Genomic DNA, 57671 nt, shown 5'->3' on the forward strand with positions numbered 1-57671 from the left:
AAGAAGATGAAGATACGGATAAGCCGCCCCTGGAGCGTAATGCTTCCACAGAAGAAGTGGCTGCAAGCTTTTTATTTCTTGCTACAGATGCTTCAGCACAGATAACGGGGCAGGTTCTTCATCCAAATGGTGGCTTAATTGTTAACGGTTAAAAAGACTGGATATGAATGGGGTTATTATTCAGTTTTTCCATTGGTATCATCCGGGAAATCTTTGGAATGAATTTATTGAAAAAGCAGAATATCTGAGGAATTTGGGATTTACTGCCGTATGGCTTCCTCCAGCTAACAAATGCAGTCTGAACATTGAAGGCCGTGGCTATGATGTCTATGATCTTTATGATCTGGGAGAATTTGATCAGAAAGGAAGTATACCTACCCGGTATGGTACAAAAGCAGAATATTTACTGGCAATACAAAAAGCCCATGAACTGGGAATGGCTGTATATGCAGATATTGTTTTAAACCACAGGATGGGAGGCGATGAAGAAGAAAAGATTATGGTACACCAGCTGAACGAAGAAAACCGTAATGAGAGAATTGCTGAGAACTTAGAAGTTACAGCATATACAAGGTTTATTTTTCCAGGAAGAAAAGGGGTTTATTCAAATTTTATCTGGAATCATCAATGCTTCAGCGGTATTGATTATGTCATCAAAGAAGGAGAGGAGCTAAAAGGTGTTTTTAAAATCCATAATGAATATGGTGAAGAGTGGACAGATGCTGTAAGCCATCAGTTGGGTAACTATGACTATCTGATGGGTGCTGATATAGAATACCGTAATCCTTATGTAGTAGAGGAAATGAAAAAGTGGATCAAATGGTATATGGATACCACGAAAGTTGATGGGATTAGGCTGGATGCTTTAAAGCACATTTCTTCAGATTTCCTGAAAGAATGGATCTTTTATATTAAAACAGAATTGAATCCTGATTGCTATATTCTGGGAGAATTCTGGAAAGACGAAGCAGAAAAAATTGAATATTTTTCAGATAAAATGGATGGTCTTATCTCTTGTTTTGATGCCCCGCTGCATTATAATTTTTTCAAGGCCTCAAAAGAAGGAAAAAAATATGATCTGAGCCAGATTCTAAAAGGGAGCTTTCTGGAAAAGAAACCCGTATTTTCAGTTTCTTTTGTAGAAAACCATGACACACAACAGCTCCAGGCACTTGAATCTTCAGTGGAAGATTGGTTTAAGCCTATAGCATATGCAATTATTCTCCTTTCTGATGAGGCTTATCCCTGTGTTTTCTATCCGGATCTTTTTGGAGCAGAATATATCGATGTAAGAGAAGATCAGGAAATACATATTATCATATCAAAAGTGGAGGAGCTTCCCAGCCTTCTTGAAGTGAGAAAACGTTTTGCTTACGGTAAACAGATCGATTATTTTGATCATCCCAACTGTGTGGCTTTTGTACGGACCGGAAATGAAAAGCATCCGGGATGTATTGTGATTATGTCTAATAGTGATGAGGGCTTCAAAGAAATAGAATTGGGAAAAGAGCATGCAGATTCAACCTATATTGATTTCTTAAAGAATCGCCATGAAGAAATTCATACTGATGAAAATGGAAAAGCCATATTTTGTGTCAATCCGGGATCTGTAAGCGTGTGGGTAAAGAAATATAAGCCTTAAAATAACTATACTCTCAAGAATTTTAGATACCACATCTCAGCATTTAAGGCAAAAATGGTCTTATAGTTGCAGATTTATCACCAATCAAACACTAAATTATTATATTATGGAAACTAAAACAGCAGCCAAAAAATCACCGGCTAAAAAAACAACACCCGCGAAAACATCTGCAAAAACCCCCGCTAAAAAAAATGCAGCCAAAAGTTTGGAAGATCTTTTTGAAGATTCACTGAAAGATATTTATTGGGCTGAAAAAGCACTGTTGAAGGCACTGCCGGCAATGATGAAAAATGCTACCAGTGAAAAACTTAAAACAGCTATTGACAAGCATATTACTGAAACGGAAGGTCATGTTGAAAGACTGGAAGAATGTTTTAAAGCCTTAGGAAAAAAAGCCCAGGCAAAGAAATGCGATGCCATGCAGGGATTATTGGATGAAGGAAAAAGTATCCTGGAAGAGACAGAGCCGGGAGCAGTAAGAGATGCAGGAATCATTGCAGCGGCACAAAAAGTTGAGCATTACGAAATCGCCACATACGGTACCCTTGCAGCTTTTGCAAAAGTATTGAAAGAGGAGGATTGCCTTAAACATCTTTTAAGCACATTGGAAGAAGAGAAAAAATGTGATGAGTTGTTAACAAAAGTTGCGGATACCAATCTCAACAGCAAAGCAATGTAAAAAAGTATGTATTCATTATAAAAAAGGAGGCCAAATTTATTTTTGGTCTCCTTTTTTATTGTGGAAATCTCAGGGGATTTTAAAAAAGCTGTTTTAGCTTTTGGGTGATTTTGTATCAATTTTAATATATTTGTAGATATTATTTGTATCAATCTGACTTTCTCCTATAACGTACAATTCAAAGAACAATAAAAACGGATCCGGTAAAAAATCTCAGGAAAACCGAACGCAAGTAACAGCTGTTGTGCTTAAAGAGAAATATAATTCAGGTATTTAAAAAATTAAAAAATATGACCCAGCTCAGTTTGTTCGATTCAGAAGACTTGTACGAATTTCCAAAAGATCTTCTGGAATACAGAGAACATTTCCTGACTCAGGAAGAAGCTGACCGGCTTAAAGCCCAACTGCTTGAAACAGCTCCCTGGAAACAAAGAACCCAGAAAATGTATGATAAGATGGTGCTGACACCGCGCTTAACGGCATGGTATGGTGATCAGGAAAATGCTTATCCTTCGGGTAACGGAGAGCTGGAGACCAATCCATGGACTCCCGAACTTCTTTCTTTAAGGCAAAGAATAGAAAAAACATTTGGCTATCAGTTCAATTCCGTATTGCTTAATCTTTACCGGGATCAAAACGACTCTGTTGCCTGGCATCGGGATAAAGAAAGCAGGTATGGAAACCGCCCGGTGATTGCATCAATAAGTTTAGGACAGACCAGAAACTTTGATTTCCGGAAGAAAGATCATCATCAAAGTAAATACAGCCTTCCTCTTCCTCACGGTTCATTACTGATTATGAAAGGAGATCTGCAGGAGAACTGGGAACATCGGATTGCTAAATCTGTAACCTCGATGAAAGAGCGTATCAATCTTACTTTTCGGCTGGTTCGTCAGTTGTAGGATGTTAATTCATAATGTTTTATGATGAATGAAGTGTATTTACAATATCTCTTTGGCAGATAAATTGTTGCATGTATAAAAGAAGTCTTATTGGCTTCATTTATATCACCACTTAAAATTTATTATTATGAAAAATATTGTAGTAACACTTTTTGCGGTGGCTGCTTTGACGGCCTGCAAAAAAAATGAACCCACATCGTCCAGCCAATCCACGGAAAGCACAACAATGTCTCCTCCTGCCGAATCCGGAATGACGGCAAGTGACTCCACCAAAATGGGAGAATCAAAAGTCCCAACCACTTCTCTCAATGATCAGGATAAAAAGTTTGCAGATGCAGCAGCAAAAGGAGGACTTATGGAAGTGATGATGGGAGATCTGGCAGCAACAAATGCTGAAAATGCTGCCGTAAAATCTTTAGGAGCTATGATGGTAACAGATCATACCAAGGCGAACGATGAGCTTAAGAAATGGGCTTCGGGAACAGGGTATACCTTACCTGCAGGCCTGGATGCTGAAAAGCAGAAGATGTATGATGATCTGAAAGCCAAAAAAGGAAAAGACTTTGATAAAAAGTATACCGATCTTATGGTCAGTGATCATAAAGAAGACATAGAAGAATTCAAAAAAGAAGCCGCGGAAGGAAAAGAATCTTCTCTGAAATCCTTTGCAAGTAAGACGCTTCCTACATTGGAGCATCATCTGAAAGAATCGGAAAAAGCTAAAAATGCTGTGAAATAATATGACCTGCATCATAAAAAGGACACAGGATATTTGATAATTTTGAAAAGGATTAAATATTATTTTGTTCTTGATTAATAAGCTCCTCTTTTGTAAGGGGAGTTTTTTATTAATTATTCTTTCTTTTTATATTCTTCAATTTTCTTAAACTGACTGTAAGAGCTTTTTAGGTTGCGAAGCTGTTCGGATACAATTTTATTGCTCTTTTCACTCAGATTACCGCCGCCCAGAGCATTCTGATATGTTTCTATGGCAGCTTTTTCTCCAAACACTACATTTTCCAATGTAGACTCTACAAGATTTCCCATGGTAAATGAATTTTTAATGTCAATCCATGTTCTGTGTACAGCTCCCGCTATGGAAGGTGAGTCCTCCGGAACACCCTTTTTTTCTGTAATCAGATTAACGAGCTCGTTTTTCATAATTTTTGATTGGGAAATCATATGGTCATATTCATCCTTTACATCAGGATACATTTCCCATACTTTTCCTTCAACCTTTTCAAAACCCTCAATTCTGTCATTGGTAATGTGAAGCAAGTCGTACAGTACCGATATTTCTTGCCGATTGTCCATAATATATACTTTTTAGATTAAACATAATACTGTACTAAATTATCATTTACTCAGCAGTATTTTTATAATCCTGGTCATATAGTCAGACGAATGATTTTCTTATATAAGCATATTTGTTTTTTAATAATGAAAAAATGGGTCAACAGGAATAAATAAAAGTCAGATGTTCTTTCTTTTTAAGGAAAAAAACAGGACCTTTGCTCCAACAATGGGGTGCTGCTGGTAACAGTGGCTGAGATGATACCCAGGAATGTACTTCCACACCTGATCTGGATAATACCAGCGTAGGGATTGCTTACTGATCATCTCATCATTTGATTTTTAAATTAATATGATGCAGGAAATTTTAAAACAGATTACCTTGCCTGAATGGTTCGGAGTCTTATTTTCAGTAATTCAGGTCTTACTGGCCCGTAAAAACAATGTCAATAACTATCTTTTCGGAATTGCCGGTATTCTGCTTACGCTGTATGTGATGCTTACCTCAAAACTGTATGCTGAATTTACCTTAAACCTTTATTATCTGATCATGAGCATCTATGGATGGCTGTATTGGAAATTCGGGAAGCAGAAATCTGAAATGGAGATCTCTGTCACCTCAACTTCTGAAAAGTGGATTACCGGAGGAATTGTGCTGGGAACTTTTAGCTTATTCTGGTTTTTTCTTACTCATTTTACAGACTCGGATGTTCCCGTTTGGGATTCCTTGGTAAGTGCTTTTGCCTGGGCAGGAATGTGGCTCATGGCAAGAAGAAAAATTGAAAACTGGATAATCCTCAATGTCAGTAATATGATTTCCATCCCCTTGCTGCTGCATAAAGAATTGTATCTCTATGCTGTGTTAACATCATTCTTATTTTTAGTAGCAATCTCCGGATATATGGAATGGCAAAAAATCATTAAAACAAAAGCCAATGCTCAATACTAAAGACATCAGAAAAGAACTTCAGGGAGCTTCTGTAATTTCTGATGAGGTGATACAGCATATTCATGAAGAAGGACTGCTGAAGATCTGGGTACCGAAAAAATATGGAGGGTTAGGCTATCGTTTTGAAGAAGGACTTAAAGCATTATTTAGCTGGGCTGAAACCGATGGAAGCTTTGGATGGATGCTGACCCTCTGTGCCGGAGCCAATTATTTTTCCAGGAATATAAAACCTGAAGTGGCTCAATTACTGTTTACCAGTTCTAATACTTGTTTTGGAGGAAGCGGAATGGTTGGCGGAACTGCAGAAAAGCAAAATGATAACACCTATATCATTAATGGATTATGGAATTTTGCCACAGGAGCTCCTCATCTGACGCATTTTACACTGAATGCCAGTATTACAGAAAACGGCAAACCTTTATTAGATCATGAAGGCAGCGAGATGATTCGTTCTTTCATAGTTCCGAGAGAACAGGCTGAAATCATCCCCAATTGGAAATCAATGGGAATGAAAGCCAGCGGTACCTATTCCTTTACCATTGAGAATATTATGGTAAGCGAAGACTACAGTTTTGTGTATGACCATTTCTTCACGGATGATATTCTGGACAGCGTTCCGTTTCGGGTTTTTGCTGATCTGACCCTTTTGGTAAATTACCTGGGAATGGCTTCTCACTTTATTGAAGAGGCAAGATTTATCCGTCCTGAGAGCAATTTCAAAAGTTTTGCTAAGTCTGTTGAAAAGCATTTAAGAAAAGTATTAAGTATTGCCAGAGACATAGAAAATATACTCAGCGATCACAAAGAGATTTCTGATGATCAACAGAATGAGATTCATACTTATGGAACAGAACTAACCAGGCAATTATCTCACCAAATACTTACTGTTTACACACAGCTTGGAATACGGGCTACAGCTACTGATTCTGCAATTTATCAGGTGTTCTGTGATTATTTTACGGCAGCAATGCACTCCAATTTCAGACCTTCTGCTGATGATTTAGATTTTTCTTTTTGAGGTAGATTAAGTCTGTCAAAAGTCAAATTGTATTATAGGTATGAATTTAAAGAGCTTATCAATTATCTGAACCGTAAAACGCTCTATTTTTAATAATTATAAGTGCTGATTTTATGGAGAATGAGGGGTAAGTTTCATTATCTTAAGTAATAATGGGAAAAAGGTCGATAGAAGAGAAAAAATATTTCCTGTTTGGTTAATAAAGAGTTAATGAAGATAAGTACTGATTTGTCATTAACTTATTTCTCTATATTTGGTGAATAAACTAAATAACTATGAAAAAGCTATTACTTATCGCAAGTAGTGTATTATTGTTTTCTTGTACAACCGGCGAAGAATTAGAAACTTCGGCAAATACAGAATCAAACTCAAAACAAATTACTTTACAGAAGGCTAAATCTGGAGCCAGTCTTTTGGTAGGTGAAAACATCACATTAAAATGTAATGGATCATCAAATTTCCAAAATCCTATTAATGTAAACCCTAATTATCCTTACATAAGTTCTTATGAAGTGCTTTATCGTGATTTAGCACCACTATATGGAAGAAATCAACTCAGGCTTTCAGAGTTTGTTGCAAAACATATTTGGGGATATGGCGGCCCTTTTACCAGTCTCACTGAGATTTATATTGGATACAATGCCATGAATGATTTTAATAACTCAAGTGCTAATTATAGTTATATTCAAGATTATACAATAGGTCAGGACGGAGATAATGCACAAATATATGGAGATATGTTTGGAAGCGATAGCGTTCCTATGACAAATGATGCGGCCAATACAGTTTATCATGGTTTTAAAGCTAAGATAGACCAATTAACTTCCCAAGGAAAGCAAATAGTCGCTGTTCACCTTTACACTGACGGCCTGCTATGCATTCCAAGTGTGAGATTTATTAAAATGACTGTAAAAGTATTATAAATAAATAGTTCTATTAAAAATCAAGACCTGTAATTTGGTTTTTTTTAATTTTTTATTAGAAAATAAAATTAGTTAAGTGTTTATTTTTAATATCTTACAAAAAGAAAGGTGGACTATTGTAGTCCACCTTTCTTATAATATGTTCTGTTATTAAGACTGGATAAATTCCAAAAGATCTTTATTGATCGTTTCATGCTCTGTAGTTGGCATTCCGTGAGGGAAACCTGGGTAAGTAATCAGTTTACCGTTCTTTAATAATTTCGCTGATTTTATAGCAGAATTTTCGATAGGAACAATCTGGTCATCTTCTCCATGTAAAACCAGAACCGGAATATCAACGGCTTTCAAATCTTCGGTGAAATCGGTTTCAGAAAATGCTTTAATACCGTCATAGTGAGCAACAATTCCACCCATCATTCCCTGTCTCCACCAGTTTCTCTGAATTCCGTCTTTGATGTTGGCTCCTTCTCTGTTATACCCATAGAAAGGAAACGTCAGATCAAAATAAAACTGGTTTCTGTTGTTCAAAGTCTGCTCTCTGATACCATCAAAAACTTCCATTGGAACACCGTCAGGATTGCTCTCACTTTTTACCATTACCGGAGGAACTGCGCTGATTAATACCGCTTTTTTTGCTCTTCCGTTAGAATATTTATTCACATAGCGGATTACTTCACCACCACCTGTAGAGTGTCCAATGTGAACTACGTCTTTCAAATCAAGAAATTCCACAAGTTCCGCAGCATCAGAAGCATATTGCTCAATAGTGTGGTTGTAGATATTCTGGCTGGAACGGCCGTGGCCTCTTCTATCATGGGAAATTACTCTGTAACCTCTCTGTAAGAAAAAGATCACCTGTGCATCCCAATCATCAGATGATAATGGCCATCCGTGGTGAAACATTAATACTGGTCCTTGTCCTTGGTCTTTGTAAAAAATCTCAGTTCCGTCTTTTAATGTAAATGTGCTCATAGTTTTAAATTTTTAATGTTAATGATTAATTTATGTGATAATATTTTGTTGTCTTATTTCTTTAGCAAATGTATGACAGTTTGAGTTCACTGAAATTAATCTAGTTTAATTTCGTTCATATTTAATAAAAAATTTTTATTGGGATATCCGATCTGTTTTTACCTGCATTCTTTTGGATAACCAAATTTTTACAGAAAAGGCACTAACCAAAGATAGTTAATGCCTTTTTGTTTGTTGTCACTTCAATAGATCGTTCTCCAGAACGGGTTGTTTGACTATTCAGTTTGATTGGGATTATATTATTCTATCCACAGATGTCCCGTGGAATACGTTTTTGCTTTACCCGCCACAATAACCCTTTCATTTTTATTTTCGCAATAGAGCTGCCCGCCTCTTTCAGACAGCTGACGGGCAAACAGTTTATCTTTTCCTAATTTTGAAGACCAGAACGGAATGAGCGAGCAGTGAGCAGAACCGGTTACAGGATCTTCAAGAATAGATGACTGCGGCGTAAAGTATCTTGATACAAAATCACTGTCTGTACCGGCTGCTGTTACAACGAGACCGCCAGGATCCAGATTGATAAGGTCAAAAACAGATCTTTCAATTCTGATATTTTTGATGTCGTCTTCAGAATCATACAGCAGGATATAATCTCTTGATTTGAAAACTTCTTTGGGCTGGATATTGAGCGATCTGGACAGGATTTCCGGAAGAGTCGCTGCTTCAGGCATTCTTGAAGGAAAATCCATATAGTAAACACCATCTTTAACTTCAACTGTTAATTCACCGCTTTTAGTTTCAAAGATGATTGTATGAGTCTGGTAGTTTAAGATTGAGATCAGGCAGTGCGCTGTGGCAAGGGTAGCATGTCCGCATAGATCCATTTCTATTTCAGGGGTAAACCATCTCAGGTGAATCGTATTGCCGTTATCGATAAAGAAAGCTGTTTCTGCTACGGCATTTTCCCGGGCAATTTTCAAAAGCTGTTCATCGGGTAACCAGTTTTTTAAAGGAACGACACAGGCTGGATTTCCATGGAAAATTTTCTCAGTAAATGCATCTATTTGGTATAATTCTAACTTCATGATTGATAAAAATTTCTCTAACGAAGATACTCTATTTTTCAAACAATTGTTGGCAGATTCATCTCATTCTGCAGTTTTCAATTTTTTTTATCTGCTATTGCTGAATTCCTTTTTTTAATAAAATATCTTTCTGTTCTGAACTTTTATTAAATGAGCATTATGCATTTTTTTTATGGTTCTGATAACAGTTTCCACGCGCAGCCCTGTTAAATTGGCCAGCTGCTGTCTCGTGAGAGGAATCTGAAATGAATATTTGTTATTGTCATTACCCTTAAGATAATCCATTACTGTTTTGAGTTTATTTAAGGGATCTGGTGAAGAAACATTAAATAACATCACATACTTATAATATAGCCACTCAGCCAGACATTTAAACATTTTGGAAGAAACTTCCGGATTTTGATCCAGTAAGTTGAAGAAATCCGCTTTGGATAATTTGAGAACAGTACAGGAAGTTTTAGCTGTAGCATTGGTAGGGTAGGTCTTTTCATCAAAGAGAAAAGATTCTCCAAAACTCTCTCCGCCATGCAAAATGTTTTGGATAAATTCTTTGCCGTCTTCGTGGTAATTGTTGAGTTCAACAATACCATTAATAATCTGATAATAAAACTTTGGCAAATTTCCTTCATGAAAAATCGTTTGATTCGCTTCAAAACTTTCATAATTTGCACCGTAGGCTAATAATAAATCTTCACTTATTATCATGTCTTCAAATTTTATAAATTATTACTGAATAATCTTTTCTATAAACTATGAAACGCATAACAAAACACAAACCATATTAAATAAATTGTATCAAAAAAAGTACCACATTTTTTGATTGGGTTTTAATTCCTTTACTATTGCACACAATTGGAAAGTCCCTGCTAGAAAGGGTTTAAGATATTTTAACATAAATTTTATCATCTAAGCCATTATAATAACACTTCTATTTCACTATATTTGGAATAATAAAACTAACCCATGAATAAGGATAACATAAAAACTTGTTAAACTAAAAATTATTAAAGATTATCAAAGGTTATGAAAGACTTATTTTCATTAAAAGGAAGGAGGAAAGATCATATTATAAGGTATTTTAACAAAAAGATGTACCAATTGATTGAAAAGGGTGACTGGATTACCTTTACAATTAAAAAATGGTACACGACTATAACTATATCATGTTTGATATATAATAATTTAGTTACTTTAGTTATTGTAAGGGCAAAAGTTACTCCATTCTACGAAAGATATACGGTGTTGTAATGTTTGAAAGGTAGTCCAATACCTCAATGCTACTGGAGAAAAATAGAGTATCCATAATTAATATATCAAGGTTTTCCGTTATGCCCTGGGGTATGGGATGCTATTTTTCGCAGGCTTTGCACTTATGATTGCTAAAAAATTGTATATTTGCCCAGCAAAAAAAGAAAATGATATTGTCTAACTTAAAAAAAGGAAAGAAACAGTACTTACGCCAAATGTCGTGAGTCATTTTCCTATTGGTTAGAAATCAAATACATCAGGAGCTTGTCATCACGACAGGCTCTTTTTTTTTGAAAAAATTTTAACAATTTAATATATTATGAAAGTATTGAAATTTGGAGGGACTTCGGTAGGAAGCCCGGAACGAATCGAACAGCTATTACCAATTATCAAATCTCAGGCGTCAGACAAACACTTGGTTGTTTTATCGGCTGTTTCCGGTACTACAAATGATTTGGTGAAATTATCGGAGCTGTATGAAAGTAAGGATATTGAAGGAGCCTACAAACATATTGATGTGCTATATGAGAAATATAAAAAATTTGTAAATGAATTGTTTAAGACAGAAAAAGGAATCGCTGAAGCCTTGGCTTTTATTGATAAAATTTTTGATCTTTTTTACCAGTTCAAACATAAAAACTTCACTTCCAGTGCAGAGCGTATTATACTTGCGCAAGGTGAGATTATTTCAACAACTCTGTTTCATTTGCATTTAAAGGAAAAAGAAGTTTCTTCTGTACTGTTATCAGCATTAGATTTTATGCTGATTGATGAAGATAAGGAACCCAATATTGATGAAATCAGAAGACTGGCAGGTATTGAAATAGCAAAATACCAGGAAGAAACCTTGTTTATTACCCAGGGATATATATGTAGAAATGCCCAGGGGGAAATCGATAATCTGCAAAGGGGAGGTTCTGATTACACAGCTTCATTACTGGGAGCTGCATTGCAGGCAGAAGAAATCCAGATATGGACAGATATTGACGGGTTCCACAATAATGATCCGAGATATGTACAGAATACAAAGTCTATAGCCAGACTAAGCTTTGATGAAGCAGCAGAATTATCCTATTTTGGAGCCAAAATTCTTCATCCTCAAAGTGTATTTCCTGCAAGAAAATATAATGTTCCTGTAAGATTATTAGATACAATGAACCCTTCTGCAGCGGGAACATTGATCTCGGGAGAAACAACCAATCAAAATCAGATTGTTGCCATTGCTGCTAAAGATGGCATTACGGCAATCCGTATTCAGTCTTCCCGCATGCTGATGGCGTATGGCTTTTTGAGAAAGGTTTTTGAAGTTTTTGAACGTTATAAAACTCCTATAGATATGATTACTACTTCTGAAGTGGCAGTTTCGCTTACCATTGACCAAACGGATAATCTTTCTGAAATTGTAAGAGAACTAAACGCCTTTTCCTCAGTTGAAATTGATAGTGAACAGTCTATCATATGCATTGTTGGGGATTTTAGAAAAAATAATCATGGATATGCAACTATTGTCTCTGAAGCAGTAAAGCATATTCCAATACGAATGATTTCCTATGGAGGAAGTGAAAATAATATTTCATTATTAATTCCATCTGTTTTCAAGATCGAAGCATTAAGGTCTCTGCATAACAGATTATTTTAGTAAATCAATAGTTAAGACTGTAAAGCTATCAAAAGATACCACAAAAAACCGGATCTCTATGGATAGTGATGTATATGGCATGTGCATTGTTAATATGAAAGCAGTTTTTAAGGAACTTTGTTTAACACCAGATCACTTTTATATAAATTTCATTAATAACCTCCTCTTTTTGGGAGGTTTTTTTGTTAAGTAATGAAACCAATACCAAACTTAACTGTTGGGATGTCCTTATTTAAGCCTTATGATTTATTAATAAACCAGTTTTATATTGGTTCTTCAACCCTATTATTTTTCAACCTGTGCTTTTTAAAGACAGGTTTTTGTTTGTTCAGCTGCCATCTGTGTCCTATAGTACGGGTTTTAAATACTTTTAATTTCGATCAGGATTAAAATAAAAACAAAATATAGTTTATTTATAAACTTATATAAGTATATTTGTGTACTAATATGATTGATATGAATTTTGATCTTATAAAATCAGTTGTGGAACTCGTTCAGCAATTTATGGAACAAAATGAAGGTAAAGCTATTTACAGTAATGATCTTCATGGTTTTACAGAATGGATCAATGCTGCCCATCAACAGGATCCTGAAAATCCTTATTGGACAGGGAAAGAATTAGGAAGAAGCTCAGATAGTATTATTAATACTTTATTGATCAGAATGAATAGATATGCAAAATCTTACTCCAGATCGGCAGTCGGCAGTTCAGTGTTTTCCAGTCAGGATGACTTTATTTTTCTTATCAGCCTGAAAAGCATGGGAGCCATGTCAAAAATGGAATTGATAAGGCATAATGTACATGAGAAATCTTCAGGTATACTTACTATTAATCGCCTGCTCAGTAACGGCTGGATTGAACAGGCGGTTTCTCCAAAAGATAAAAGAATAAAAAATATACAGATAACAGAGAAAGGGCTTGCTATATTGGATGATCACATGGATGAAATCCGCAGAGCATCAAGGGCTGTAACAGGGAATCTTACTCATTCTGAACAAATGCTGCTCATTGCGATACTTTCTAAATTGGATGAGTTTCATGATTCCTTTTACCGTATGAATCTGGAAACGAAGGATCTGCTTAGTGCCGTATATAAAAAATTGAACTGAGCCTGTAATGAAAAGTGTCTCTAAAAAAACTATTAAATAAATGATGATGAATACTGAAAGCTCAAGAAAGAGAATAGCGGTGATAGGTTCTGGATTTTCCGGACTCTCTGCTGCTGCTTATGCAGCAAAATCCGGACATGAAGTGCATGTTTTTGAAAAACACGATCAGCCCGGAGGCCGTGCAAGGCAATTTAAAACTGAAGAAGGATATCTATTTGATATGGGCCCGAGCTGGTACTGGATGCCTGACATTATCGAAGGTTTTTTCAGCGATTTTGATTGTAAAGCAGCTGATTATTTTAAACTGGTATCCTTGGATCCTCAGTTTGAGATGATTTTTTCAAAAGAAAAGATTTCAGTTCCTGAGAAAAATGAAGACATCCGAGAGTTATTTGAAAAAACTGAATCAGGAGCGGGTAAAAAGTATGATCAATTTATGCAGTCTGCTCAGTTTAAGTATGAAACGGGGATGAAAGATTTTGTGACAAAACCTTGTTACAGCTGGCTGGAATTTGCTTCTTTAAAAATAGCAGGAAGCGCACTGAAACTTGATCTTTTAAGTAATTTCAGGAAATATGTCTCAGGATATTTTTCTGATCCGAAACTCAGATCCCTGATGGAATTTCCGGTTATATTTCTTGGGGCCTCACCCAGGAATATTCCCGCGCTTTACAGCCTTATGAATTACGGAGGGTATGTGCTGGGAACAAAATATCCTATGGGAGGATTTTATCAGCTCGTTATGGCGATGAAAGACGTAGCCCAAAAGCAGGGAGCCGCTTTTCATTTTAACCATGAGGTCCAGAAGCTCAATACAGAAAACGGAAAAGTAGTCTCACTAACAGTAGATGGTAAAGATTATGAATTTGACGCCGTTATTGCATCATCAGATTACCACCATACAGAAACATTAATTTCCAAATCACTTAGGAATTATAATGATGCCTATTGGAAAACAAAAACCTTTGCTCCTTCATGTCTTATTTATTATCTGGGAATCAAAGGAAAAATTTCTCATTTAAAACATCATACTTTATTTTTTGAAAATGAACTTGATCATCATATAGACTGTATTTATATCAATAAGAAATGGCCGGCTAAACCCCTTTTTTATGCTTGCTGTCCTTCAAAAACAGATCCGGATGTAGCGCCTGAAAGCTGTGAAAATCTCTTTTTGCTGCTGCCTCTCGCACCGGGAATACATGATGAGGAGGCTGTAAGAGAAAAGTACCTGAAGGAAATGCTTGAAAGAATTGAAAAACATACTGGAGAAACCGATCTTGTTTCCAGGATTCAATACAAAAGAAGCTATTGTGTCAGTGATTTTATTTCGGATTACAATGCTTATCAGGGAAATGCCTACGGACTGTCTAATACTTTATCACAGACTGCCGTCCTGAAACCTAAAATAAGAAACAAGAAGATTAGTAATCTTTTTTATACCGGGCAGCTGACTGTTCCTGGACCTGGCGTTCCGCCGTCAGTTATTTCTGGAAAAATTGTAGCGCAAGAGGTTAATAAACTAAAATAAAATAATATGAAAAAATTGTTTGATGAGTTGTCTTATGAGGTCAGTAAGTACACTACTCAAAAATACAGTACCAGTTTTTCATTAGGAATATTGGCACTGAAGCCTTCTATCAGACCTGCCATTTATGCTGTTTACGGGTATGTACGCCTTGCCGATGAAATTGTTGACAGTTTTCATGGGTATGATAAAGAGAAGCTTTTGAAAAGATTAAAGTCTGAAACTTACGACGCGCTGCAAGACGGTATATCACTCAATCCGATTCTACACTCATTTCAGGAAACAGTACGTCAGTATGATATCAATATTCATTTGATCGATCAGTTCCTGCACAGTATGGAAATGGACCTGCAAAAAATAGACTATAATTCAGAACTTTATAACGAATATATCTATGGCTCTGCAGAAGTAGTGGGGCTCATGTGTCTGCAGATATTTACAGGAGGTGATAAGCAGCAATTTGAAAAACTTAAACCATTCGCTATGAAGCTGGGATCTGCTTTTCAAAAGGTGAATTTTTTACGAGATCTGAAAGAAGATTATCAGGTTTTGGGGAGAACCTATTTCCCGTCTCTGAATATGGCTGTTTTTGATAATACCGTCAAAGCTCAGATTGAAAAAGAAATTGAAGAAGAATTCAAAGAAGCACTGCAGGGAATCAAAAAACTGCCGGGTTCTTCTCTGTTTGGAGTATATCTGGCATACAGATACTATCTCTCTTTATTTGAAAAAATAAAGAAAACAAGTTCTCAGCATATTTTACAGCAAAGAATCAGGATTGCTAATTCCCAGAAATTATTGGTAGCATTTAAAAGCTATATAAGATACAAATCTGCTTATTTCTAATAGCTTCTTTGTTTTAGAGGATCATAAATCAATAAAAAAATAAATGATGTACAGATTATATAGAGAACAACATTTGAATTGTGATATTGAGACAGCATGGAAATTCTTTTCCTCTCCTCATAATTTATCTGAAATAACGCCAAAGAGTATGAACTTTTTAGTGCTTTCAGATATACAGGATGAATCTATTTTTGAAGGAATGGAAATAGATTATACAGTCTCTCCGGTATTGGGAATTCCTATGAAGTGGAAAACTATTATCAGTCAGGTGGAGGACTATAAAAGCTTTACGGATTTTCAGAAAGAAGGTCCTTATAAGCACTGGAATCATTTTCATGAGTTTATTCCTGATGAGAATGGTGTATTAATGAAGGATACTGTAGATTATGAACTCCCATTGGGAATCTTAGGAAGGGTAGCGCACCGGTTATTTGTTAAAGAAAAACTCAGAAGTATTTTCGATTTCAGACACAATGTATTGAATGATCTTTTTAACCGCAAATACAATTAATATGAATTTTCTGATTGTTCTGCTTGTTTTTATCTCTATGGAAGGAGCCACATGGCTTATTCACAGATATATTATGCATGGTTTTCTGTGGAGTCTGCACAAGGATCATCACGATCACAGCCACGATGGAAAACTTGAAAGAAATGATCTGTTCTTTTTCATTTTTGCCAGTCCTGCTATTGTATTATTATATGCAGGGGTAAGACAGGAATTCAGTGATCTGTTTTTTGTCGGATTGGGAATAAGCCTTTACGGAATGGCCTATTTCTTTGTACACGATATTTTTATTCATCAGAGAGCAAAGATCTTTACAAAAACAAAGAATCCATATTGGCTTGCCATAAGACGTGCTCATAAACAGCATCACAAACACCTGGGAAAGGAAGAGGGAGAGTGTTTTGGATTTTTATGGGTACCTGTTAAATATTTTAAAATGTATTTCAATAAAAAATGATGCCTTATACTTACATACTGATTAACTTTTTCACGGTCATTATCTGCTTTTTGGCCTCTTTTGACAAGAGAATACAGTTTAATAAACTTTTCGGGAAGTTTCTACTGTCATCTACCATCGTAGCAATTCCTTTTATTATCTGGGATGTATGGTTTACTTCAAAAGGAGTGTGGTGGTTTGATCTCAATTACACATTAGGCTTTACAATAGCAGGGCTTCCTATTGAAGAATGGCTGTTTTTTTACTGCATTCCGTTTGCATGTGTTTTTACTTATTACTGTCTGGAAAAATTTTTTAGCCTGAGAGGAATTGATGGCTTAAATAATCTTATTGTATTCACAGCTGTTATTATTCTCAGTGTGGCAGGACTTCTGTATCATGAGAGAATATATACTTTGCTCACTGTGGTTGTAACGATATTTACACTTTGTTATCTGCATTTTATTGTTAAAAAAGATTGGATAGCACGAGCAAGCTTTGTATATCTGGTATTGATGCCCGGATTTTTCGCAGTAAATGGGATCCTGACGGGATCTTTAATTCCTTCGCCTGTGGTAAACTATAATCCTGATGACTTTTTAGGGATCAGAATGGGAACCATTCCTGTTGAAGATGCTGTTTATGGCTACAGCCAGTTTTTACTCAATATTTATTTCTTTAAAAAAATAACTAAAAATGAAAAATAGGATCATTCTTGCATTATTACTAAGCTTCGGTCTGTTCAACGGCTTGATCTCTTGTTCTTCTATGCCTGAGAAAGCGAAGCCTGTCGGCCAGTTTGATATTAACAAATATTTAGGGACATGGTATGAGATTGCCAGATTCGATTATCGTTTTGAAAAAGATCTTGATAATGCAATCGCTCAGTACAGCCTTAATGCAGACGGAAATGTAAATGTAGTCAACAGCGGATATAATTTTAAAAAGAACAAATGGGTTTCTGCCAATGGTACTGCCAAATTCAGAGGAGAGAAAAATGTGGCCGCTCTGAAAGTGAGTTTTTTCGGACCTTTTTACGCCGGGTATAATGTAGTTGCACTGGAAGAGTACAAATTTGCACTGGTTGCCGGGAAAAATTTAGACTATCTCTGGATTCTTTCCCGTGAAAAAACTATTCCTGAAAACATAAAGCAGAAATTTATCAGCAAAGCGCAGGAGATAGGATATGATACCTCAAAGTTAATATGGGTGAAACAGGATAAGAAAAGTCCTTTTGATAAATAAATTCTCAAATTTAAATTAAAATCGAAACGTATGCTTACAATACAGGCACAATCAAAAATACCTACAGATTACGGGCTATTCACTATATATGCATTCTCAGAAAATGAAAAAGACTGGAGCCCGCATTTGGTTCTGGTAGCAGAAAATACAGATTATAAGAAGACTGTTAATGTCCGCTTTCATTCTGAGTGCATTACCGGAGAAGTTTTTCATTCTAAAAAATGTGAATGCGGTCAGCAGCTTGATGCAGCGATGAAATATATGTCTGAAAAAGGAGGGATGATCGTTTATCTCCGCCAGGAGGGTAGAAATATTGGGATCATCAATAAGCTGAAAGCATATGCGCTTCAGGAACAAGGATTAGATACTGTTGAAGCTAATCTCAGACTGGGCTTGCCGGCTGACGGAAGAAGCTTTGATGTGGCCGTGGAAATGCTGAATCTGCTGGATGTTAAGGAAATCAATATGTTAACCAATAATCCTGACAAGATGAAATCTGTTGAGAACAGCAGAATCATTCTTAAAAGCAGGATTCCTTTGGAAATTGATTCCAATGAGATTAATGCAGGCTATCTTGTTAAAAAGAAAGACTATTTTGGTCATTTTTTAGAAAAAATATAATAGACTTCAGCCGTTCGGGATATTTATTGATCCGTTTAATCCAATAATTATGGAAAAAATACTGCTTACAGGAGCTACCGGCTATATCGGTAAAAGGATGATCAGTGTGATTGCCGCGCAGGGATATAAGGTCATTTGCTGCTGCAGGGATACCGCTCGTTTTACAAGAGACATGGATATCGACGAACAGCTCATTGAAGTTATTGAAGTCGATTTTCTAAAGCAGGAAACACTTAAAAATATTCCGGAAGATATTGCAGGGGCTTACTATTTGATGCATTCCATGAGCAATACTGCTGATTATGAAGACTCAGAAAAAAAATGTGCCGCCAACTTTTCCGGTTATATGGAGAAGACGCAATGTAAACATATTGTCTATCTGTCAGGGCTGGTGAATGAAAAAGAACTGTCAAAACATTTGAATTCAAGGTACGAAGTTGAAAAAATTCTGATGGACTGCAAGGTTCCCGCGACAGTTCTTCGCGCAGGAATTATCATTGGGTCAGGAAGCGCATCATTTGAAATTATAAGGGATCTCGTTGAAAAACTGCCTGTCATGGTAGCTCCCAAATGGCTGTATACCCAATGTCAGCCAATAGGAATTGCCAACGTGCTGGATTTCCTGATTTTTGTTTTGTTTAAAGAAGCTGCTTATCAGAAAAATTTTGACATTGGATGTGATGATGTGCTGACTTACAAAGACATGCTGTTGCAGTTTGCACAAGTAAGAGGTCTTAAAAGAAAGATTTTTACACTGCCTGTAATGACGCCCAGACTGTCTTCGTACTGGCTCTATTTTATTACTTCAACCTCTTATAATCTAGCCAAAGCATTGGTTGGAAGCATGAAAATAGAAGTGGTCTGCCGCCCCGAAAGTCTTGCTGAGATCAAATTAATTACCGGTGTGCAGCCGTTTTCATATGATACAGCATTGAAGAGAACTCTTGCAAAAATTCAGGCCAATGAAATCATTTCCAGCTGGAAAGACAGTTTCATCAGCAGCCGTAATGATTCAACCTTGAAAGAATACCAGGATGTACCGAAATACGGTTGTTTTACGGACCTGCGGAGTGAGGAGTATGATGACAGGGAAGCCTGTATGAGCCGGGTCTTTCAGTTAGGAGGAGATCATGGCTGGTATGGGCAGGATCTTTGGAAAATAAGAGGACTTTTTGATAAACTTGTTGGCGGCCCGGGGCTGCGAAGAGGGCGCAGGCATCCTTCAGACCTTAAAGATGGAGATGCATTAGACTTTTGGCGGGTTTTATATGCTGACCGTAAAGAAGGCAAACTTATATTATTGGCTGAGATGAAGCTGCCCGGAGAAGCCTGGCTGATGTTTAAAATTTACAAAAATAAGATCTGGCAAAAAGCTGTATTTCGTCCAAAAGGCCTTTGGGGCAGATTGTATTGGTTCATGGTGCTGCCATTTCATGGGTTTATCTTCAAAGGAATGATCAGAAGCCTCAGCGGAAAGAAAAATTGAAATTCTTATTAAACTTAATTTTTAAGAAAATTTTAACATGAGCTTTCTTTTTTAGGCATGAACATTGTTTATTTATATACCAAATACCTAAATATTATATTATGAATAATTCAGATTACAACAAAGCGGAAAATGCAGTAGACCAAACAGAGAACTCTTTAAAAAATGCTGCTGATAATGCCAAGTGGAAGATCAGTGAGTTGGCAGATAAGGCTAAAGATTATATCAATGAAAAAAGAGATAATGATCAGGAGGCAACTCAGGAAGATTGGTTGGATAGGGTAAAATCCAATGTTTCCGATGCATGGGAAGATATTAAGGATAAAGCTGATGAAGCATGGGAGCAAACTAAAGATGCCGCTGAAGATGTGAAGGCAGAATGGAGAAAAAAAACAAATTAAAGTTAGTTTAAAAGCTGGCCGGAATTTTTAATTCCGGCCAGCTTTTTTTGTTTTATAGTTTATTTGTACTCTATTTTTGAAAGGATAGGATTCGCTTCTGAAAATGAAATCCTGGTTGTAGTCTAATATAAAATCCTGCGGCCTTCAAGCTTTATCATTTCATTCTTTACCATTTTTTTTACCGTTCTGATGACCGTTTCAACTCTCAGTCCTGTAAGATCAGCAATTTGCTGGCGGGTAAGTTCAATAGGAAAACAGTGTTGGCAGTCTCCGTCATGATAGCTTTTCAGATAATCCATTACCCCTTTCAGCCTTTGAATAGGATCTGCTAATGCCAGATTGCGGAGCATTAAGTTGTTATAATACAGTCTTTGTGATAAACACATATTCATTTCCATGGAAAGTTCCGGATTACTTTTAAGCATTTCCATGAAATTATCTTTGGGCATCTTTACAATTTCTGTGGTCTGTAAACTTATCGCATTGGTAGGGTAAAGCTTTTCAATAAAAAGAAGAGGGTCCCCAAAACTTTGATTTTTGCCCAGTATGTTATGAATAAATTCTTTTCCGTTTTCAGTAAAGGTGTTTAGTTTTACTTTTCCACTGATAATCTGAAAATAATACTGTGAATGATCACCTTCTTTGAAAATAAACTCGTGAGCTTTATAGATAGCATTTTCGCCCCCGAATGAGTGAAGGATTTTCTCATCGATATTCATGCAGCTTATTGTTTTTTTCATAATTATGATTTTTCTGAAAATTAGAGAGATTTTTTTAAAGATTATAAATAATTTCAATCCTTATGCCATTGATGTTTTTCTTGAAAAATGTGGTATGAATTCCTTATGCATAAACCTTTAAAAATTACTGTTTTTTCAAATATTGTGAGTATTTTTGAGGCTAAAGTATCCGTAACTAATTATTGATTTTAACTTCTATGATTTTAATTGTTGATGACAACCAAAGTAATCTTTATTCACTTCAAAAATTGCTTGAATCTAAAGATTTCCAGGTTGAAACGGCCGGCTCCGGCGAAGAGGCTCTTGGCAAAGCATTGAAAAATGACTATGCCTTAATTATTTTAGATGTTCAGATGCCTGATATGGATGGCTTTGAAGTAGCAGAAACGCTTGCAGACTACAGTAAAACCAAAGATGTTCCTATTATATTCTTATCCGCTGTTAATACCGATAAAAAATTTATCACTCAAGGTTACGCTTCTGGGGGTAAAGATTACGTAACGAAGCCTGTAGATCCTGAAATCCTTCTGCTTAAGGTGAAAACTTTCTATAATCTCCAGGAGCAGAATATAGCAATGAAAAAGACGCAGCAGAATCTGGAACTGGAAGTGAAAGGAAGAAGGGAATCCCAGGTAACAATGAAATCCCAGATTGATCATTTTCATCTCATGCTGGAATCTCTTCCGCAGATTGCATTTACCCTGAATGAAGAGGGAATTGTTGATTTCGTTAACGGTAAATGGTATCAGTATTCTGACAATGAGCAGGATTTCCCTGAAACACATCCTGATGATCATAATATAAGCGAAGAACTGGAGAGGTGCAGGAAAAAAGGAAAAGCTCTGGAATTAGAGATCAGAATTAAAAATATTATTTCAGGTCATTACCGGTATCATCTGCTTAGAGTAACCCCTGTATATGATGAACACCGTATTAAAAACTGGGTGGGAACATTTACAGATATCGATGATCAGAAAAAAGTGGAAAAAGAAAAAGATGAATTCTTAAGTATTGCAAGCCATGAATTAAAAACTCCTTTAACCAGTATTAAAGCTTATGTTCAGCTATTGGAAAGAAAGCTGAAATTAGATAAAGAAAGTCCGGAAGCAGGATTTGTTACAAAAGTTCAGACGCAGATTGAAAAGCTGAATACTCTGATCACCGATCTTCTGGATGTATCAAAAATTGAAAATGGGAAACTTAAAATCAATAAAAAGCCTGTTAATCTGGAAAATGTGATCAGTAATGCGATTGAAACCATATTACAGACTCATGAGCAACAGGTAAAAATAGAACGCCACGGAACAAAACCTGATATTTTAATTCCTTTGGATGAGATCCGTATCGAACAGGTCCTGATTAATTTTCTGACCAATGCTGTCAAATATTCACCTCATAATAATCAGGTGATCGTTACCACTTTTGTAGACCATGAAGCTCAGGAAGTGAGAGTCAATGTTACTGATTTCGGGATTGGAATTCCTGATTTTAAGCAGGATGCGGTATTCAAGAAATTCTATCGTGTGGAAGAATCTTCACTGCAGTTCCAGGGAATGGGAATCGGACTGTTCATATGCTCTGAAATCATCAAACAGCACCACGGAAGTGTGGGTGTTTCCAGTATCGTAGATGAAGGCTCTACATTTTATTTTACCCTACCATTAAACTAATTTTCATGCCGAAAAAAATTATACGAAATCTCCAGTTTGGAATAGGTCTTTCGCTTCTGATATTGATAGCGAGCTCAGTAGCCTCTTACTGGAGTATTCAAAATCAAATGAATCACCGTGAGAGCCTTTCCAAAAGCAGGCGTTCTGTGACCGCTGTTAAGGATGTTCTGGTAGCTTTACTGGATGCCGAAACAGGAAACAGAGGCTACCAGCTGACAGGAAGGGAAGATTTTCTCGAACCTTATAAACGCGGATTAAGAGAATATTCCAAAGCTTTGGTACTTGCAGAATCATTAGGGGTACAGGATAAAAACCAACAGGAAAGACTTGCCGGATTAAAAGTAGCAGTCGGTCAGGTGATGGATAACCTTAAAAATCTGGTGGAAAACAGGCGAAAGGGCGTTGTGATGACCCAACAGCAAATCGTTACCGGCAAAGCTTATATGGACGAGTGCCGTAAAATCGTAAAAGATTTTATACAGTATGAAGAAAGTCAGGTTGAAATCAAAAACAAGGATTTAACACGCTCATCAGAAACAACAGTTCTTTTTATTGTTTTTTCTGCATTGGCTGCGGTAGTAGTGACTACATTTTTCTATTTTAAAATGCGTGCCGACCTGATCAGGAGAGATGAACTGGAGAAAATGCTCAGAGATAAAGATCAGGAAATGACCCGCCGTGTCAGTGCCATTCAAAAAATAGCAAACAGGGTAGCCAATGGTGATTACAGTGAGAAAGTTGTGGATAACTCGGAAGACGACCTTGGAGGTCTTGTAGAATCGCTGAACCACATGACCGAATCTCTGAAAACATCTTTTGATAAAATTAATAAAAGCGACTGGCGTCAGAAAGGACTTGCTTTGCTGAATGAATCCCTTGTCGGAAATAAATCAGTAAAAGAAGTATCCAATAAAGCTTTAAGCCAGCTGATTGAATATGGAAACTGTATCAACGGTTCATTGTATCTTTTTGACGAAGGCATTCTGAAACTTAACAATGCATTCGGGCTGGAAGCAAATATGAAAAAAACGTTTGAGCAAGGGGAAGGAATGGTTGGGCAGGCTTTTAAGAATGCTAAAACGCAGGTGTACAATAATCTTCATGAAGATGATTTTGTAGTAACTTTTGCCAGCAGTACCATTAAGATCTATGGCATCATTCTGATACCTGTTTTTGCTGACGGCCATGTGATAGGAGTTATAGAATTAGGGTCTACCTCTAATTTTGAGGAAGACAGAATCAGCTATTTTGAAGAATGCAGCGTGAATATAGGAATAGCACTGAATGCTGCAAAAGGAAGAGAGAAAGAACAGCAGCTGCTGGAAGAAACTCAGGCACAGTCTGAAGAGCTGCAGGTACAGCACTCAGAACTTGAGAATCTCAATACCGAACTGGAAGCACAAACGCAAAAGCTTCAGGCTTCAGAAGAAGAATTGAAAGTACAGCAGGAAGAACTGATGCAGGCCAATGCAGAACTGGAAGAACGCTCACGATTGCTGGAAGAAAAAAATCATTTGATTGCTGAACGGAATAATGAAATTCAGAAGAAAGTGGAAGAGCTGGCACTCAGTACCAAATATAAATCTGAATTTCTTGCCAACATGTCTCATGAATTACGTACACCTCTTAATTCAATCCTTCTATTATCAAGGTTAATGACAGAAAATCCTGATGAGAATCTTAATGAGGATCAGATAGAATCTGCAAGAGTTATTCAAAGCTCAGGAACAAGTTTATTAACGTTAATAGATGAAATTCTTGACCTGGCAAAAATAGAATCAGGAAAAATGACCCTGGAATACCAGGAAGTTATTGTTGAAGATATCATAAAAGATCTGAAAAGTCTTTTCAGTCCGGTATTTCAGGAGAAAACACTTCCTTTCAACATCGAGATTGATTCAGAAGTACAGCCCATCATTGAAAGTGACAGGCTCCGTATTGATCAGGTACTAAGAAACCTGCTGTCCAATGCTTTGAAGTTTACCACAAAAGGAAGCATTGATTTACACGTTAAAAAGCATTCTGAAAAACCTGATTTTATTATATTTTCAGTGAAAGATACCGGTATTGGAATAGCAGAAGACAAACAGAAAATTATCTTTGAAGCATTCCAGCAGGCTGATGGATCTACAAAAAGAAAATTTGGAGGTACCGGGCTGGGTCTTTCTATAAGCCGTGAAATTGCGAGACTTTTAGGAGGTGAGCTGACTTTGAAAAGCGAAGTGAATAAAGGCAGTGAATTCAGTTTTACGATTCCTGTACATCCTGTAGCTGAGATTGTTCAGTCTGAAACCGATCAGGATCTGGTAGAAATCATTCGTGAAGATGTTGAAGAAATTCAGAATATCCTTGATGAAGGAGAAAGTAAACATACGAACACATTAGAAATTCCTGAAGATGTGGCAGACGACCGGGATAATATTCAGGAAGGTGATAAAATTATTTTGATTATTGAAGATGATACCAATTTTGCAAAAGCTCTATTGAAATATGCCCATTTACAGAACTATAAAGGTATTGTTGTGGTAAGAGGAGATTATGCTCTTTCAGCTGCCCGACAGTATCATCCCCGTGCTATTTTACTGGATGTTCAGCTTCCTGTAAAAGATGGCTGGGAAGTGATGGATGAACTGAAGTCTGATACCACTGTAAAAAACATTCCGGTACATATGATGTCTGCCCTGCATGTGAAAAAAGAAAGCCTTATGAAAGGAGCGGTAGACTTCATCAATAAACCTGTTGCTCTGGATAAAATGACAGATGTATTCAGGAAAATTGAAGAAGCATTACAAAAAGGGCCTCAAAAAGTTTTAATTGTTGAAGAAAATGCCAAACATGCCAGTGCATTGTCTTATTTCCTGAGTAATTTTAATATTTCATTATCGGTAGAACATAATGTAGAGGATAGTGTAAAGGCACTCACTTCAGATCTTGTAGACTGCGTTATCCTGGATATTGGAAGCACAAAAGGAAATGATTACCACGTCATAGAATCAATCAAAAGTTATGAGGGGCTGGAAAATCTGCCGATCATTATTTTTACTGAACATCATTTGTCTAAAGAAGAAGAGCTGAAAATAAAACAGTATGCAGATTCTATTGTTGTGAAAACGGCACATTCCTATCAGAGAATTTTAGACGAGGTAGGTTTATTCTTACATTTGGTGGAAGAAAAAAACAGTTCGGCTGAAAGTACCACAAGCAGAATGCTCGGCTCTTTAACAGAAGTACTGAGTGGTAAAAAAGTACTCATTACTGACGATGATGTCCGAAATATTTTTTCCTTAACCAAGGCACTGGAAAAATATAAAGTTGAAGTCATTGTAGCAATGGATGGAAAGCACGCTTTGGAACAAATTAGCCACCATCCTGACATAGACGTTATTTTGATGGATATGATGATGCCGGAAATGGATGGCTATGAAACAATAAAGCAGATAAGAAAAATGCCGGCCTATAAAAGATTGCCTATTATAGCCGTAACTGCCAAATCTATGATTGGAGAACGTGAAAAATGTATAACAGCAGGAGCTTCGGATTATATCTCAAAACCGGTAGATATTGATCAGTTATTATCACTCCTTCGTGTTTGGTTGTATGAAAGTTAAACAGATAAAATTCTGATGAATAAGAAAGTCTTAATTGTGGATGATGATCCACGCAATATATTTGCATTAAAACTAACCCTTAAAGCCCGTGGGTATGCAGTTGAATCCTGTACAATGGCTCAGGAGGCTTTAGAAATTCTGAAGTCAAACCCTAAGTTTTCTGTTGTTCTTATGGACATGATGATGCCCGGGATAGACGGGTATGAAGCTGTAAGAATGATAAGAGATACTCAGGAAATCAAGCACGTCCCGGTTATTGCTGTCACCGCGCAGGCTATGCCTGAAGACCGCCAGAAATGTCTGGAAGCAGGAGCTGATGATTACATCTCAAAACCAATTGACGTGGATCTTTTAATAACAGCAATAGAAAAACTTTCATAGATGCTGGAGCCAAGTATCATAAAAGATGAAGAAATAGAATATCTCATCAGAGATGTTTATGATAGGTATGGCTATGACTTTTCCGGTTATAGCAGAGCTTCATTTAAAAGAAGAGTGAACCGTATATGTCTTTTAGACAGGTTTACCAGCTTTGCAGAGCTCAGATATAAAGTTATGAATGATACTGAGTACTTAAAACGTTTTGTAGAAGAAGTTACAGTAAATGTTACGGAAATGTTCAGAGATCCTTCTTTTTTCAAAACACTCCGGGATCATATATTGCCTCAGTTAGGTACCTATCCGCTGATCAGGGTATGGATTGCAGGATGTTCAACCGGAGAAGAAGCATATTCTATAGCCATTCTGCTGAAAGAAGCCGGCCTTTACAGTAAATCTCTGATTTATGGGACCGATTTAAATCCTGCCGTTCTTGAAACAGCCAGAGCTGGTATTTTTCCTTTGCAGCAGATGAAACTGTATTCTGAAAACTACATGCTTTCTGGCGGATTAAAAGACTTTTCGGATTATTATACTGCCAATTATGATAGTGTAAGATTTGATAAAAGCTTACAGGAAAAATTGATTTTATCAACGCATAACCTTGTGTCAGACAGCTCTTTTAATAGTTTTCAGCTGATTGTATGCAGGAATGTACTGATTTATTTTGACAGAGAGCTTCAGGAAAGGGTGTTCAGGCTTTTTGATGATAGCCTGGAGAATTTAGGTTTTCTCGCATTGGGAGCGAAAGAAACCCTTCGGTTTTCTGCTATTGACAAAAACTATCATCAGGTTGAAGATCAGAAAATCTGGAAAAAAATTGATCACCATTAATAATTACCGGAATGAAATCACAAACCAATACAGAATTAATTGTTATCGGAGGGTCAGCAGGGAGTTTACAGGTCATTATAGAAATGATCAAAAACCTCGATAATACCATCCCGGTTCCCATTGTACTTGTGATGCATCGCAAAGCTCAATCCGGAGATATTCTGCGGACTTTACTGCAGCAGTTTACGGAGATACCGGTCATAGAGGTTGAAGATAAGACTGAAGTTGACGATAACACCATATATATTGTTCCTGCAGATTATCATTTGCTGTTTGAGAATACTCAATGGATGTCATTGGACAGCTCAGAAAAAATGAATTATTCCCGTCCGTCTATAGATGTTACTTTCCGGTCTGCAGCAGAAATTTATGGAGAAAATCTGATAGGCATCCTTTTATCGGGAGCCAATGCTGATGGGGTAGAAGGATTAAGCTATATTAAGAGGAATAATGGGCAGGTCTGGATTCAGGATCCGGAAACAGCAGAGGTGGAATTTATGCCCAAACATGCCATAGAAGAAATTGAATATGATTTAATTATCACCCCCGCGGGTTTAGCGGATTATATAAAACAATTATAATATTTAAGAATAGATAATCTACATAATATGAGTAAAAAGAAAATTTTAATTTTTGATGATGAAGCGGCTATTTTAGAAGTCATCACCATTATATTTGAAGAAAACGGATATGATGTCAAAATCTCGGAAACTTCACACGATATCCTTGAGAAAGTGGCAGACTATCAGCCGGATGTTATCCTGATGGATAACTGGATTCCTAAAATAGGAGGAGTAGAAGCTACAAAACTTCTCAAAAGCACCGAAGAATTTAAACATATTCCGGTCATTTACGTTACAGCTAATAATGATATTGTTGCTTTGGCATCCGAAGCAAAAGCTGATGATTATGTTTCAAAGCCTTTTAATCTCGATGATCTGGAAGCAATGGTAGCAAAACATCTAAAAGAACAGGTATAAACCTGACTTACATTAAAAAATGAAGATCTCTCAAAAACCTTTGAGGGATCTTTTTATTTTTTCAATGCTCTAATGATTTGTCCTTTTGTTAAAGGGCGGGTATTGATATCATGGATGAGATAAACCAATAAAAGATACAGGTCGGGATTTCCCATGACAACGTCTGAAAATGTTTTAACCAGAATTAATTTTCTGGACACAATGTTTTGTGCAGCAATATATTCATTGCTCACATCGATGTCAATATTCAATTCTTTTTTTATAGTTAAACTGAAGTATTTATCAATAAAATCTTTATCTCTTACCAAATCTATTGGTTCAGTTTCTATATGATCCATACGCTTATTTTACTCCTGTTTATTTTCCAACAATTATTATACCGTATTGCATAGGAATATCACAGAACGGATGACCGGAAAACTTTGATTACCAAATGTTCAGATTATCGTCTGAGGTTAAAGAACAAAGCATTATACAGGTAATACATGGCCGATAATTCCCTACGAGATTAATTCTATTTACTGTATCTTGCTTATATATACGGTTGATTTAGTATATTTGTAAACTATTTAACAGAGATGAATTACGCGCTTATTAAAGATTATATAGACTTGCTGGAAGAGTTTGAAACTGAAGTCAGCACCAGCCCAGAGTCGTATCCGTTAACTATTCAGGGCTTTAAAACATGGATTTCTGATCAAGAGAATATTGAAGAAAATCATACTGAAGAACCTTATTGGGAAGGCAAAGAGAATGGAAGAACACCGGAGAGTGCGATCAGTACATTACTTGTTCACCTTAACCGGTATGCAAAAACCTACTCAAAATCTGCCATCTCAGATTCTGAATTTTCGACTCAGGAAGACTTTATTTATCTGATTAATCTTAAGGCTTTTGGTGAGATGACAAAAATGGCTCTTATCAAAAAAAATATTCATGATAAGCCGGTAGGTATGCTGATTATTGCCAGGCTTTTACGACAGGGACTTGTTGAACAAACTGATTCTGATTTAGACAAGCGCAGTAAATTAATCCATATCACCGGAAGAGGATTGCAGGTCCTGGAAAATCAAATGGAAAAAATCCGTCAGGCGACCAATATCGTTGCAGGAAATCTCAATTATTACGAGAAGATGGAGCTTATACGTATTCTTAATAAACTGGACCGTTTTCATTATCCTATTTTTTCACGAAATATCAATCCTGATGAGCTTATCAATACAGTGTATGATGAGTATACATTTAAATCATAGGTTAACGAGCTATACAAATACTTCTATATCTTTCAATGGTAAAATAATGGATGGGCTAATGCTGGTGTATTAGTCAAATCATCTGTTAAATTTTTATATTCTGGACATAGCCTTAAACTCGGTAGGCCTCATATTGGTTAGCTGGTGAAAATTATTGCTGAAGGCTGCAATATTGGAATAGCCTACTTCATAAGTAATTTCAGTCATATTCAGGTCGGTATCTTTAATCAGTTCCATAGCCCTGATAATCCTAAGCATTTTTATATACTGAATAAAAGTGATCTGAAGTTTTGTCTGAAACAGCCTCGTCAGACTTCTTACACTCATTCCTGATTGTTTTGCGGTATTTTCTAAAGTAAGCTTTTCATGTAACTGGATTCTGAGATGATCTGTAATGGCATTAAGCCGATGATCATCGGTTGTAGGAAGCTGAATGGAAAACTTTTTGAGATTTTCTTTCGATATAAGGTTCTTCAGTGTGGTAAGAAATTGAAATTCCCAGGAACCTTTATAATAGTCTCCCTGCCATTTTTCGCTGAAAGTAAGCATTTCTGATAACAGCTTGCTCACCGGATAAATTCCCAGTTCATTATAAAATCCGTCAGACTTTTCTTCCGGAAAGTAGATGTTAATAATATAAAGATCTTGAGTATTAAACATCAGATTATGGGGATATTTTCCCGGTATCCAGATGTAATGGCTTGACGGAATATAAAAATCCTTCTCAGCGGTCTTTAGATAAGCAATTCCCCCAAAAACCAATAATAGCTGTGCCTTATCATGCTGATGGGGAGGCATCTGCTGTTCAGTTTGCTGTCGTACCACCAGAATAGAATCCGGGTTTTGGTCTACACTGTCTAAAAGCTGCTTAAGAATTTCCATGTGGCCAAATATAACAAATCTTAGGCTAATTATATTAAAAGATAGTTTTCGCTCCTGAATAATTTTGCTACAGTAAATAATAACAGAGTTATGATGAAACATACAATAGCAAACCCAGATCCGGAACCCGGAATTGAAACAAATGATAAAGCTTTCGATCAGGCAGGCTGTCATCCGGCTTACCCTATCGAGCCAATTAATTTCTACCGATGGACCTATTCTTATCCTTTTGTGCCTATGATCGATTTGACTTTAATCTTTGATGAATTAGGGAAAATAATAGCAGATTTTTTTACAAAAAGAAAAAATAGAAACACTTACAAAAAAAATGATCATGAAATTTTATAAATTAATTTCAATATTGGGAATAGTATTCTTGCTGCCCATATCATATCTCCATGCCCAGGATGCAGCAGGTTCTATGATGAGTCTGGAAGAAATGTGGAAAGCTGCCGAAGTGAATAATCGTCAACTGAAACTATCTGATTTATATCTACAGCAAAGTAAACTGGAAGTACTTCAAGCCAAAGACAATCTCTTGCCAGAACTTTCGCTGGGTGGAGATGTGAAGCTCAATTCTAGATTTCTTCTTTATAGCGAAGGCTTATTCTCCTCTCCACAGAATGTACCGGTTAAAAGTTATGGTTATGGAGCAGGATATAGTTTAAATTTTAATCTCTTTAATGGTGGAAAAGAAAGGATAAATATCAGAATGAAGCGGGAAGGAGAGGTACGCAGGCAATATGAAGTTCAGCTGGAAAAGCACGGTGTGAAATATAATATTGCAGTTGAGTATTTTGATCTGTACAAATTCATGTATTTCCGTGATTTTCTCTTTGCAGAAATTGCTGCAGAGAATAAGCAATTATCACTTATCGAGAGTTTGCACCAAAACGGAGTTGTACTAAAAAGCGATGTGCTCCGAACCTCTGTAAAATTATCCCAGCTGGAACTTAATCTGTCCGATATAGAAAAGAAAATAGATATCAGAAAACAACGATTGAATGTGTTAATGGGGCGGGATCAGACTCAGCAACTGGCAATTGATTATAAAAGAAATCAAGAGATGGAAAGTCTTTACAGCAGCGATTATACCGGTTATCTGGATATTGCGCTCAACCAGTCACCTGAGCTTAAGCTGATGGAGAGTGATATTAAATGGAGTGAATTAAATATCAGCCAGGTTAAAGCAGCACGTTTGCCTAAAGTGTCATTGTATTCAACTTATAATTATACCTACCCCCAGATCTCATTTTATCCTTACTCAAATGATGTGTGGGGATTCGGGCAAACCGGAATTAAAGTGCAGTTTTCCATAGATAATTTATACAAAAGCAAACATTCCATTGCAATTGCCCGGATTATCAGTGGCGAGGCCAAAGAAAAAGCTAATAGTAAAAAAGATGAAATTTTTCTTCAGATAAAAGAAGCTTACCTCCAGCACGAACAAGCTTTGGAAAGCGTAAATACCGCAGAAAAAAATATTTTAAAAACTACAGAAACTCTACGGGTTATCAGAAACAGCTATCTCAATCAGGAATCCCTGCTGACTGATCTTCTGGAGGCAGAAAATGCTTTGCTGGAAGCAAAATTTAATTTAACAACTGCACAAACAAACGTAAAACTTGGCCATATCCGGCTACTGGCAATCGCAGGAATTCTTTAAAAAAATAATTATGAACAAAAATAAAACAGATCAATTGATTGTAAACGTAACTAAGTGGTTGGGAGCCGTATTATTAACAGGTATCTTCATATGGGGGACTTTATATTTCATAAGGCAATATCACTACGAAGAAACCAACGATGCACAGGTAGATGCCTATTTATCTCCTATCAATGCAAAAGTAGGTGGCTACATCAGCAAAATCTATTATAAAGACAATCAACAGGTACAAAAAGGCGATACACTTGTCGTTATTGAGCTTGATGAATATGGTTTAAAAAGAGATATTGCATCAGCAGAACTGGCCGGTTCATCTGCTAAACTGCCTATTTTGGCGGCCAATGAAGAAACACAACTAAAGAGTATTGAGGTTATAAAAGCCCAACTGGCAGGAGCAGAGGCAAAGCTGAAACAGCAAAAAAGAGAATTTGAACGTTACAAAAATCTTCTGGCTGACGAGTCAGTCACACCTCAAAAATTTGATAATATCAGCACTGCTTTGTCTGTCACACAATCTGATTACACACAGACAATGGCTACCCTGCGGGTTGCCGAATCAAAACTCAATGATCTCCATGCACAGCGAAATGCAGCAGAAGCCGAAATAAAAATAAAAAAAGCCATGGTGAAACGTCAGGAACTCGATATTAAATATACTATCATTACTGCACCTTTTAACGGGCAGATCGGGAAAAAGACCATTCAGGAAGGGCAATTGATACAGCCGGGCCAGACGCTGGCATTTCTGGTTAATAGATCAGAAGAAAAGTGGGTGCTCGCCAATTTCAAGGAAACGCAGGTCGGCAGCTTCAAAACAGGTCAGGCTGTAAAGATAGAAGTAGATGCTTTTCCGGATGAAAAATTCAGTGGAGTTATTGAATCACTTGCTCCAACAACGGGATCCCGATATTCATTACTGCCACCAGATAATGCCACCGGTAATTTTGTGAAAATCATACAGCGTATTCCTGTACGCATCAGGCTGAGAGATACACCTGAAAAACTGATGAAACTTTCTGCAGGAATGAATGCCAATGTTTATGTTTTAAAAGATTAATTATGCAGGCTCATAAAATTCCGGTTTTTAACCCCTGGGTTCCCGAATGGCTGGCAAGATCCGTAATATTTGCCATACTGATGACCTGTCTCTTTAGTTTTGCTTACTATAGCAGTCCTGCTTCGGCAATGGGTTTTTATGGTGTACAGGTTACCGACGTCCAGTATGGCATGGTGGTTATTTATGGCTCAACTGTAGCTTTTTTAGCGCTGGATTTTCGTATTGTCAAATATTTTGCGCCGCGAAAATACTTGTTGACAGCATTTTCAGCCAATATTGTATGTTCTCTCATCTGTTTTTACTTCAAAGACTGGACATTGTTTGTAATCTGTCAGTTTGTGCAGGGAATTACCTGTGCGTTGATCTCCGGAATTGTCTTACAGCTTATTTTTCCAAGATTGCAGTCCACACGTGCCCGGATAATCGCATACAGCCTTCTATATGGAAGTATACAGATCGCTGTTCCGTTCTATTCCATCTATTCCAGTATTGTACTTTATTTTTATGACTTTAACCGGCTGTTTTACGGCCCCATTATAATACTTATTTTACTAGTGCTAATTGTGTTGGCAACAATGAATGGTAAGGCCAGATTTACCAGAAAAATACCTCTATATCAGGTAGACTGGGCCGGTTATTTGTTTTATGTCTCTTTTATTTTGATTCTGGGATATATCCTTGTATATGGACGGCAATTAGGCTGGTACGATAGTCCGTTAATTGTTCTGCTTAGTCTGGGTAATATAAGCATTCTTGTACTTTTTGTTGCCAGAGAATTGAAGCTTAAACGTCCATTGATTAATTTACAAATTTTCAGTACTAAGAATTTTGTAATCGGGTTGCTGTTACTTTTTCTGTTTTATATTTTCAAAGGAAGTACAGGACTTGCTTATGGTTATCTTGAAGCTGTTTTAGGTAATGACCCGCTCAGTACTATACCAATTTGGATAGCCGTAATTGCAGGAACTACATTAGGGATGTTTGTTACCTCCCGGTTGATACTTATGGGGTTTAATCTGATTAGGATTATTATTGCAGGATTTGGTTTTATGGCCTTGTACTATGCATATATGCTGATTTTTATCTCAGTTCAGGGGAATACAACAGATTTCATTCCGCCTATGTTTATTTATGGTACAGCTACAGGTATTTTATTTGTTCCTGTTGTTTCATTTACTATATCCGCTGCACCACCAAAAATTGCAAGTAATGCATCGCTTATAGGAATATTGGCAAGGTTCGTCGGTTTTACCGCCAGCCTGGCTGTTAATAATGAGCTTCAACTATTTGCTAAATCGGCTGTGAGGGAAAAAGTCAGGGAAACATTGACAGAAACCAATATCCAATTGCCTGTTACATTAATGGATATTCAAAACCACTACATGAATGCAGGTAATGATATGTATACTGCAAAAGCTGCTTCAGTCGCCCAGTTCAATGTATTAATCCGGCAACAGATTTTGGCGCGTGCTACCCGGGATTATTATGACTGGATGCTGGTAGGAGTGATGTGTGTTATCATGATGCTTCTTTTACTTCCACAGATTCAGCACGTATTGCTTAGGCTAAGAAAAGGAAATATACCTTATTAGAATATAATCAATTTATGTAAAATTACATCTTCTTAGGTTCAAGATTATAAAAATATAAATCCTGCAAATTCAATTTTTGCAGGATTTATCAATTTTTTAGTGTATTTTGAAGATTTTATCAGATACACATAGTGGAGAATACAGGATTCGAACCTTCCCATTTCCTCTGTGTATTTATCAGGTTTTTCTGTGGTTGAGGCTTCATTTGCCACGAATTTGCCACACTTTTGTAAAAACCTTTGTTTATCGTCTTCAAAGCGCATTTGCGGAAAGGGAGAGATTCTGTTACAACTTACCTTAATTCGGATACACTGTTTGTTTTTAGTCTTTAGAACTTTGTCATACAGGGTATTAATTTTTTTATGGCTCAAGTCCAGGGCCGCCACATGAACTGTACGGAACGCATGTTAGTTTATCGTTGATAAAACATAACCTGGTACAATCTGATCCGCCAACGATTGTTTTTAATTCTTCTTTTTTAAGCTTTTTTAAATTTTTCATATTAATATATTTTATGTTCATAACAAATCTCACAAATAATTATTATATACTAGTTGAAATTAACGAATTTTAACGCTCGGGCCTTGTTTGTGATTTATATTATAAAATTATTGCTCTAAGAAATGCTTGTTTTCTAACAGTAATACAATATCAGTTGAATTGTTATCTCTTAAAATTCTTTACCATTACATTTATTTTTTAATAAATGTACGACGCATGATTTCTCCATTTTTTAGTTTTTGCTGAAAGAAGATAGCTTCCGGCTGCCAGCGTTGAAGCGTCAATAGCTTTTCAACTGGCTATAATTAGAAATCGAATAATTTTTAATTGGCTTCAATTCTTCATCCGGCAGAACTCTTAAAAAAGTATGATAAAGAACTTCTTTATGTATTGGTCTTCAAATTCAGGAGATAGTTTCGGAAGTGAAAAAATTGATAGAAAAGTATTCCGATAATTTTATTAATACAAAAGTAAAAAACTCAATTATAAAGAAGTCAGATATGTTATTTATTCTCCAATGTTCTGTTTTCTGTAGGATACTTAATACAGTAATAGTATATGAATGTTAATGTTAACTTAAAGAATAAATAACACTTTGTTTCCTTACTTGGTTCGATATTGTAATACTTTCGATCACAAAAAAACTAATGCGGAAACTCTTTATGAATGTATGTGTATTGTACACAGGTCTTTGTATATCTGCTCAGGAAGTAGTATGGCAGAAAGATCTCAAATCTTCTACTCAGGATTTCCTGAGTCAAGTTACAACAACAATTGATCAGCAGTATCTTATCACTGGAAGCTCTATTCAGTCTAAAAATCAGTCGCAAGCTGCCGATAGACAAAAACAGAATAATGGTTATGATTTACACCTTGTCAAACTGAACCAGCAAGGAGAAGAAGTCTGGGAAAAATACTTCTCAGGATCCAACCATGATTATTTATCAGCAACTGTTACCACCCAGGATGGTGGATTTCTGGTAGCAGGAACCTCTTTTTCGGGAAAAGGATTTGATAAAAAAGATGATTCGAAAGGAGGATCAGATATTTGGCTGGTTAGAATCAATGAATTTGGTGATGAATTATGGCAGCAAACTTTGGGAACTTCTTCAGATGAAGAAGCAAGAGCTGTTATTCAGACCACAGATCTGGGATTCGTGGTTGCCGGCAATGTGCAGAATGCTGCAAAAGGCTACGGTTCCAAAGATGTCTGGGTTACCAGAATCGATAAAAATGGAAAAGAACTCTCCCAATTAATTCTAGGCGGAAAAGGCTTAGACGAAGTGGAGAAGATGATTACAACGAGAGATGGCGGAGCCTTACTGGGAATTTATTCCAGAAGTTCCGAGGTTCTTGTTTCGGGATCTGACAAAGAGTCCGGGATGCGAGATGCGGGTTTTATATCAGACGTTAAAACCCCGAACCCTGTATACCGAACTCCGAAACAAACTGAAAACTTTGGTGAGGGTGACTACTGGATTGTCAAGTTGGACAAAAACGGTAAAGTAGAATGGGAAAAAAACTTTGGGGGGAAAGGTGATGATCATGTCAGAACACTAGCATTAACATCAAATGGATTTATTATTGGTGGAGAATCCAGATCGGAAAGAGCAGGAAATAAAACAGTAGGTATCAAAGAAGGCACAGATCTATGGCTGATTGCCTTAAATGAAAGAGGTGATGAACAGTGGCAGAAATCCTACAATTTTAAAAATAGAGATATCTTGATGGGAATGAGTGTGCTTCACTCTGTAGATGATACATCTTCTAAAGGAATTCTATTAGGAGGCTACACTCAGGCTGAAGGAAAAATACAAACTGATGATGAAACATTCTGGATGTTATATCTGGATTATAATGGCAATGAACAGTGGAGAAAATATGTAAAGGGAGAATCCAAAAAGAAGGAAGAGAGACTTTTCGATTTGAAACTGAACAGAGATGGCTCTATTGTTTTGGCAGGAACCAGTACAGAAGAACTGGGTAAAGAAAACTGGAAGATTGTTAAGCTGGGAGATAAGCAGGTTGATCAGCTGATCGAAAAATATGACATTAAGATTTATCCAAATCCTGTATCTGATTATGCATATGTAGAAATCGGTTTTGATTTTAAAGATGCTGATATTCTGTTGTATGACATGAGCGGGAGGCAGCTTCAGAGTTTAAAAACAAAGAACAGAGTGACTAAGATTAATACCCAGGCTTTGGTTCAGGGAGCTTATCTGGTGACTATAAAAACGGATAACAACAAAGCAGCGAATGCTAAACTGATTAAGAAATAACCATGAAAAAATACTATTTACTATTTTTAGTTCTATCTTTCTGTTCTACTTACGGACAAAGAGAGAAAACAAAAAAAGAATCAGATACCATTAAGGTTCTGGCGAAAACAACTACTACAAATAATTCAACCAATAAGGATGATTATCTGGCTAAAGCTTTTACCGTTACAACTCCCGAAGTTTCACAATTAATTAAATCAGAACTTATTCCGATTAATTATGCAACGGGCAGGGCCGAATATTCAATTCCTATTTTTGAAGTTAAAGAAGGGAATATTAGCGTTCCTGTTATGCTAAAATACTCGTCAAGTGGAGTAAAAGTGAATCAGGAAAGCACGAATGTCGGATTAGACTGGGTTTTAATAGCCGGAGGTAATGTGACCAAGTTTGTTAATGATATTGATGACAATAAGTATAGAATAAACCAGAATTCAAGTAATTATCCCCGTGCAGAATGGGATGAACCTTCGCTAACATGGATAACGGTGTATGATCCTTCTTCAGACTGGGGACAGTATATAAGTAAAAAGGGAAGACTGGTCAATGATAGTGATGTTGAATATATGCCGGACTCAAAAATTACCGCTGCATCTTCAAATTATGAGCAATATACTGATATGGCAGCAGACACTTTTTTTGCAGTCGCCCCAGGATTAAATTCCAAATTTTACTTAAATAAAAAAACAAATCAGGACGGCAATTGGGATCCAAGATTTAGTACCTACAATTATAGAGGCCATGAATTAGATGGATTTGGCAACAAAATTTATGTCAATAAGTATGATAAATTTGACATCAGTAATGTTCCCAATAAAGGATGGATGGGATGGAATACTGTTTTTCCTACAGAATGTAGTTCAAAATTGGGTAACCTTGATAACTATGCCACACAGAATAATTATTCATTGTTAAGAAACAATGCTAAAGATTATGATCAGTTTCAGGTAATCAATGCGTATGGAAATGTATATTCATTTAAAACAAACGATGTCAACATCAGCTCCACAACTGAGTTTCCTTTCAGTAGTTTTACAGATTCATCACCTGAATATCCCAAAAGCGAAATGTCGATATGCAAGCTTATCTTAAAAAATAACTATAATATTGATATCAATACGTGGAATCTCGATTCCATACTGGATGTCACTTCCAATAAGAAAGTAACTTTTGCCTATAAAGAGTTCCAGCAATCTCAGACTAAGCTTAAGGATCTTGATAAAGGCAAAGTAATTTTAAGTTCATATATTATTAATTATGGAAATGGAGGTAGTATTATCAATTATCCGGGAGGTGGTATTTCACCGGTAGATTATACTAATAATAAATATGCTCAAAATACTGTATATCATTATGTGGAAGAAATTAACTGGAGTGAAGGTAAGGTAAAGTTTTTCTATGATTTTACCAGATCCGACGCCTTTGATGATAATAATAATGTAAATCCTAAACGGGCACTTTCTCAAATCATTGTTTATGATATTAATGGGCAGATTGTTAAAAAGGTAAAACTAAGCTATGGTTATTTCAAAAATATACAAGTTTCAAGTGATCTGGATTTAAGATTAAGACTGGATGATGTTGCATTTTATGATAAAGATGATACCTTTTTGTACAACTATAAACTTGATTATAATCCCGGTCCAATGCCTTCAAAAGGAACTTCGGAAGCTACCAAAAATTATAGGGATCTTTTCGGGAATTTTAAACAGCAGTCGGCCGGAAGCTTTCCTAAAACATATTACCAAATTATAAATCAGAAGTTCAAATTTGATAACCTTCCACTTAATGGAACCACTTTTTTATATGGTGATATAGACATGGCTCCGGATAATCAGGCTTCTATAGGAATGCTAAATCAAATCACAACTCCGACAGGGGGATATTTCATATTTACTCATGAGCTAAACAGATTTCTTTTGAATGGCCAGGAACAGCTGGGTGGTGGAGTCAGAGTCAAGGAACAAAAGATACTTGATGGTTATACAGCCAGAACAATTAAGTATAAATATCTGAACGATAGCGGTACTTCATCAGGGACTATAGGAAGTATACCTTCTATGGTTACTAATAGAATTGGGGGATGGTACAACAGTGTCAGCGATTCTGGTGTTGCTTCTTATCCGGCGGTGTATTTATCACAGCAGAATACGCCTGAAACGGATGACGGAAGTTTTGTTATATATGAAAAAGTGACAGAAGAAGAAACAGGAAAAGGAAAGCAGGTGTTTTCTTTTACTGGATTTAGTAATTATCCTAATATTTACCCTCATACAGAAGATCATACGGGAGGTGTTTATGGAAGTAGGCTTGTGGCGAATGAAAATTATTTCAAAAACCGCAGCCATTTAAGAGCAAAGTTAATTAGCAAAGAGGTTTACGGTGAAGGAGCAGCTTTTCCAACGCAGACAGAAACCTATATTTACAAAATCGGAAAGGATGTTAGTACGGATTTTAATGTATATTTTTCTAACTCATATATTTTTAAACCTGCCTGGAATTTGATTATTGATAATACTCCAGAAAATCTTATTTTATATAAAAAGATTAACAGGAATAATTATTTAAGTACCAATAACTTTAATGAAGAACAGATCACAAAGGAATATTTTGGAGCTAATCCGGTCTTAAATAATGGGGTGCCAATATCGTACAATTATCAGGAACCTTTTTTTCTTCCAACGAAAGAGAAGATAACTCATTTTGACGGAAGCATTACAGAAAACTCTTTTGCCTATCCTTTGACACAGGGAATGCAATATTTAATTAATTTAAATATTGTTGCCAATTCACAACTTCAAAGTTCAATCAAGAAAAAGAATGATACGGACCAGGGAAAGGTTATATCAACAGTATATAAGAATTTTCCATCAAGTCAGGCTGATGCTGATTTGAAAACAGCTGGGTTCCCTTTACCTTATGCCGATCTTTCTACCAATATCCTGATTAATTCACCAGTAGTTCAAATGACATATGATAAGTTTGACAGCAAAGGAAATCTACAGCAATTTACAAATAGGGAAGGTATACCAACCACTGTTATCTGGGGATATAATCAGACAAAGCCCATCGCTAAAATAGATGGAGCTAAATTATCAGATATTGATCCCTCTCTTATTAGCAGTATTGTGAGTGCTTCAAATAATGATGCACTGGCTTTGCCAAACAATGATGAAACAGCATTATTAAATACTTTAGATAATTTCAGGGGCAATTCTGCTTTTGCAGCATATCAGGTAACAACCTATACTCATGATCCTCTTGTGGGGCTTAGAAGTATTACGATGCCGTCTGGTACAAGAGAGAGCTATATTTATGATAATGCATTGAGGCTTCAGAAAATAAAAGACAGATCAGGGAAAACGGTAAAAGAGTATAAATATGGGTATGTACCTACGGTTTACTATTATAACACTTTCAAAAGTCAGTCATTTACAAAAAATAATTGTACTCAGTCAGGGGCAACTCCCGCACCTATCGTTTACACTGTACCTGCTGGTAAATATTCCTCCACGATAAGCCAGGCACTGGCAGATCAGACAGCGCTTAATGATATTGCCGCTAATGGTCAGTATTACGCCAATGCAAATGGCTTATGTAACTCTACAACATCTTGTAGTCTTTCATTCAATTCATCTTTAGGAATATCAGGTGGAGGAAGTGCTTCTGTTACTACTAACGCTATGTATAAGGTAAGTTTTGGGTTTTCCTCTGGGCCGAACTCAGTCAATTTACCCTGGACGACCACAGGTGTAAAAGTGGCTGACATTGTAGGAAACTGCAGGCCAACATCAGATTATTCATCTTACAACGGACAGGTGTACTATACAATTAAAACCAATGGGGAGATTATTATACGAAGACATTTGGGCGTTTCTACCCCCAACAATACTTCCTATAATTATGAACTATTCTTTCCTGTAAACTAATTCACCATGAAAAAAACTCTGATTTTATTATGTATGCTGTTTTTGGCAGGTACATTATATGCACAAACAACTGTACCCAGTAGCAACGAAAATTATATTTATACTAAAAACTACCTTGATTATCCTGCTTCTGGTGATCCTAAGGTTTCTGAAACAGTTCAGTACTTTGATAAATTAGGAAGACCTAAGCAGTTGATTAATGTAAAAGCAACTCCACAGGGTAAAGATTTGGTAACACCAATTGATTATGATGAACTTGGAAGACAGGTAGATTCATGGCTTCCCTCACCAATGAATACACTAAATGGAGCCATTCAGTCAGGCGTTAATTCGAATGCTACAAATTATTATGGAGATAATTTTCCGTTTACTCATAAAAATATTGAAGCTTCTCCAATAGAAAGAACTTTATCAAATGTGCAGCCGGGACAGGCCTGGCAAAACCATCCTGTTAGTTTTAAATATCAGGCTAATATTCTGGACGATCATGTAGCCAGATTCGTTACAATCACAACCGTAACAGACAATACCACCTATTCAAAGGTTGTCTGGGAAAATGAATATGCGGTAAATCAGTTATATAAAAGCGTAGTAACTGATGAGGACGGAAATAAAGTGGTGCAATTTACAAATGGATCCGGAAACATAATACTGCTTCGTAAGATATCGCAGGATGATGAAAATGCAGATACCTACTACGTATATAACGAATTTAATCAGCTGGCTTATATAATTCCACCCAAAGCAATTATGGATTTTTTTAATGCTTATGGAACGGGAAGTAACGTCGAAGTTCCGGAATTTATCCTAAATGACCTTTGCTATCAATACCATTATGATGGAGTGAACAGGCTTGTGGAGAAAAAGCTTCCCGGAAAAGGATGGCAGTATATGGTGTATGATAAACAAAACAGATTAGTACTGGCTCAGGATGCGAACCTTGGAGCCGCTAAACAATGGATGTTTACAAAATATGACCAATTCAGCAGAATCGTTTATAAAGGAATTTATACAAGTGCACAGGCCTATGGAAGCCAGGGTCGGGTTTTTGAACAAAATGCAACTAATACCTTCACCAATAACAATACATTAAGGCAGGCTTTTATAGGATTTAATAATGCAGGAATGGAGGTCTATTATCCGGCTAATACTACGTATCCAACTGTTAATTTTAAATTGCTCAGCGTAAATTATTACGATACCTATCCGCCGTATAGTTTTAATCCGGCACCTTCGGCTAATGCGGTTACTGATAATATTGCTGATGCTAATAATACCAAAGGACTTGGTTTATTGACACTGATAAAAAATATTGAGAACGATAACTGGACTAAGAGTTATTCTTATTATGATATGAAAGGCAGGGAAATCGGAACCTTTTCTATCAATCATTTAGGAGGTTATACCTCTACAGAATCTGTACTTGACTTTTCAGGAGCAGTAAAACAAACTATTGTAAAGCACAAAAGGCTGAATAGTGATACGGAAAGGATTATAAAAGAAACATTTGAATACGATTCGCAAAACAGATTGCTTGTACATAAACATAAGGTAGATAATAATACAGAAGAGGTACTGACTCAAAATACGTACAACGAAATTTCTCAGTTGTCAAGCAAAAAAGTGGGAGGGGCAGGTATCTCAAATCCACTTCAGACAATAGATTATCAGTACAACATCAGGGGCTGGATGACAAAAATAAATGACCCGGATAATCTTGTGAACGGAAAATTGTTTGGGTATTCCATTAAATATCAGAATCCTGCAAATACTGAAACATACGCAATCTTTAACGGAAACATTTCTGAGATCGACTGGAAAACACAAAGTGATAATATTTTAAGAAGATATGGTTTTTCCTATGATACTTTAAACAGATTAGCATTTGGCCGTTTCACCACTCCCGGTGCTACAGTCATTGAAAATAATTTTTATAATGAGTGGGTAAATTATGATATTGGAGGTAATATCAGAAGTTTAGGCAGATATCAGAAATCATACAATAATCAACCGCTTCTTATAGATAATTTAACGTATACTTATACGGGTAACAGGCTGATTTCTGTCAAAGATAATTCTGGTAATTACAGCGGATATCCTGATAGTTCCGGAAATACTATTGGTTATGATCTTAATGGAAATATGACAGATCAGAAAGATAGAGGCATTCTGGATATAGATTACAATCATCTTGATCTGGCTGATAAGTTTACTTTCGATCAGACCTACGTTGTAAAGGATTTGTTTTTAGGAGATCTTATAAAAAATGTTACGACTCAGTACCTTTATAGATCGGATGGTGTAAAGCTGAACAAAAAATATACTTACGGAGTAGGTAAAAATACTACGGAGTCCTCTACAGTGACGGATTACCTAGATGGTTTTCAGTATGAAGTGCAGGGAAATACAACACAAATTTTCCCTCCGGTTTTAAAATTCATTCCTACCGCTGAAGGATATTATAATTTCGAAAATAACAAATATGTTTACAATTATTCAGATCACTTAGGAAATGTAAGGCTTAGCTATACAAATAATGGGACAGGCGGAGTACAGGTTATTGAAGAAAACAACTATTATCCTTTTGGATTAAAGCATCGCGGTTACAATGATGGCGTTGGAAATCCTTCATATCAATACAAATATAACGGAAAGGAACTTCAGGAAGAATCCGGAATGTATGACTATGGAGCAAGGATGTATATGCCTGAAATTGGAAGATGGGGGGTCCTGGATCCGTTAGCTGAAAAAATGACAAGGCTGAACCCTTACAATTATGCCTTTGATAATCCGGTAAATTTTATTGATCCGGATGGAAGAGAAGGGGCTGGATGGGGCTATAGAAACGGAGCATGGGTGTTTTTACCAGGAATGCAGCAAGGGGATGAAGAATATACAAAACGAGGTTTCACAGATTTCCGCCCTGACGGAAGCGTTGTAGATAATGTTGTCATTACCAACAGTTCTGAGCAGAATACGGGACATACCTATCTGGGTTTTAATGGCGAGGCAAAATACGTTACGCATGGCTCATTTTTAGGGATAGCAATTCCACTTACTGGAGGCTGGGGAAACCCGGGAGTCGGAACAGGTACGGGTACTATAGCAGGAACCGGAGCAGGACTTTCATTATTAACGATCCTTGCTTCAGCTGTAGCAATCTGGACATTGCATGGAGATGCTGCGGTTGATACTCCGGCAGACGAACCTGAAGACTTAAATAACTTATATTTGTACAGGAATATGAGAAGTGTTGGAGGACTTCCTGAATTGGGTAACTCTCTTAACACTTTAGGAATAAGAAATAAGGATATGTCTAATAATATCTTTGGTGAAATAAAAGCTGATACGGATTATGTTTATGGCAGTTCAGGAATGGGAATGTCAGTAACACCAGGATATGGCAATGTTGTTCCGGTTGTAGAGTTTGCTACTCCTAAGACAACGCTGTTTAGAATAAAAGCCACAGATGTGTACAGATCCGGCTTAGGTATCAATGTAGATAAAATCAATCATGCAAATATAACACCGGTCGGAAGAATAATGTTACAACAATTTAGAACCCAAATACAAGCTACAGCACCATTATGGAAACCAGTAAGATAACAGAAGTAAATCATATGATAGATACTTATTTGAATTTTGAATCCCTTTCAACTATTGATGATGAGCAATATAAAGAGGTCGTAATTGAATTTTTTAAAAAGCTGGATCAATTAAAGAACAAAGGGCTACATAATGATAATGAGCTTACGCGTTTTATCAGTGAGAAGTATTCAAGGATATCAGAAAAATTTGAAGAAAATCCTATCTATGAAGAAAGGATTCAGACGATTTTTCCAGAAATAAGTGAGCATTGCTCTCCTCCTTACTTTTGGGATACACCATTGAATGATTATATGAAAAATAAATGGGGATTAATTATTAATGATACTGATTTACAACTATAATTCCTAGCGGAACTAAAATTCTATTCTAATAAATTGCCCGATACCCTCTCATTTTTGAGAGGGTATTTTATATAAGTAAGAAGTGAAATAGAACTCAAAAGTATTATTATCGTGGCATTGCCCATGCATAATACAGCTGAATTTTTAGTTATTTCTTTGAACTTCTTATATTCAATGGACCAAAGATTTTGAACTCAAAAACTGGATACAGCTATTAGAGCTACATCATTTATAACACTCGTAGAAATATTTTTTCAATCAGTCAAAGAAATATTTTTATCCAAACGGCTTAATTTTTGCAATTTTTTTAACCGAATGGGTATTAATCATATGATGTAGTTAGTGAATTAAAAAGATAGGGAATGAAAATATCTCTATTGTTAAAGTTCGGAATATAGTTTTTTTAACCTCATGTTACAGTTTACTGAATACCTGAAAACTGTTTTGAGGCTGTGTTGATAATCTAAAAGATATTGACTCAATTAACTGATAAAATTATAGAATACTATTATTTAACATCAAAAAAATACTGTTATGAACGTTAAACGCACATTTGGAACAATACTGACTGTTTTAGGAATCGCAGGTTTGATTTATACAGGATATGAATTGATTAATAAAAGCTCGGCTTATACAACATTAGGTGTAATCGGGGTTCTCGGACTGATATTCTTTTTTTCGGGGATAGGTCTTGTCAAAAATACCAAAGACGAAGCATAATTATTTTGTTTTAAAGAAGATGAAAAGTAGCAGGTCAAAAAAATATTTTGACAGGAATATTTGTGCAATTATTTAAAAAATGCAGACATGGATTTAAAAATATTATCAATGGTGATGGAATCCAGTTATCATTAAAAGTAACAAGCTCTGAGGAACCAAAAAGACACCATATAGATCTGATAACCGATAACCAGAATAAGGAGGTGGAACGGCTTCTTAGTATTGGAGCTTCAAAGGTACAGGGATGGAATTATGAACAGGACGCTGACTATGTTGTACTTTTAGATACTGAAGGTAATTCATTTTGTATTGTACAACGGAATATCAAATGAAATAGTAGATTGATATCACTATGTAAGCTTATTTCTACAAATTATTATAATGGGAGTTCTTATAAAAAACTGGAAGCGAGTAGTCTTCCAGTTTTTATAAATCCTTTGAGTAAATATTGTGAAATATTTTGTGACTATAATCATAAGGTGGTAGCATTTTGCATAGTACTTTTACTATATCATAATAGTTGTAGATCAATCCCTACAAACTTTTATAATCATACCCTTCTTCTTGGGAGGGTTTTAGTTTAATGTACTATCACAGAATCAATATTACAAAGCTTTGCTATTGAGTCCAATGTCTGCAATTTTACTCAGTAATTTATCACATTTCTTTTCTTCATTTAGGGTTGCTAAAAGATTTTTTAGACATACATTTTCCTTAAGAACTTTTGCATAGGCAGCGAGGGTCCCATACGTCGAAATTTCATAGTGTTCAACTTTCTGCGCAGCAGCTATGATCCCTGCATCCCTCACCGTGCCTGGTTCAGTTTCTTCCATGATGCTCTTTCCTTCATCAAGAAGCCCTTGCATGGCATCACATTTTTTTGCCTGAGCCTTCTTTTTTAGCGATTTAAAACATTCCTCTAGTCTCTTTACATGGACTTCAGTTTCCAACAGGTGATTTTCAATAGCGAGTTTGAGCTTTTTATCCGTTGCGTTTTTATGCATTTTAGGTAAGCTCTTTACCAATGCCTTTTCTGCCCAATAGATGTCTTTTAACCCATCTTCAAATAGATCTTTCAATCCTTTGGAAGCATTTTTTTTAGCTGGTGTTTTTCTTGCTTTTGCAGCTGAAGATGATTTTGAAGGTGTTTTTGTTGTTGCTTTTTTTGATACGGTTTTGGTTGCCATAATATTAGATTTAGTGTGATAATCCTAATTGCTGCAATTCTAAGACCATTTATACTTAGATATGATCTGGCTCATAAATCGATAATGAATAGATCAGATACATTAGAAGAAATTTTTAGCATTATGAAAAAGAATCTATTTGACCGGTTTGCGGATTGGGCTGTTTGCTTTACAGGCAGTGCGGGTGCCTTTATTGGAGCGAGTTTATTAGTAATCATTTGGGCAGTCACCGGACCGATGTTTAAATTTTCAGAAGTCTGGCAAATGGTTATTAATACGGGTACTACCATTATTACTTTCCTGATGGTGTTTTTAATCCAGAAAGCACAGAATAAAGATTCAAAAGCCATACAGATCAAACTCAATGAATTGATTGCGAGCCATGAGCAGGCAAGTAATAAAATGGTTGATATTGAAGATCTTACAGAAGAAGAACTTGATGAGCTCCATAAATTTTATGAAAGGATTGGAAAAGTTCCTCCAAAAAAACAAAGCAGCCATAAATAATTTTTTGATGAATATAATAGGTTATATTAGTTTTAAGTTGAGAATAAGTACTTACTTTTTAGAACATTTGAGGGCCATTTTTGCATCTGAATGGTCTAAAATTTGTTTGTAAATTTATTGCCAATTTTTACTGAGATATTCATTCGGAACCATAACAAAATATAGATAATATGATCATCGATGAAAATCTTTTGCTCGAAAATGGAGCAGTTTACGAGGATTATTCCGCAAAGGAAGTTATTTATGAAATGGGAAGTATTCCCCATTATTATTTCCAGATTGTTAAGGGCACAGTAGAACTGAATAATTACCATGAGGATGGAAAGGAATTTACCCTGAATATTCTCTCGGAGGGTCAGAGTTTTGGAGAATCTTTATTGTTTGGGAACAAGAATTATCCAATGAATGCCATTGCAAAAACTGACTGCAGAATTCTGAAATTACCGAAATCTGACTTTCTGCATATGTTGAGTTTAAATACCGAATTAATGTTTACGATTTTCCGTTATCTGTCAGACCGCCTTTTCTACAAATATGTAATGCTGTTTAATAATTCAGCCATTGATCCGGTGTCGAAAATAAAATCGTTAATGGATTATTATAAGGAAAGTTCATTAGAACAAAATCCCTACTCTTATCTAGTTCCGCTCACCAGGCAGCAAATAGCCAATTTAACGGGTTTGCGGGTCGAAACAGTAATACGGACGATTAAAAAAATGGCAGAAGATGAGGTTCTTCGGCTTGATGGAAGAAAGATTTTATATTAAGATATTTTTATGATAAGAATATTTCATTTTGAATAAACGATAATTCTGGTAACAGATATTGGAATACAAAAAGACTGTCTCATATGAGATGGTCTTTTTTGAATGTAGGAGCATTTATGATAAGGCAGTGCCCGATAGTTAAAAAATACAATGCTCAATAATGCTCTATTCAAAAGATTCTGGGTTTAAAGTAGAGAAATTAGTTTTGATTCTTATTTTTTTGCCTTGAGCACATAATAAATTGTTTTTAAGGAGAGTTTGGATACATCAACATCCCATAAAGGCTTGCTTTTATTAATAACAACCCATATTTTGCTATGAATGTCATATTGCTTAATAAAGCAGAAGTATACCCATTTTGCAATGGTAATACGGGTATTCTTTTCCTTATGAAGCACCAGACAATAAAGCGAATAGGTTGATTCAGTATTGGATGACATAATTTGAGAAAGAATCAGTTCTTTGAGATAAATCGTTCTTCCGGAAGAAGTCCATCCTGCAAGACGTTTCACACGTCCTTTATTGGATATAACAAATCGATTATCAAAGCCGGGAATGGTTTTCCATTTTTCCCCGGGAAGATCTTTCAATGACAAGTTCAGGCATGCAGGCAAATTATTCTGATCAACAGCAGGCTTACCTAATTTTTTCCACAGAGAAGTATTAAGCATTCTGTCTGAAAGGTTTGGGTTGTCAGTTACTATAAAATCCTCCTCTGTTGGGGTGTAGGATTTTAAAAACCACCGATATCCGCCTGCTGTTAAAAATTCTTTATTAATAACATTCCTAATACTTTCCGCAGCAATGCCAAGCTTTTTTTCTACAGCATACATGCTGTCAAAATCTGCCAGTAAGTTTCCGTCAACGCTTTACTGGCTGACGGCCTGCATATAGATAACTTTACGGTTTTTTATTCTGTTCTTATCAAACATCCTGAGGCGGATCTCATGGGATGAAATTTTCTCTAAATTTTTGTAATGTATATGAAGCCTGTTCTCATCTTTAGTAGTAATAAGAATGGAACGGTCATTGTACTCAAATTTTTCAATAAAATGATAATAGACAAGACGTATGACAGATTTCCTGTGCTTCTGGGCCGTCTGATGATAAAGTGCAGTGTACACTATAATTATAATTTTTTAGATAACTGTTGGTATGTTTTACAAAAATCAGTTTCATAATCAGTTCCGGCATTTTCCACTCTTTGCCGCTCGGAAGAGAAACAAAACGTTCTGTACTTTTTACACGGCCATAATTGGAAATCATATAGTTTTCATAATTCTCAATAGATTTCCATTCTTCACCCTGGAGATTTTTTAAAGAAGTATTGTACAAAACTTCTTTTACATATCGGTCTTCAAATTCAGGAGGTAGTTTCATAAGCTAAAGTGATGAAAAAATGATAATATTAACAAAAATAAAAAACTCACTTAAAAAGAATTTAAATGTGGTATTCCAGACTCTATATTCTGTAATAATAGCGAGCAATGGTCCTGCCATTATTACTATTATGAACACTATAAAGATAATTTCTATCTGCTAAGGAAGTTGAATATTTTTTTAACGACCTATTTTGTCGCTTTGCGGATATATTTTTGCCTTATTAAAGAATGTTAATCAATTCTCTTTGGGTGAAACTTTAAAAAGCTTAATTTTGCAGGCATTAAAAACTTAACCATGAACAATAATTCTACTATACATTTCGTGTATTTCTAATATACACGACTATAAACCACTATTCATTAACGTTAATTACAATATAATAAACATGAAAAAACTCTACACGGGTGCATTGTTCTTATGTACCATGGGGATATTCGCCCAAGAGGTGGTATGGCAGAAAGATATCAAATCCTCTACCCAGGATTTTCTAAGCCAGATTACCACAACTATTGATCAGCAGTATCTTATCACAGGAAGTTCTATACAGTCTAAAAGCCGGTCGCAAGCGGCTGGCAGTCACAAGCAAAATAACGGGTACGATTTTCACCTGGTAAAGCTAAATCAACAGGGAGAAGAAGTCTGGGAAAAGTATTTCTCAGGCTCTAGCCATGATTATTTGTCAGCAACTGTTACTACGCAAGATGGTGGAAGTTTGTTAGCAGGCACTTCGTATTCAGGGAAAGGTTTGGATAAGAAAGATGATTCTAAAGGAGGATCCGATATCTGGCTGATCCGGATCAATGAATTCGGTGATGAATTATGGCAGAAAACATTAGGCAGTTCTTCTGATGAAGAAGCAAGAGCTGTTATACAGACAACAGACCTGGGATTTTTTGTTGCCGGAAATATACAGAATGCCTCAAAAGGATATGGATCGAAAGATGTCTTCATTACCAGACTGGATAAGGATGGAAAAGAGTTATCCCAAATAATCTTAGGAGGGAAGGGCTTAGATGAAGTAGAGAAGATGATTCCAACGAAAGATGGCGGAGCATTACTTGGAATCTATTCAAGAAGTTCACTGGGAGGAACAAAGAAAACCGAAAACTTTGGTGAGGGTGACTACTGGATCTTGAAGCTTGATAAAAACGGAAGGGTAGAATGGGAAAAGAACTTTGGAGGGAAAGGAGATGACCATTTGAGAACCCTTGCCTTAACTTCAACGGGCTTTATCATTGGTGGAGAATCCAGATCAGAAAGATCAGGGAATAAAACGGCAGGTCTCGAAGAAGGATCAGACTTATGGCTGATATCATTAACTGAAAGAGGTGATGAACAGTGGCAGAAATCCTACAATTTTGGCAATCGTGATATTCTGATGGGCATGAATGTGATTCATTCAGCAGATGCTCAATCTTCTAAAGGAATTTTATTGGGAGGTTATACTCAGGCAGAGGGAAGAATAGAAACCGATGATGAAACTTTCTGGATGCTGTATTTGGATCAGAATGGTACCGAGCAGTGGAGAAAACATGTCAAAGGAGAGTCCAGAAAGAAAGAAGAAAGACTTTCTGATTTAAAGTTGAACAGAGACGGTTCTATTGTATTGGCAGGAACCAGTGCTGAAGAATTAGGTAAAGAGAACTGGAAGATTGTAAAGCTGGGAGACAAGCAGGTGGATCAGTTAATCGAGAAGTATGATATCAAGATCTATCCAAACCCGGTTTCCGATTATGCCTATGTAGAAATTGGATTTGATTTTAAAGATGCAGATATTCTGCTGTATGACATGAGCGGAAGACAACTTCAGAGTCTGAAAACCAAGAATAAAGTGACTAAGATCAATACTCAGGCACTCATTCAGGGAGCTTATCTGGTGACTATAAAAACTGATACCAATAAAACGGCGAATGCAAAAATAATAAAGAAGTAAAAGTAAATGAAAAAAATATATGTATCGTTGGCGTTACTTGTGGCAGCACAGGTAATGTCACAGCAACCTTCACGAGCTCTACAAAGCGTAGAAATTAAATCTCCGCAGTCTTATGCCTTTGAGAAATATGGTAATATAACAACTAATTTATATACAGGAACTCTGGATTTGAAAATTCCAATTTTTTCAATACCAGCAAGCGGCAATAACAACATTGACCTCATTCTCTCTTATGATTCTTCGGGATTTTTGCCACACAAGAAATCTGATAATGCTGGAATGGGTTGGACTATGCTTGCTGGGGGAAGAATTACAAGGACTCTCAATAGGCTTCCGGATGAATATCAGGGAAATCCAACATCCAGTAATACCAGTCCCTTTGATTCAGGTGCAGATCTGCACGGATTTCTTACCGGAGTGCGCTTAAATCCTTATACAAATACACAGATATATAATCTTAATAGCGGTGCCGGAGGCCTAAATGGTTTAGATTGGAGATTGGGTACTGTTAACAACGGATATGAAGGTGAACCTGATATTTTCAGCTTTAATGCCTTAGGACTAAGCGGAAAATTTATCATTGGGAATGACGGAAATGTTCTCGTAGAATCTGATGATCCGAATATTAAAGTAGATCTTTCTGGTATGGTGTCTTATGGAGGAAAAGGATTTTGTAAACCACCTGATCAGACCATTGTAATTACAGATGGCCAGGGGAATAAATACACCTTTGGAGGAGATTTTTCCAAATATGAAATAAGCTATTCATTAGCAGATCCTGGATTTAGTAAGGATAACTGGTTCAATGGCTTTCCGTATATAAGTTCTTTCAGTCTTTCCAAGGTTGAACTGGTCAATGGACAGGTCATTAGCTTTGGATATGTACAAGATACTTTGGGCAGTGATTTTTGCAGCCTTACTACTGATTGGTCAGATTTTGAAAACAATCCAAAAGTCCTGAATTTTGAAGGCTATTTCCAAGATGGTGCGAGGATAGACGAATGGACAAACTGTCCGGGAGGAATGATCAGTTGTGTCAACGCAAGTTCTAGTACACCATCATCCCGAGAAAGTTTTGCGCTTGTTAAGCGTTCTTTACTGGAAAGTATCACTTATGGAACACAGCAGATAAAGATTAACTACAAGGATGTAGGTTATCCCATAGCGCATTATGATGGCCAGGCAAATGCAGACTATGTCAACGAATATGTAATCGATAATATTCAGCTTTTTGATAACACTCGGCTGATCCAGAATAACATATTTGCTTACGACGATTTGGGAGGAACGAATAAGAGGCCATTTTTAAAATCCATCACTGCTCAGCAAAGCAATCAAGTATATCGTTTTGAGTATTACAATACCAGTAACTTACCCAAATATGTCACCAAGGGTATTGATCATTGGGGATATTGGAATGGCAACGATAATAATATCAATCTGGCACCCTATGATACTTATAATACCGCCACAGGAGATTATACTCTGAATAATACTTATAGAGATCCCAATGCCCAGAAATTCGATGTTGGATTGCTAAGCAAGATCACTTATCCTACGAAGGGATATTCAGTATTCGAATATGAGTCTCCTGCTTACGGTAAGAGAGTTGAAAGAACATCAGCAAGTTCTTTCTTACCTACGTTAACCAATAATGCTGGTTTTATAGGAGGGGCCAGAATAAAAAAGCAATATGATTATTCGGAAAATGGAGGAATCATCAACAATAAAGAATACAAATATACCACGTCACTGACTGAAACAGCATCATCTGGAATTCTGATGAATTGGCCAAGGTACATATATTATTTTGAATTTAATACACCTTCATCAACTCAGAAACTCTTTATTAAATCGAGTTCCAATGTTCAGCGCAATAGTATGGATAGTTATAATATTGGATATTCCAAGGTATTTGAGGTAATTGCCGGAAAAGGCTACACAGAGTATGACTTTACCAATTACTCAGATTTTCCAGACATTCTAAATCCCGATACCAACAATATAAAAGAATATACTTCAGGAAATGTTCCGGCCTCACCGTTAAATTTATACAAAAATTTTGGAAACCTTTATGGAATTGACCGTAGTATTTTAAGGGGAAAGCTAAAAACGGAAACGATTTATCCTGAGGGAGCAGCAGCTCCTTTAAGAAAAACGGAATACACCTATAATGACAATATAGACTATAATCCTAATACGCTGAAAGATAATAATAACTATGTAACCTTTAATCATCTTACCGGAGTATGGGTACAAGGATATAAGAGATATATGAATTCTTCTTCCACTAAGAAAAAAATAGTAACTGACTTTTTAAATAATGCACCGCTTATAACAACAACAGATTATCTGTATAATAGTAATCTTCATCTGAACCGAACAGGGGAAAATAATATAACTGCCAGCAATACTTCCATATTGCAAAGCTTTTCCTATGCCCAAGACATCAATAATTCTTTGATGGTTTCAAAAAATATGACCGGAATTCCGTTGATCACCGAGGTAAAGCAAGACAATAAGACTATATCAAAAGTTGAAACAGCTTATCCTGTTTCATTACCTACGCCTCAGACAGGTGCTTTGATGCTGCCATTATCTGAGAAATCTTTTGACCTGCAAACTATTACGGGTACGGCTTCCCAGGTATTGTACGATAAATATGATCCCAAAGGTAATCTTTTACAATATACAACTAAAGAAGGTGTTCCAGTAGCAATCGTATGGGGATACAATCAAACCAAACCTATTGCTAAAATTGAAGGTGTAACGTATGATCAGATTGCAAATTTGGGAATTTTGCCTGCAATTGTAACCGCTTCCGATGAAGATGCTAGTGATCCCACCAAAGAAGGGCTTCTGATCCTTGCCTTGAATAATTTCCGCAAGCATGCAGGTCTGGCAAATTTTCAAGTTACGACTTATACACACAATCCTTCCATTGGAGTAACAACCATTACTCCTTCAACAGGCATTATGGAAAATTATATTTATGATAATGCAAACCGGTTGGAAAAGATTATTGATGTTAATGGAAATATCTTAAAAGAATTCAAGTACAATTATAAAAACTAAGACGATGAAAAAAATAATAACCCCTGTTGGTATTTTAATGCTGACCGGTTCCTTATATTCTCAGAACCTACCCAATACGGAAAATTATATCCAGACCCGAACTTATATCGACTCTGTGAAGACCAGCAGTACTGCTGTTAAGCAGTTCCATACTGTTCAGTATTTTGATGGACTTGGAAGACCTAAACAAGTCGTCAATGTAAAGGCATCCCCACTTGGGAGGGATGTCGTTACTCATTTTGAATATGACAGTTTTGGAAGACAGGTAAAAGATTATTTACCCGTACCGCAATCTAATACTTTGAATGGAGCCATTGTTCCAAATCCATTAAGTAATGCTACTCAACCAACAATTTATGGGCAGGAGAAAATCTTTGCTGAAAAAACGTTGGAGAATTCGCCGCTCGACAGGATCCTACAGCAGAAACAAGTGGGAACAGCCTGGAATAACAAACCTGTTGTATTCAGCTATTCAGCAAACACCAATACTGATGTAAGAAAGTATTCAACCACTACGACTTTTGTGGAAAACAGGACGGATTCTGAGCTAAAGGTAGCCAATGACACTAATGCTCTGAATGGATTTTATAAGGCCAACCAGCTTTATAAAAACGTTGTTAAAGATGAGGATGGAAATGAGACGATCGAATTTAAGAATGGACAGGGACAGGTCGTTCTCGTACGTAAAGTTTTAAGCGCTACAGAGAACGCAGATACCTATTATATCTACAATGAATTTAACCAGCTTGCTTTTGTTATTCCTCCTACAGCATCTCTTGCTCTTAAAAACTTGGCCGTAGGCGTGCAGATAAGCTCAACCGTATTAGAAAATTTGTGCTACCAATACCGTTATGATGGAAAAAACCGCTTGGTTGAGAAAAAAGTTCCGGCGAAGGGCTGGGAACATATGGTGTATGATAAGGCTGATCGGTTGGTATTATCCCAGGATGCAAATATGCGTCCGGGTTCCAGATGGCTTTTCACTAAGTACGATGTGATTGGCAGACCCATTATGACGGGAACTGTAGCTGGGGGTACAAGACTGGAAATGCAGAATATGATTGGAGGAAATGTCATAAAAGAGGCTCGTACTGCTACCGAATTCACCAAAAGTGGAATGGCGATCTATTATACCAATGATAACCTTTCCAATATGGAAACTGTTCTTTCAGTTAACTATTATGATACCTATCCTCCCAATTCGCCAGCAGTTACCAATGTTTTTAATAACAAACTGTTAACTGACAATCCAGCTGCTAAATACACGACTAAGGGTCTTTTACTGGCTTCTTATATTAAAAATATAGAAAATGATAACTGGACAAAAAACTTTACCTGGTATGATACTAAAGGAAGAATCGTAGGTAGCAGGAGCAATAATCATTTAGGGGGATACACCGTATTAAACAATAAACTGGATTTTGTAGGAGCTATTCTACAGACTAATACTTACCATAGGAGGTTAGGTACGGACAATGAGACAAGCATCCAGGAGTTCTTTACGTATGATGCACAGAACAGGCTGATAACACACAAACATCAGGTGAATACCAATCCTGTTGAAATATTAGCTCAAAATACTTACAATGAGCTCTTGCAACTGCAAACCAAAAAGGTAGGTGGAATTGTTGCAACAGCACCGTTGCAGCAGATCGACTATCAATATAATATCCGGGGCTGGATGACAAAGATTAATGATCCTGCTAACCTGAATGGAAAACTGTTTGGCTATGAAATTAAATATGATAACCCTGTTAATCCGCAGTCTGTTGGAAAGTTCAATGGCAACATTGCTGAAATTGACTGGAATAACGGCTCACAAAATCTGCTGAAGCGTTATAACTATCAATATGACGCTTTGAATAGATTATCCAATGCGTTTTATAAAGAGCCTTCGACGGGAAATACGGGTTATTTCGATGAATATTTGAGTTATGATCTTAACGGTAATATCCTGACATTAAAAAGAAATGCACCTCCTGTATCACCAGGAACTACTTTTGTACAAATAGATGATCTGAGCTATCAATATACAGGCAACCGCTTAGATAAGATTATCGAGTCATCATTGAATGATACTGGATATGAAGGGGGAAATAATGTAATTGATTATGACCTTAACGGCAGCATGACCACAATGAAGGATAAAGGAATCAAGAGTATCGTGTATAACCATTTGAATTTACCTGATTCTTACTCCATTACTCATAGTAGTCCTTTGGGATCAATTTTGAATATTGGGTTGA

The 57671-nt window shown here is 36.3% G+C and carries 53 protein-coding genes (2 of these 53 only partly in view); 41 read left to right on the top strand and 12 right to left on the bottom strand.

Annotation, left to right across the window (positions count from 1 at the left end; translation table 11 throughout):
* From FN817_RS03710 to FN817_RS03730, 5 genes are all read left to right on the top strand, one after another.
* Nucleotides 1-152 carry the end of an SDR family oxidoreductase gene (locus tag FN817_RS03710; protein ID WP_142716757.1) on the top strand. 601 nt of this gene lie to the left of the window's left edge, so 152 of the gene's 753 nt are visible here — the last part of the coding sequence; the start codon falls outside the window, past its left edge; it ends in the stop codon at nucleotides 150-152.
* Between the two features lie 11 nt (nucleotides 153-163).
* Complete coding sequence (locus FN817_RS03715) at nucleotides 164-1642, top strand: alpha-amylase (RefSeq protein ID WP_142716758.1); 1479 nt, start codon at nucleotides 164-166, stop codon at nucleotides 1640-1642.
* 106 nt (nucleotides 1643-1748) lie between these two features.
* A complete protein-coding gene (locus FN817_RS03720; RefSeq protein ID WP_142716759.1) occupies nucleotides 1749-2321 on the top strand; it encodes a YciE/YciF ferroxidase family protein in 573 nt (190 codons plus the stop codon).
* Between the two features lie 290 nt (nucleotides 2322-2611).
* Nucleotides 2612-3223 (top strand): alpha-ketoglutarate-dependent dioxygenase AlkB family protein, encoded by a 612-nt coding sequence (locus FN817_RS03725; RefSeq protein WP_142716760.1) that lies wholly within the window; start codon nucleotides 2612-2614, stop codon nucleotides 3221-3223.
* Nucleotides 3224-3350: 127 nt separating this feature from the next.
* The gene (locus FN817_RS03730; RefSeq protein WP_142716761.1) at nucleotides 3351-3962 is read left to right on the top strand and encodes a DUF4142 domain-containing protein; all 612 of its coding nucleotides are present in this window, start codon (nucleotides 3351-3353) and stop codon (nucleotides 3960-3962) included.
* Nucleotides 3963-4075: 113 nt separating this feature from the next.
* Here FN817_RS03730 and FN817_RS03735 read toward each other — a convergent pair whose 3' ends face one another.
* Nucleotides 4076-4537 (bottom strand): DUF2383 domain-containing protein, encoded by a 462-nt coding sequence (locus tag FN817_RS03735; RefSeq protein WP_142716762.1) that lies wholly within the window; start codon nucleotides 4535-4537, stop codon nucleotides 4076-4078.
* Nucleotides 4538-4868: 331 nt separating this feature from the next.
* Between FN817_RS03735 and pnuC the strand changes: the two genes are divergently transcribed.
* The 3 genes from pnuC to FN817_RS03750 all read left to right on the top strand — a co-directional run bounded on the left by pnuC (nucleotide 4869) and on the right by FN817_RS03750 (nucleotide 7406).
* Entirely contained in the window at nucleotides 4869-5465 is a 597-nt protein-coding gene (pnuC, locus tag FN817_RS03740) for a nicotinamide riboside transporter PnuC (protein WP_142716763.1), read from the top strand.
* On the top strand, nucleotides 5452-6483 hold the full coding sequence (locus FN817_RS03745) for an acyl-CoA dehydrogenase family protein (RefSeq protein WP_142716764.1): 1032 nt from the start codon (nucleotides 5452-5454) through the stop codon (nucleotides 6481-6483). The genes pnuC and FN817_RS03745 overlap by 14 nt, the downstream gene beginning before the upstream one ends.
* Before the next feature lie 275 nt (nucleotides 6484-6758).
* Nucleotides 6759-7406, top strand: a complete 648-nt coding sequence (locus FN817_RS03750; RefSeq protein WP_142716765.1) for a hypothetical protein — start codon at nucleotides 6759-6761, stop codon at nucleotides 7404-7406.
* Nucleotides 7407-7556: 150 nt separating this feature from the next.
* Here the strand turns inward: FN817_RS03750 and FN817_RS03755 are convergent, their stop codons facing one another.
* From FN817_RS03755 to FN817_RS03765, 3 genes are all read right to left on the bottom strand, one after another.
* On the bottom strand, nucleotides 7557-8378 hold the full coding sequence (locus FN817_RS03755; protein ID WP_047422824.1) for an alpha/beta fold hydrolase: 822 nt from the start codon (nucleotides 8376-8378) through the stop codon (nucleotides 7557-7559).
* Between the two features lie 299 nt (nucleotides 8379-8677).
* A complete protein-coding gene (locus FN817_RS03760) occupies nucleotides 8678-9466 on the bottom strand; it encodes a PhzF family phenazine biosynthesis protein (protein WP_142716766.1) in 789 nt (262 codons plus the stop codon).
* Nucleotides 9467-9580: 114 nt separating this feature from the next.
* Nucleotides 9581-10171 (bottom strand): Crp/Fnr family transcriptional regulator, encoded by a 591-nt coding sequence (locus FN817_RS03765; protein ID WP_142716767.1) that lies wholly within the window; start codon nucleotides 10169-10171, stop codon nucleotides 9581-9583.
* A gap of 862 nt (nucleotides 10172-11033) precedes the next feature.
* Between FN817_RS03765 and FN817_RS03770 the strand changes: the two genes are divergently transcribed.
* The 11 genes from FN817_RS03770 to FN817_RS03820 all read left to right on the top strand — a co-directional run bounded on the left by FN817_RS03770 (nucleotide 11034) and on the right by FN817_RS03820 (nucleotide 20534).
* Nucleotides 11034-12353 carry an aspartate kinase gene (locus FN817_RS03770; protein ID WP_142716768.1) on the top strand — a complete coding sequence of 440 codons (1320 nt, stop codon included), beginning with the start codon at nucleotides 11034-11036 and terminating at the stop codon, nucleotides 12351-12353.
* Between the two features lie 456 nt (nucleotides 12354-12809).
* Nucleotides 12810-13463, top strand: coding sequence for a MarR family winged helix-turn-helix transcriptional regulator (locus tag FN817_RS03775; RefSeq protein WP_142716769.1), 654 nt, complete (start codon nucleotides 12810-12812; stop codon nucleotides 13461-13463).
* 46 nt (nucleotides 13464-13509) lie between these two features.
* The gene (locus FN817_RS03780; RefSeq protein ID WP_142717054.1) at nucleotides 13510-14994 is read left to right on the top strand and encodes a phytoene desaturase family protein; all 1485 of its coding nucleotides are present in this window, start codon (nucleotides 13510-13512) and stop codon (nucleotides 14992-14994) included.
* Nucleotides 14995-15000: 6 nt separating this feature from the next.
* A complete protein-coding gene (locus FN817_RS03785) occupies nucleotides 15001-15837 on the top strand; it encodes a phytoene/squalene synthase family protein (RefSeq protein WP_142716770.1) in 837 nt (278 codons plus the stop codon).
* Between the two features lie 43 nt (nucleotides 15838-15880).
* Nucleotides 15881-16348 (top strand): SRPBCC family protein, encoded by a 468-nt coding sequence (locus tag FN817_RS03790; RefSeq protein ID WP_142716771.1) that lies wholly within the window; start codon nucleotides 15881-15883, stop codon nucleotides 16346-16348.
* A 1-nt stretch (nucleotide 16349) separates the two neighbouring features.
* The gene (locus FN817_RS03795) at nucleotides 16350-16802 is read left to right on the top strand and encodes a sterol desaturase family protein (RefSeq protein ID WP_142716772.1); all 453 of its coding nucleotides are present in this window, start codon (nucleotides 16350-16352) and stop codon (nucleotides 16800-16802) included.
* Entirely contained in the window at nucleotides 16799-17488 is a 690-nt protein-coding gene (locus FN817_RS03800) for a lycopene cyclase domain-containing protein (protein WP_142716773.1), read from the top strand. The genes FN817_RS03795 and FN817_RS03800 overlap by 4 nt, the downstream gene beginning before the upstream one ends.
* Nucleotides 17478-18026, top strand: coding sequence for a lipocalin family protein (locus FN817_RS03805; protein ID WP_142716774.1), 549 nt, complete (start codon nucleotides 17478-17480; stop codon nucleotides 18024-18026). The genes FN817_RS03800 and FN817_RS03805 overlap by 11 nt, the downstream gene beginning before the upstream one ends.
* A 30-nt stretch (nucleotides 18027-18056) precedes the next feature.
* Entirely contained in the window at nucleotides 18057-18647 is a 591-nt protein-coding gene (gene ribA, locus FN817_RS03810; protein ID WP_142716775.1) for a GTP cyclohydrolase II, read from the top strand.
* Between the two features lie 49 nt (nucleotides 18648-18696).
* Nucleotides 18697-20133: an SDR family oxidoreductase gene (locus FN817_RS03815; RefSeq protein WP_142716776.1), complete on the top strand. Its 1437-nt coding sequence runs from the start codon at nucleotides 18697-18699 to the stop codon at nucleotides 20131-20133.
* A 101-nt stretch (nucleotides 20134-20234) separates the two neighbouring features.
* Nucleotides 20235-20534: a hypothetical protein gene (locus tag FN817_RS03820; RefSeq protein ID WP_142716777.1), complete on the top strand. Its 300-nt coding sequence runs from the start codon at nucleotides 20235-20237 to the stop codon at nucleotides 20532-20534.
* A 122-nt stretch (nucleotides 20535-20656) separates the two neighbouring features.
* On the opposite strand, the gene FN817_RS03825 is transcribed toward FN817_RS03820, so the two are convergent.
* Nucleotides 20657-21274: a Crp/Fnr family transcriptional regulator gene (locus tag FN817_RS03825; protein ID WP_228451467.1), complete on the bottom strand. Its 618-nt coding sequence runs from the start codon at nucleotides 21272-21274 to the stop codon at nucleotides 20657-20659.
* A 197-nt stretch (nucleotides 21275-21471) separates the two neighbouring features.
* Between FN817_RS03825 and FN817_RS03830 the strand changes: the two genes are divergently transcribed.
* Genes FN817_RS03830 through FN817_RS03855 form a run of 6 tightly spaced genes read left to right on the top strand, consistent with a single transcriptional unit; the run spans nucleotide 21472 to nucleotide 28744 of the window.
* Entirely contained in the window at nucleotides 21472-22944 is a 1473-nt protein-coding gene (locus FN817_RS03830) for a hybrid sensor histidine kinase/response regulator (RefSeq protein WP_142716778.1), read from the top strand.
* Nucleotides 22945-22949: 5 nt separating this feature from the next.
* Nucleotides 22950-26552: a response regulator gene (locus FN817_RS03835; RefSeq protein ID WP_142716779.1), complete on the top strand. Its 3603-nt coding sequence runs from the start codon at nucleotides 22950-22952 to the stop codon at nucleotides 26550-26552.
* Nucleotides 26553-26567: 15 nt separating this feature from the next.
* Nucleotides 26568-26933 (top strand): response regulator, encoded by a 366-nt coding sequence (locus FN817_RS03840; protein ID WP_185149892.1) that lies wholly within the window; start codon nucleotides 26568-26570, stop codon nucleotides 26931-26933.
* Nucleotides 26934-27764: a CheR family methyltransferase gene (locus FN817_RS03845; RefSeq protein WP_142716781.1), complete on the top strand. Its 831-nt coding sequence runs from the start codon at nucleotides 26934-26936 to the stop codon at nucleotides 27762-27764.
* A gap of 11 nt (nucleotides 27765-27775) precedes the next feature.
* A complete protein-coding gene (locus FN817_RS03850) occupies nucleotides 27776-28345 on the top strand; it encodes a chemotaxis protein CheB (RefSeq protein WP_142716782.1) in 570 nt (189 codons plus the stop codon).
* 27 nt (nucleotides 28346-28372) lie between these two features.
* The gene (locus FN817_RS03855) at nucleotides 28373-28744 is read left to right on the top strand and encodes a response regulator (protein WP_047422842.1); all 372 of its coding nucleotides are present in this window, start codon (nucleotides 28373-28375) and stop codon (nucleotides 28742-28744) included.
* 53 nt (nucleotides 28745-28797) lie between these two features.
* Here FN817_RS03855 and FN817_RS03860 read toward each other — a convergent pair whose 3' ends face one another.
* The gene (locus tag FN817_RS03860) at nucleotides 28798-29082 is read right to left on the bottom strand and encodes a hypothetical protein (RefSeq protein ID WP_142716783.1); all 285 of its coding nucleotides are present in this window, start codon (nucleotides 29080-29082) and stop codon (nucleotides 28798-28800) included.
* Between the two features lie 240 nt (nucleotides 29083-29322).
* Here FN817_RS03860 and FN817_RS03865 point away from each other — a divergent pair, with 240 nt between their 5' ends.
* On the top strand, nucleotides 29323-29997 hold the full coding sequence (locus tag FN817_RS03865; protein ID WP_142716784.1) for a MarR family winged helix-turn-helix transcriptional regulator: 675 nt from the start codon (nucleotides 29323-29325) through the stop codon (nucleotides 29995-29997).
* A 93-nt stretch (nucleotides 29998-30090) separates the two neighbouring features.
* Here the strand turns inward: FN817_RS03865 and FN817_RS03870 are convergent, their stop codons facing one another.
* Nucleotides 30091-30879: an AraC family transcriptional regulator gene (locus tag FN817_RS03870; protein ID WP_142716785.1), complete on the bottom strand. Its 789-nt coding sequence runs from the start codon at nucleotides 30877-30879 to the stop codon at nucleotides 30091-30093.
* Nucleotides 30880-30969: 90 nt separating this feature from the next.
* Between FN817_RS03870 and FN817_RS03875 the strand changes: the two genes are divergently transcribed.
* The 4 genes from FN817_RS03875 to FN817_RS03890 are packed head-to-tail and all read left to right on the top strand — an operon-like array spanning nucleotide 30970 to nucleotide 35194.
* Nucleotides 30970-31227, top strand: coding sequence for a hypothetical protein (locus FN817_RS03875; RefSeq protein WP_142716786.1), 258 nt, complete (start codon nucleotides 30970-30972; stop codon nucleotides 31225-31227).
* Entirely contained in the window at nucleotides 31214-32545 is a 1332-nt protein-coding gene (locus FN817_RS03880; protein ID WP_142716787.1) for a TolC family protein, read from the top strand. The genes FN817_RS03875 and FN817_RS03880 overlap by 14 nt, the downstream gene beginning before the upstream one ends.
* Before the next feature lie 10 nt (nucleotides 32546-32555).
* A complete protein-coding gene (locus FN817_RS03885) occupies nucleotides 32556-33602 on the top strand; it encodes an HlyD family secretion protein (RefSeq protein ID WP_142716788.1) in 1047 nt (348 codons plus the stop codon).
* Between the two features lie 2 nt (nucleotides 33603-33604).
* Entirely contained in the window at nucleotides 33605-35194 is a 1590-nt protein-coding gene (locus FN817_RS03890) for an MFS transporter (RefSeq protein WP_142716789.1), read from the top strand.
* A gap of 44 nt (nucleotides 35195-35238) precedes the next feature.
* Here FN817_RS03890 and FN817_RS23055 read toward each other — a convergent pair whose 3' ends face one another.
* On the bottom strand, nucleotides 35239-35406 hold the full coding sequence (locus FN817_RS23055) for a hypothetical protein (protein ID WP_167498804.1): 168 nt from the start codon (nucleotides 35404-35406) through the stop codon (nucleotides 35239-35241).
* Nucleotides 35407-35554: 148 nt separating this feature from the next.
* Nucleotides 35555-35695, bottom strand: coding sequence for a bacteriocin-like protein (locus FN817_RS23360; protein ID WP_228451468.1), 141 nt, complete (start codon nucleotides 35693-35695; stop codon nucleotides 35555-35557).
* Nucleotides 35696-36342: 647 nt separating this feature from the next.
* Here FN817_RS23360 and FN817_RS03895 point away from each other — a divergent pair.
* The 6 genes from FN817_RS03895 to FN817_RS03920 all read left to right on the top strand — a co-directional run bounded on the left by FN817_RS03895 (nucleotide 36343) and on the right by FN817_RS03920 (nucleotide 46905).
* Nucleotides 36343-37977 carry a T9SS type A sorting domain-containing protein gene (locus tag FN817_RS03895; RefSeq protein WP_142716790.1) on the top strand — a complete coding sequence of 545 codons (1635 nt, stop codon included), beginning with the start codon at nucleotides 36343-36345 and terminating at the stop codon, nucleotides 37975-37977.
* Nucleotides 37978-37979: 2 nt separating this feature from the next.
* The gene (locus tag FN817_RS03900) at nucleotides 37980-41903 is read left to right on the top strand and encodes a DUF5977 domain-containing protein (protein WP_142716791.1); all 3924 of its coding nucleotides are present in this window, start codon (nucleotides 37980-37982) and stop codon (nucleotides 41901-41903) included.
* A 6-nt stretch (nucleotides 41904-41909) separates the two neighbouring features.
* Nucleotides 41910-45509: a DUF6443 domain-containing protein gene (locus tag FN817_RS03905; protein ID WP_142716792.1), complete on the top strand. Its 3600-nt coding sequence runs from the start codon at nucleotides 41910-41912 to the stop codon at nucleotides 45507-45509.
* On the top strand, nucleotides 45491-45853 hold the full coding sequence (locus tag FN817_RS03910) for a hypothetical protein (protein WP_142716793.1): 363 nt from the start codon (nucleotides 45491-45493) through the stop codon (nucleotides 45851-45853). The genes FN817_RS03905 and FN817_RS03910 overlap by 19 nt, the downstream gene beginning before the upstream one ends.
* Before the next feature lie 534 nt (nucleotides 45854-46387).
* Nucleotides 46388-46573 carry a hypothetical protein gene (locus tag FN817_RS03915; RefSeq protein WP_047433500.1) on the top strand — a complete coding sequence of 62 codons (186 nt, stop codon included), beginning with the start codon at nucleotides 46388-46390 and terminating at the stop codon, nucleotides 46571-46573.
* 47 nt (nucleotides 46574-46620) lie between these two features.
* Nucleotides 46621-46905: a VOC family protein gene (locus FN817_RS03920; protein ID WP_142716794.1), complete on the top strand. Its 285-nt coding sequence runs from the start codon at nucleotides 46621-46623 to the stop codon at nucleotides 46903-46905.
* 273 nt (nucleotides 46906-47178) lie between these two features.
* Here FN817_RS03920 and FN817_RS03925 read toward each other — a convergent pair whose 3' ends face one another.
* Entirely contained in the window at nucleotides 47179-47760 is a 582-nt protein-coding gene (locus FN817_RS03925; RefSeq protein ID WP_142716795.1) for a YciE/YciF ferroxidase family protein, read from the bottom strand.
* Nucleotides 47761-47883: 123 nt separating this feature from the next.
* On the opposite strand from FN817_RS03925, the gene FN817_RS03930 reads away from it, so the two are divergent.
* On the top strand, nucleotides 47884-48267 hold the full coding sequence (locus FN817_RS03930) for a low affinity iron permease family protein (RefSeq protein WP_142716796.1): 384 nt from the start codon (nucleotides 47884-47886) through the stop codon (nucleotides 48265-48267).
* A 170-nt stretch (nucleotides 48268-48437) separates the two neighbouring features.
* Entirely contained in the window at nucleotides 48438-49034 is a 597-nt protein-coding gene (locus tag FN817_RS03935) for a Crp/Fnr family transcriptional regulator (RefSeq protein ID WP_142716797.1), read from the top strand.
* Between the two features lie 212 nt (nucleotides 49035-49246).
* Here FN817_RS03935 and FN817_RS03940 read toward each other — a convergent pair whose 3' ends face one another.
* Together FN817_RS03940 and FN817_RS03945 are read right to left on the bottom strand one after the other, a co-directional pair.
* Nucleotides 49247-49867, bottom strand: coding sequence for an NUMOD4 domain-containing protein (locus FN817_RS03940; RefSeq protein WP_142716798.1), 621 nt, complete (start codon nucleotides 49865-49867; stop codon nucleotides 49247-49249).
* Nucleotides 49868-50078: 211 nt separating this feature from the next.
* Complete coding sequence (locus tag FN817_RS03945) at nucleotides 50079-50414, bottom strand: NUMOD4 domain-containing protein (RefSeq protein ID WP_142716799.1); 336 nt, start codon at nucleotides 50412-50414, stop codon at nucleotides 50079-50081.
* 388 nt (nucleotides 50415-50802) lie between these two features.
* On the opposite strand from FN817_RS03945, the gene FN817_RS03950 reads away from it, so the two are divergent.
* The 3 genes in view from FN817_RS03950 to FN817_RS03960 are tightly spaced (at most 6 nt apart) and all read left to right on the top strand, a layout consistent with a single transcriptional unit that may run on beyond the window.
* Complete coding sequence (locus FN817_RS03950) at nucleotides 50803-52350, top strand: T9SS type A sorting domain-containing protein (protein ID WP_142716800.1); 1548 nt, start codon at nucleotides 50803-50805, stop codon at nucleotides 52348-52350.
* 6 nt (nucleotides 52351-52356) lie between these two features.
* Nucleotides 52357-55425: a hypothetical protein gene (locus FN817_RS03955; protein WP_142716801.1), complete on the top strand. Its 3069-nt coding sequence runs from the start codon at nucleotides 52357-52359 to the stop codon at nucleotides 55423-55425.
* A 4-nt stretch (nucleotides 55426-55429) separates the two neighbouring features.
* Nucleotides 55430-57671 carry the 5' portion of a DUF6443 domain-containing protein gene (locus FN817_RS03960; RefSeq protein ID WP_142716802.1) on the top strand. The gene runs 1217 nt beyond the window's last position, so only the first 2242 of its 3459 coding nucleotides appear in the window; it begins with the start codon at nucleotides 55430-55432; its stop codon lies off the right edge, out of view.

The sequence above is a fragment of the Chryseobacterium rhizoplanae genome, assembly GCF_900182655.1.
Taxonomy (GTDB): Bacteria; Bacteroidota; Bacteroidia; order Flavobacteriales; family Weeksellaceae; genus Chryseobacterium; species Chryseobacterium rhizoplanae.

Coding starts and splice junctions, on each gene's coding strand:
- FN817_RS03760 (WP_142716766.1), bottom strand. CDS start 9,466: ATGAAGTTAGAATTATACCAAATAGATGCATTTACTGAGAAAATTTTC.
- FN817_RS03895 (WP_142716790.1), top strand. CDS start 36,343: ATGCGGAAACTCTTTATGAATGTATGTGTATTGTACACAGGTCTTTGT.
- FN817_RS03855 (WP_047422842.1), top strand. CDS start 28,373: ATGAGTAAAAAGAAAATTTTAATTTTTGATGATGAAGCGGCTATTTTA.
- pnuC (WP_142716763.1), top strand. CDS start 4,869: ATGATGCAGGAAATTTTAAAACAGATTACCTTGCCTGAATGGTTCGGA.
- ribA (WP_142716775.1), top strand. CDS start 18,057: ATGCTTACAATACAGGCACAATCAAAAATACCTACAGATTACGGGCTA.
- FN817_RS03880 (WP_142716787.1), top strand. CDS start 31,214: ATGAAATTTTATAAATTAATTTCAATATTGGGAATAGTATTCTTGCTG.
- FN817_RS03845 (WP_142716781.1), top strand. CDS start 26,934: ATGCTGGAGCCAAGTATCATAAAAGATGAAGAAATAGAATATCTCATC.
- FN817_RS03780 (WP_142717054.1), top strand. CDS start 13,510: ATGAATACTGAAAGCTCAAGAAAGAGAATAGCGGTGATAGGTTCTGGA.
- FN817_RS03850 (WP_142716782.1), top strand. CDS start 27,776: ATGAAATCACAAACCAATACAGAATTAATTGTTATCGGAGGGTCAGCA.
- FN817_RS03795 (WP_142716772.1), top strand. CDS start 16,350: ATGAATTTTCTGATTGTTCTGCTTGTTTTTATCTCTATGGAAGGAGCC.
- FN817_RS03840 (WP_185149892.1), top strand. CDS start 26,568: ATGAATAAGAAAGTCTTAATTGTGGATGATGATCCACGCAATATATTT.
- FN817_RS03930 (WP_142716796.1), top strand. CDS start 47,884: ATGAAAAAGAATCTATTTGACCGGTTTGCGGATTGGGCTGTTTGCTTT.
- FN817_RS03820 (WP_142716777.1), top strand. CDS start 20,235: ATGAATAATTCAGATTACAACAAAGCGGAAAATGCAGTAGACCAAACA.
- FN817_RS03800 (WP_142716773.1), top strand. CDS start 16,799: ATGATGCCTTATACTTACATACTGATTAACTTTTTCACGGTCATTATC.
- FN817_RS03940 (WP_142716798.1), bottom strand. CDS start 49,867: ATGTATGCTGTAGAAAAAAAGCTTGGCATTGCTGCGGAAAGTATTAGG.
- FN817_RS03765 (WP_142716767.1), bottom strand. CDS start 10,171: ATGATAATAAGTGAAGATTTATTATTAGCCTACGGTGCAAATTATGAA.
- FN817_RS03720 (WP_142716759.1), top strand. CDS start 1,749: ATGGAAACTAAAACAGCAGCCAAAAAATCACCGGCTAAAAAAACAACA.
- FN817_RS03890 (WP_142716789.1), top strand. CDS start 33,605: ATGCAGGCTCATAAAATTCCGGTTTTTAACCCCTGGGTTCCCGAATGG.
- FN817_RS03825 (WP_228451467.1), bottom strand. CDS start 21,274: ATGAAAAAAACAATAAGCTGCATGAATATCGATGAGAAAATCCTTCAC.
- FN817_RS03715 (WP_142716758.1), top strand. CDS start 164: ATGAATGGGGTTATTATTCAGTTTTTCCATTGGTATCATCCGGGAAAT.
- FN817_RS03900 (WP_142716791.1), top strand. CDS start 37,980: ATGAAAAAATACTATTTACTATTTTTAGTTCTATCTTTCTGTTCTACT.
- FN817_RS03905 (WP_142716792.1), top strand. CDS start 41,910: ATGAAAAAAACTCTGATTTTATTATGTATGCTGTTTTTGGCAGGTACA.
- FN817_RS03915 (WP_047433500.1), top strand. CDS start 46,388: ATGAACGTTAAACGCACATTTGGAACAATACTGACTGTTTTAGGAATC.
- FN817_RS03815 (WP_142716776.1), top strand. CDS start 18,697: ATGGAAAAAATACTGCTTACAGGAGCTACCGGCTATATCGGTAAAAGG.
- FN817_RS03955 (WP_142716801.1), top strand. CDS start 52,357: ATGAAAAAAATATATGTATCGTTGGCGTTACTTGTGGCAGCACAGGTA.
- FN817_RS03870 (WP_142716785.1), bottom strand. CDS start 30,879: ATGGAAATTCTTAAGCAGCTTTTAGACAGTGTAGACCAAAACCCGGAT.
- FN817_RS03755 (WP_047422824.1), bottom strand. CDS start 8,378: ATGAGCACATTTACATTAAAAGACGGAACTGAGATTTTTTACAAAGAC.
- FN817_RS03785 (WP_142716770.1), top strand. CDS start 15,001: ATGAAAAAATTGTTTGATGAGTTGTCTTATGAGGTCAGTAAGTACACT.
- FN817_RS03860 (WP_142716783.1), bottom strand. CDS start 29,082: ATGGATCATATAGAAACTGAACCAATAGATTTGGTAAGAGATAAAGAT.
- FN817_RS03935 (WP_142716797.1), top strand. CDS start 48,438: ATGATCATCGATGAAAATCTTTTGCTCGAAAATGGAGCAGTTTACGAG.
- FN817_RS03835 (WP_142716779.1), top strand. CDS start 22,950: ATGCCGAAAAAAATTATACGAAATCTCCAGTTTGGAATAGGTCTTTCG.
- FN817_RS03750 (WP_142716765.1), top strand. CDS start 6,759: ATGAAAAAGCTATTACTTATCGCAAGTAGTGTATTATTGTTTTCTTGT.
- FN817_RS03790 (WP_142716771.1), top strand. CDS start 15,881: ATGATGTACAGATTATATAGAGAACAACATTTGAATTGTGATATTGAG.
- FN817_RS03945 (WP_142716799.1), bottom strand. CDS start 50,414: ATGAAACTACCTCCTGAATTTGAAGACCGATATGTAAAAGAAGTTTTG.
- FN817_RS03865 (WP_142716784.1), top strand. CDS start 29,323: ATGAATTACGCGCTTATTAAAGATTATATAGACTTGCTGGAAGAGTTT.
- FN817_RS03730 (WP_142716761.1), top strand. CDS start 3,351: ATGAAAAATATTGTAGTAACACTTTTTGCGGTGGCTGCTTTGACGGCC.
- FN817_RS03725 (WP_142716760.1), top strand. CDS start 2,612: ATGACCCAGCTCAGTTTGTTCGATTCAGAAGACTTGTACGAATTTCCA.
- FN817_RS03805 (WP_142716774.1), top strand. CDS start 17,478: ATGAAAAATAGGATCATTCTTGCATTATTACTAAGCTTCGGTCTGTTC.
- FN817_RS03745 (WP_142716764.1), top strand. CDS start 5,452: ATGCTCAATACTAAAGACATCAGAAAAGAACTTCAGGGAGCTTCTGTA.
- FN817_RS03910 (WP_142716793.1), top strand. CDS start 45,491: ATGGAAACCAGTAAGATAACAGAAGTAAATCATATGATAGATACTTAT.
- FN817_RS03830 (WP_142716778.1), top strand. CDS start 21,472: ATGATTTTAATTGTTGATGACAACCAAAGTAATCTTTATTCACTTCAA.
- FN817_RS03735 (WP_142716762.1), bottom strand. CDS start 4,537: ATGGACAATCGGCAAGAAATATCGGTACTGTACGACTTGCTTCACATT.
- FN817_RS03885 (WP_142716788.1), top strand. CDS start 32,556: ATGAACAAAAATAAAACAGATCAATTGATTGTAAACGTAACTAAGTGG.
- FN817_RS03875 (WP_142716786.1), top strand. CDS start 30,970: ATGATGAAACATACAATAGCAAACCCAGATCCGGAACCCGGAATTGAA.
- FN817_RS03775 (WP_142716769.1), top strand. CDS start 12,810: ATGAATTTTGATCTTATAAAATCAGTTGTGGAACTCGTTCAGCAATTT.
- FN817_RS23360 (WP_228451468.1), bottom strand. CDS start 35,695: ATGAAAAATTTAAAAAAGCTTAAAAAAGAAGAATTAAAAACAATCGTT.
- FN817_RS03770 (WP_142716768.1), top strand. CDS start 11,034: ATGAAAGTATTGAAATTTGGAGGGACTTCGGTAGGAAGCCCGGAACGA.
- FN817_RS03950 (WP_142716800.1), top strand. CDS start 50,803: ATGAAAAAACTCTACACGGGTGCATTGTTCTTATGTACCATGGGGATA.
- FN817_RS03925 (WP_142716795.1), bottom strand. CDS start 47,760: ATGGCAACCAAAACCGTATCAAAAAAAGCAACAACAAAAACACCTTCA.